The 57,671-nt window shown below is 69.3% G+C and carries 52 protein-coding genes and 1 tRNA gene (2 of these 53 running past the window's edge); 14 read left to right on the plus strand and 39 right to left on the minus strand.

Annotation, left to right across the window (positions count from 1 at the left end; all coding sequences use genetic code 11):
- Together FBY40_RS10690 and recO are read right to left on the minus strand one after the other, a co-directional pair.
- A protein-coding gene (locus FBY40_RS10690) for an isoprenyl transferase (protein ID WP_141938591.1) crosses the window boundary here: on the minus strand, positions 1-560 show its 5' portion. 268 nt of this gene lie to the left of the window's left edge; 560 of the gene's 828 nt are visible here — the first part of the coding sequence; the start codon lies at positions 558-560; its stop codon lies beyond the left edge, outside the window.
- Positions 557-1,285: a DNA repair protein RecO gene (gene recO / locus FBY40_RS10695; protein WP_124293308.1), complete on the minus strand. Its 729-nt coding sequence runs from the start codon at positions 1,283-1,285 to the stop codon at positions 557-559. The genes FBY40_RS10690 and recO overlap by 4 nt, the downstream gene beginning before the upstream one ends.
- 36 nt (positions 1,286-1,321) lie before the next feature.
- Here recO and FBY40_RS10700 point away from each other — a divergent pair, with 36 nt between their 5' ends.
- Entirely contained in the window at positions 1,322-2,008 is a 687-nt protein-coding gene (locus FBY40_RS10700; RefSeq protein ID WP_124293309.1) for a trimeric intracellular cation channel family protein, read from the plus strand.
- 7 nt (positions 2,009-2,015) lie between these two features.
- Here FBY40_RS10700 and leuA read toward each other — a convergent pair whose 3' ends face one another.
- The 12 genes from leuA to lepA form a co-directional block, all read right to left on the minus strand.
- Positions 2,016-3,776: a 2-isopropylmalate synthase gene (leuA, locus tag FBY40_RS10705; protein WP_141938592.1), complete on the minus strand. Its 1,761-nt coding sequence runs from the start codon at positions 3,774-3,776 to the stop codon at positions 2,016-2,018.
- Between the two features lie 135 nt (positions 3,777-3,911).
- Positions 3,912-4,829 (minus strand): GTPase Era, encoded by a 918-nt coding sequence (era, locus tag FBY40_RS10710; protein ID WP_141938593.1) that lies wholly within the window; start codon positions 4,827-4,829, stop codon positions 3,912-3,914.
- Entirely contained in the window at positions 4,826-6,142 is a 1,317-nt protein-coding gene (locus FBY40_RS10715) for a hemolysin family protein (protein ID WP_141938594.1), read from the minus strand. The genes era and FBY40_RS10715 overlap by 4 nt, the downstream gene beginning before the upstream one ends.
- A complete protein-coding gene (gene ybeY / locus FBY40_RS10720; protein ID WP_141938595.1) occupies positions 6,139-6,609 on the minus strand; it encodes an rRNA maturation RNase YbeY in 471 nt (156 codons plus the stop codon). Before ybeY ends, FBY40_RS10715 begins: the two co-directional genes overlap by 4 nt.
- Positions 6,606-7,634, minus strand: coding sequence for a PhoH family protein (locus FBY40_RS10725; RefSeq protein WP_235015089.1), 1,029 nt, complete (start codon positions 7,632-7,634; stop codon positions 6,606-6,608). Before FBY40_RS10725 ends, ybeY begins: the two co-directional genes overlap by 4 nt.
- 43 nt (positions 7,635-7,677) lie before the next feature.
- Entirely contained in the window at positions 7,678-8,025 is a 348-nt protein-coding gene (locus tag FBY40_RS10730; protein ID WP_124293314.1) for an HIT domain-containing protein, read from the minus strand.
- 23 nt (positions 8,026-8,048) lie between these two features.
- A complete protein-coding gene (locus FBY40_RS10735; protein WP_141938597.1) occupies positions 8,049-8,777 on the minus strand; it encodes a 16S rRNA (uracil(1498)-N(3))-methyltransferase in 729 nt (242 codons plus the stop codon).
- A gap of 3 nt (positions 8,778-8,780) precedes the next feature.
- On the minus strand, positions 8,781-9,899 hold the full coding sequence (dnaJ, locus tag FBY40_RS10740) for a molecular chaperone DnaJ (protein WP_124293316.1): 1,119 nt from the start codon (positions 9,897-9,899) through the stop codon (positions 8,781-8,783).
- A 49-nt stretch (positions 9,900-9,948) separates the two neighbouring features.
- Positions 9,949-10,989, minus strand: coding sequence for a heat-inducible transcriptional repressor HrcA (gene hrcA / locus FBY40_RS10745; protein ID WP_141938598.1), 1,041 nt, complete (start codon positions 10,987-10,989; stop codon positions 9,949-9,951).
- Between the two features lie 102 nt (positions 10,990-11,091).
- Entirely contained in the window at positions 11,092-12,303 is a 1,212-nt protein-coding gene (gene hemW, locus FBY40_RS10750) for a radical SAM family heme chaperone HemW (protein ID WP_141938599.1), read from the minus strand.
- A 2-nt stretch (positions 12,304-12,305) separates the two neighbouring features.
- Entirely contained in the window at positions 12,306-12,956 is a 651-nt protein-coding gene (locus FBY40_RS10755; protein WP_141938601.1) for a DUF1990 family protein, read from the minus strand.
- Between the two features lie 10 nt (positions 12,957-12,966).
- Positions 12,967-14,814 (minus strand): translation elongation factor 4, encoded by a 1,848-nt coding sequence (gene lepA, locus FBY40_RS10760; protein WP_141938603.1) that lies wholly within the window; start codon positions 14,812-14,814, stop codon positions 12,967-12,969.
- Between the two features lie 318 nt (positions 14,815-15,132).
- On the opposite strand from lepA, the gene FBY40_RS10765 reads away from it, so the two are divergent.
- The 3 genes from FBY40_RS10765 (at position 15,133) to rpsT (ending at position 20,630) form a co-directional block, all read left to right on the plus strand.
- Complete coding sequence (locus FBY40_RS10765) at positions 15,133-19,425, plus strand: ExeM/NucH family extracellular endonuclease (protein ID WP_235014788.1); 4,293 nt, start codon at positions 15,133-15,135, stop codon at positions 19,423-19,425.
- A gap of 88 nt (positions 19,426-19,513) precedes the next feature.
- A complete protein-coding gene (locus FBY40_RS10770; RefSeq protein WP_141938604.1) occupies positions 19,514-20,254 on the plus strand; it encodes an alpha/beta fold hydrolase in 741 nt (246 codons plus the stop codon).
- A 115-nt stretch (positions 20,255-20,369) separates the two neighbouring features.
- Positions 20,370-20,630: a 30S ribosomal protein S20 gene (gene rpsT, locus FBY40_RS10775; protein WP_141938606.1), complete on the plus strand. Its 261-nt coding sequence runs from the start codon at positions 20,370-20,372 to the stop codon at positions 20,628-20,630.
- A gap of 87 nt (positions 20,631-20,717) precedes the next feature.
- Here rpsT and holA read toward each other — a convergent pair whose 3' ends face one another.
- The 5 genes from holA to pabB all read right to left on the minus strand — a co-directional run bounded on the left by holA (position 20,718) and on the right by pabB (position 28,953).
- The gene (holA, locus tag FBY40_RS10780; protein ID WP_141938608.1) at positions 20,718-21,773 is read right to left on the minus strand and encodes a DNA polymerase III subunit delta; all 1,056 of its coding nucleotides are present in this window, start codon (positions 21,771-21,773) and stop codon (positions 20,718-20,720) included.
- 10 nt (positions 21,774-21,783) lie between these two features.
- Positions 21,784-24,198 carry a ComEC/Rec2 family competence protein gene (locus tag FBY40_RS10785; protein WP_235014790.1) on the minus strand — a complete coding sequence of 805 codons (2,415 nt, stop codon included), beginning with the start codon at positions 24,196-24,198 and terminating at the stop codon, positions 21,784-21,786.
- Positions 24,195-24,845 (minus strand): helix-hairpin-helix domain-containing protein, encoded by a 651-nt coding sequence (locus FBY40_RS10790; protein WP_200829975.1) that lies wholly within the window; start codon positions 24,843-24,845, stop codon positions 24,195-24,197. Before FBY40_RS10790 ends, FBY40_RS10785 begins: the two co-directional genes overlap by 4 nt.
- Before the next feature lie 102 nt (positions 24,846-24,947).
- On the minus strand, positions 24,948-27,539 hold the full coding sequence (gene leuS / locus FBY40_RS10795; protein WP_141938612.1) for a leucine--tRNA ligase: 2,592 nt from the start codon (positions 27,537-27,539) through the stop codon (positions 24,948-24,950).
- Positions 27,540-27,639: 100 nt separating this feature from the next.
- A complete protein-coding gene (pabB, locus tag FBY40_RS10800) occupies positions 27,640-28,953 on the minus strand; it encodes an aminodeoxychorismate synthase component I (RefSeq protein WP_141938614.1) in 1,314 nt (437 codons plus the stop codon).
- Between the two features lie 42 nt (positions 28,954-28,995).
- Here pabB and FBY40_RS10805 point away from each other — a divergent pair, with 42 nt between their 5' ends.
- The 4 genes from FBY40_RS10805 to FBY40_RS10820 are packed head-to-tail and all read left to right on the plus strand — an operon-like array spanning position 28,996 to position 32,459.
- Positions 28,996-29,679, plus strand: a complete 684-nt coding sequence (locus FBY40_RS10805; protein WP_141938617.1) for a DedA family protein — start codon at positions 28,996-28,998, stop codon at positions 29,677-29,679.
- Between the two features lie 4 nt (positions 29,680-29,683).
- A complete protein-coding gene (locus FBY40_RS10810; protein WP_141938618.1) occupies positions 29,684-30,718 on the plus strand; it encodes an App1 family protein in 1,035 nt (344 codons plus the stop codon).
- 45 nt (positions 30,719-30,763) lie between these two features.
- Positions 30,764-31,501 (plus strand): SOS response-associated peptidase, encoded by a 738-nt coding sequence (locus FBY40_RS10815; RefSeq protein ID WP_141938620.1) that lies wholly within the window; start codon positions 30,764-30,766, stop codon positions 31,499-31,501.
- The gene (locus FBY40_RS10820; RefSeq protein WP_235014794.1) at positions 31,491-32,459 is read left to right on the plus strand and encodes a 3-methyladenine DNA glycosylase; all 969 of its coding nucleotides are present in this window, start codon (positions 31,491-31,493) and stop codon (positions 32,457-32,459) included. Before FBY40_RS10815 ends, FBY40_RS10820 begins: the two co-directional genes overlap by 11 nt.
- Here FBY40_RS10820 and FBY40_RS10825 read toward each other — a convergent pair.
- From FBY40_RS10825 to FBY40_RS17465, 3 genes are all read right to left on the minus strand, one after another.
- Entirely contained in the window at positions 32,342-33,571 is a 1,230-nt protein-coding gene (locus FBY40_RS10825; protein WP_235014796.1) for a glycoside hydrolase family 3 N-terminal domain-containing protein, read from the minus strand. The genes FBY40_RS10820 and FBY40_RS10825 overlap by 118 nt on opposite strands.
- 34 nt (positions 33,572-33,605) lie before the next feature.
- Positions 33,606-34,742 (minus strand): PQQ-dependent sugar dehydrogenase, encoded by a 1,137-nt coding sequence (locus FBY40_RS10830; RefSeq protein ID WP_235014798.1) that lies wholly within the window; start codon positions 34,740-34,742, stop codon positions 33,606-33,608.
- Positions 34,743-34,820: 78 nt separating this feature from the next.
- Positions 34,821-34,994, minus strand: a complete 174-nt coding sequence (locus tag FBY40_RS17465; RefSeq protein WP_200829976.1) for a hypothetical protein — start codon at positions 34,992-34,994, stop codon at positions 34,821-34,823.
- 122 nt (positions 34,995-35,116) lie between these two features.
- Here FBY40_RS17465 and FBY40_RS10840 point away from each other — a divergent pair, with 122 nt between their 5' ends.
- Positions 35,117-35,329: a hypothetical protein gene (locus FBY40_RS10840; protein WP_141938626.1), complete on the plus strand. Its 213-nt coding sequence runs from the start codon at positions 35,117-35,119 to the stop codon at positions 35,327-35,329.
- On the opposite strand, the gene FBY40_RS10845 is transcribed toward FBY40_RS10840, so the two are convergent.
- The 11 genes from FBY40_RS10845 to rplU all read right to left on the minus strand — a co-directional run bounded on the left by FBY40_RS10845 (position 35,305) and on the right by rplU (position 43,065).
- Complete coding sequence (locus tag FBY40_RS10845; protein ID WP_141938628.1) at positions 35,305-36,309, minus strand: epimerase; 1,005 nt, start codon at positions 36,307-36,309, stop codon at positions 35,305-35,307. The genes FBY40_RS10840 and FBY40_RS10845 overlap by 25 nt on opposite strands.
- A 71-nt stretch (positions 36,310-36,380) precedes the next feature.
- A tRNA-Ala gene (locus FBY40_RS10850) sits at positions 36,381-36,453 on the minus strand.
- A 42-nt stretch (positions 36,454-36,495) separates the two neighbouring features.
- Positions 36,496-36,900: a ribosome silencing factor gene (gene rsfS, locus FBY40_RS10855; protein WP_141938630.1), complete on the minus strand. Its 405-nt coding sequence runs from the start codon at positions 36,898-36,900 to the stop codon at positions 36,496-36,498.
- Entirely contained in the window at positions 36,897-37,847 is a 951-nt protein-coding gene (locus FBY40_RS10860) for a hypothetical protein (RefSeq protein WP_141938632.1), read from the minus strand. The genes rsfS and FBY40_RS10860 overlap by 4 nt, the downstream gene beginning before the upstream one ends.
- Positions 37,844-38,440 carry a nicotinate-nucleotide adenylyltransferase gene (gene nadD, locus FBY40_RS10865; protein WP_141938634.1) on the minus strand — a complete coding sequence of 199 codons (597 nt, stop codon included), beginning with the start codon at positions 38,438-38,440 and terminating at the stop codon, positions 37,844-37,846. Before nadD ends, FBY40_RS10860 begins: the two co-directional genes overlap by 4 nt.
- Before the next feature lie 9 nt (positions 38,441-38,449).
- The gene (locus tag FBY40_RS10870; protein ID WP_141938635.1) at positions 38,450-38,677 is read right to left on the minus strand and encodes a hypothetical protein; all 228 of its coding nucleotides are present in this window, start codon (positions 38,675-38,677) and stop codon (positions 38,450-38,452) included.
- A 48-nt stretch (positions 38,678-38,725) separates the two neighbouring features.
- Complete coding sequence (locus FBY40_RS10875) at positions 38,726-40,027, minus strand: glutamate-5-semialdehyde dehydrogenase (protein ID WP_141938637.1); 1,302 nt, start codon at positions 40,025-40,027, stop codon at positions 38,726-38,728.
- A 35-nt stretch (positions 40,028-40,062) separates the two neighbouring features.
- Positions 40,063-40,878: a glutamate 5-kinase gene (gene proB / locus FBY40_RS10880; protein ID WP_200830055.1), complete on the minus strand. Its 816-nt coding sequence runs from the start codon at positions 40,876-40,878 to the stop codon at positions 40,063-40,065.
- A gap of 5 nt (positions 40,879-40,883) precedes the next feature.
- Entirely contained in the window at positions 40,884-42,389 is a 1,506-nt protein-coding gene (obgE, locus tag FBY40_RS10885; RefSeq protein ID WP_141938641.1) for a GTPase ObgE, read from the minus strand.
- 94 nt (positions 42,390-42,483) lie between these two features.
- Entirely contained in the window at positions 42,484-42,738 is a 255-nt protein-coding gene (gene rpmA, locus FBY40_RS10890; protein WP_124293341.1) for a 50S ribosomal protein L27, read from the minus strand.
- Positions 42,739-42,756: 18 nt separating this feature from the next.
- Entirely contained in the window at positions 42,757-43,065 is a 309-nt protein-coding gene (rplU, locus tag FBY40_RS10895; RefSeq protein ID WP_164478179.1) for a 50S ribosomal protein L21, read from the minus strand.
- Positions 43,066-43,222: 157 nt separating this feature from the next.
- Between rplU and FBY40_RS10900 the strand changes: the two genes are divergently transcribed.
- Positions 43,223-43,504, plus strand: a complete 282-nt coding sequence (locus FBY40_RS10900; protein WP_141938643.1) for a DUF4031 domain-containing protein — start codon at positions 43,223-43,225, stop codon at positions 43,502-43,504.
- Here FBY40_RS10900 and FBY40_RS10905 read toward each other — a convergent pair.
- Entirely contained in the window at positions 43,498-45,894 is a 2,397-nt protein-coding gene (locus tag FBY40_RS10905; RefSeq protein WP_141938645.1) for an Rne/Rng family ribonuclease, read from the minus strand. The genes FBY40_RS10900 and FBY40_RS10905 overlap by 7 nt on opposite strands.
- Before the next feature lie 294 nt (positions 45,895-46,188).
- Here FBY40_RS10905 and FBY40_RS10910 point away from each other — a divergent pair, with 294 nt between their 5' ends.
- Positions 46,189-46,791 carry a vitamin K epoxide reductase family protein gene (locus tag FBY40_RS10910; protein ID WP_141938647.1) on the plus strand — a complete coding sequence of 201 codons (603 nt, stop codon included), beginning with the start codon at positions 46,189-46,191 and terminating at the stop codon, positions 46,789-46,791.
- Here FBY40_RS10910 and ndk read toward each other — a convergent pair whose 3' ends face one another.
- From ndk to ileS, 4 genes are read right to left on the minus strand one after another with little or no spacing between them, the layout of a single operon-like run.
- Positions 46,792-47,205 carry a nucleoside-diphosphate kinase gene (gene ndk / locus FBY40_RS10915; protein WP_141938649.1) on the minus strand — a complete coding sequence of 138 codons (414 nt, stop codon included), beginning with the start codon at positions 47,203-47,205 and terminating at the stop codon, positions 46,792-46,794. It lies immediately after the preceding gene.
- Between the two features lies 1 nt (position 47,206).
- A complete protein-coding gene (locus FBY40_RS10920; protein WP_141940138.1) occupies positions 47,207-47,635 on the minus strand; it encodes a DUF4233 domain-containing protein in 429 nt (142 codons plus the stop codon).
- Positions 47,632-48,984: a bifunctional folylpolyglutamate synthase/dihydrofolate synthase gene (locus FBY40_RS10925; protein WP_141938651.1), complete on the minus strand. Its 1,353-nt coding sequence runs from the start codon at positions 48,982-48,984 to the stop codon at positions 47,632-47,634. Before FBY40_RS10925 ends, FBY40_RS10920 begins: the two co-directional genes overlap by 4 nt.
- On the minus strand, positions 48,984-52,346 hold the full coding sequence (gene ileS, locus FBY40_RS10930; protein ID WP_141938653.1) for an isoleucine--tRNA ligase: 3,363 nt from the start codon (positions 52,344-52,346) through the stop codon (positions 48,984-48,986). The genes FBY40_RS10925 and ileS overlap by 1 nt, the downstream gene beginning before the upstream one ends.
- 368 nt (positions 52,347-52,714) lie before the next feature.
- On the opposite strand from ileS, the gene FBY40_RS10935 reads away from it, so the two are divergent.
- From FBY40_RS10935 to FBY40_RS10945, 3 genes are all read left to right on the plus strand, one after another.
- Positions 52,715-53,989 (plus strand): MFS transporter, encoded by a 1,275-nt coding sequence (locus FBY40_RS10935; RefSeq protein ID WP_235014801.1) that lies wholly within the window; start codon positions 52,715-52,717, stop codon positions 53,987-53,989.
- A 95-nt stretch (positions 53,990-54,084) separates the two neighbouring features.
- Positions 54,085-56,655 (plus strand): valine--tRNA ligase, encoded by a 2,571-nt coding sequence (valS, locus tag FBY40_RS10940; protein ID WP_141938657.1) that lies wholly within the window; start codon positions 54,085-54,087, stop codon positions 56,653-56,655.
- Position 56,656: 1 nt separating this feature from the next.
- Positions 56,657-56,896, plus strand: coding sequence for a hypothetical protein (locus FBY40_RS10945; RefSeq protein ID WP_141938658.1), 240 nt, complete (start codon positions 56,657-56,659; stop codon positions 56,894-56,896).
- Here FBY40_RS10945 and FBY40_RS10950 read toward each other — a convergent pair.
- Positions 56,869-57,671, minus strand: the 3' portion of a protein-coding gene (locus FBY40_RS10950; protein ID WP_200829977.1) for an MFS transporter. 520 nt of this gene lie beyond the right edge of the window; only the last 803 of its 1,323 coding nucleotides appear in the window; its start codon lies off the right edge, out of view; the stop codon is at positions 56,869-56,871. The two genes, FBY40_RS10945 and FBY40_RS10950, sit on opposite strands and share 28 nt — an antisense overlap.

A 57,671-nucleotide genomic window follows, 5' to 3' on the forward strand; every position in this document is an offset into this window, starting at 1 on the left:
TTGATCGCCGACGGGCGCATCCGCCCGGCAGCGACCTCGCCGGCGATGGCGCGCATGGCGTCGACCAACTCGATGCGGCCGCCGTAGTTGATGCACATGGTGAGGGTCAGGACGTCATTGCCGGCCGTCAGTCTCTCGGCGAACTGCAGCTCCTTGATCACCGAGGTCCACAGCCGGGGCTTCCGGCCCGCCCAGCGGATCCGCACACCCCACTCGTTGAGCTGGTCGCGGCGCCGGTGCAGCACATCCCGGTTGTACCCCATGAGGAAGCGGACCTCATCGGGCGACCGGGCCCAGTTCTCGGTCGAGAACGCGTAAACGCTCAGGTGCCGCACGCCGGCCTGGATGGCGCCGGCGACGACGTCCAGCAGCACTTCCTCGCCCGCTTTGTGCCCTTCTACCCGGGTGAGGCCCTGACGGTTGGCCCAGCGGCCGTTCCCGTCCATGACGATCGCGACGTGGCGCGGCACGGCGCCCGGGAACGCCGGCGGGTGGACGCCGGTCCAATCGAGCGGACGATAGGGTACGGCGTCGCGATGCGTATAGGGCTTCGGGGTCACCGGACCGCCTCCACATGCTGGAGCGAGCGGATCCCGCGTTCGAGGTGCCACTGTGCGTACGCGGCGATGAGCCCGGACGCCGCACCCGCGGAGTGCGGGGTGGATGCGTCGACGATCTCCCACTCCCCCGCCATGAGCGCGGTGAGCAGTCCGATCGTGGCTGGATCGATGTGCGCTGCACCGGTGGGGGCGCAGGCTGCGCACACGACACCCCCGAGCTGAGCGACGAACTGGTCGTGCGGCGCAGGCGCGCCGCAGCGTGCGCATTCACCCAGGCCCGGTGCCCAGCCGGCGAGGGCCATCGCCCGCAGGAGGTACGAATCCAGGATGCTGCGCGCGGCGTGATCCCCCCGCGCGAGCGCACGCAGACCCCCGACGAGCAGCAGGTAATGCGGTGTGGCGGCCTCGGCGTCATTCAGCCGATCGGCGGCCTCCACCATCGCGTGGGCGGCGGTGTAACGGTCGTAGTGCTGGGAGATCTCGGCGCCGTAGGAGCCGAGAGACTCGGCCTGCTGCACGATGTCGAGGGAACGGCCGCGGGAGAACTGCACATCGGCGACCATGAACGGCTCGAGACGGGCGCCGAGACGGGAGGAGGTGCGACGCACGCCCTTCGCGACCGCGCGGATCTTGCCGCTGCGGCGGCCGAGGGCGGTGACGATACGGTCCGCCTCCCCCAGCTTGTGGGTGCGCAGGACCACGACCTCGTCGCGATAGGTGGGCACACTCGATTATCGCGTCCGTCGGGCCAGAATGGACGCGTGGACGAGCCGCTCTTCGTGATTCCGCTGTGGGCAGACCTGACCGCGGTCGGGCTCGGTGGCATCCAGGGGGCGCTGTTCGCATCCGGCTTCCGCGGTCAACGACGCCTGGACTTCCTCGGTGTGGCCATCATCGGCGTCGTGCTGGGGATGGGCGGCGGGCTCATCCGCGACCTGCTGCTGAACACCACCCCGGTGACCCTCCAGAGCAACTGGTATCTCATCACCGCCACCGTCGCGGCCCTGGTCGGCATGCTGCTGTCGGGCGTCTTCGCACGCCTGAACGCCGTCATCGTCGGTCTGGACGCACTCTCGATGGGACTCTTCGGCGCGTTCGGCACGAGCAAGGCCCTCGCGCTCGGGCTCCCCGTCGTCCCCGCGGTGTTCGTCGGCGTCTGCGCCGCGGTGGGCGGCGGCATCCTCCGCGACATGCTGATGGGCGTGCCGATCGCGATCATGCACGTCGGATCGCTCTACGCGGTCGCCGCAGCGGTCGGGTGCTCCGTCCTCGCCGTGGTGCACGCCTTCGGCGCGTCGCTCGCCGTGGCAGCGATCATCGGGATCGCGGTGACGGCCGTCATCCGCCTCCTCGCCGTGATCTTCGACATCTCCCTGCCCGAACAGCGGGCGCTCTACCGCCGCAAGGTCGCGGTGGAGACCACCGGGATCCCGATCATCAAGCCCTGAGCTGCGATCACACTCCGGCGAGCACCCCCGCCTGCTCGCGCGTGCGGATCGACCTGTTCACACCCGACACGATCGCCTTGAGCGAAGCGGTCGAGATGTCGCCGTCGATCCCGACGCCCCACAGGCGCTGACCGTCGACCTGCAACTCGATGTAGGCCGCGGCCTGTGCGTCGCCGCCCGAGCTCAACGCGTGCTCGACGTAGTCGTAGAGGGTCACGTCGAAGCCCTGCCCGCGGATGACCTCGAGGAAGGCCGCGACCGGCCCGTTCCCGTGACCCGAAGCCGCGACGCGCTCCTCGCCGTCGCGCAGCGACACCTCGAGGACCACGTCACCGGACATGTCGCTCTGGGTGCGGGTGCTCAGCAGCTCGAAACGGCCCCAGCGCTCGTCGGGATCGGAGGCGGGCAGGTACTCGTCGGTGAAGATGCGCCAGATCTCGTCACTGGTGATCTCGCCGCCCTCGGCGTCGGTCTTCGCCTGCACGACGCCGGAGAACTCGATCTGCAGGCGACGCGGGAGGTCGATGGCGTGGTCGCTCTTGAGCAGGTACGCCACCCCGCCCTTGCCGGACTGGGAGTTGACGCGGATGACCGCCTCGTACGACCGGCCGAGATCCTTCGGGTCGATCGGCAGGTACGGCACCCCCCACTCGAGTTCGTCGACCGAGACGCCCTCGGCGGCCGCCCGGGCGTCCATCGCCTCGAAGCCCTTCTTGATCGCGTCCTGGTGAGAGCCGCTGAACGCGGTGAACACCAGGTCTCCGGCCCACGGGCTGCGCTCGTGCACCGGCAGCTGGTTGCAGTACTCCGCCGTGCGCTTGATCTGATCGACGTCGCTGAAGTCGATCATCGGGTCGATGCCCTGGGTCAGCAGGTTGATGCCGAGCGCCACCAGATCGACGTTGCCGGTCCGCTCGCCGTTGCCGAACAGGCATCCCTCGATCCGGTCGGCCCCGGCCATGTATCCGAGTTCGGCGGCGGCGATCGCCGTTCCCCGGTCATTGTGCGGGTGGAGGGACAGGATGATGTTCTCGCGGTGCGCCAGGTGCCGACTCATCCACTCGATCGAGTCCGCGTAGACGTTCGGGGTCGCCATCTCGACGGTGGCCGGCAGATTGATGATGACCTTGCGGTCGGGCGTCGGCTCGAAGACCTCGATGACCTGATTGCAGACATCCACCGCGAACTCCAGCTCGGTGCCGGTGTAGCTTTCGGGCGAGTATTCGTAGTAGACCTTCGTCTCGGGGATGCGCTTCTCGAACTCCCGACACAGCCGCGCGCCCTCGAGGGCGATGTCGATGATGCCCTGCTTGTCGGTGCGGAACACCACCTCGCGCTGCAGGACGCTCGTGGAGTTGTACAGGTGGACGATCGCCTGCTTCGCGCCCGCGATGGACTCGTACGTGCGCTCGATCAGGTGTTCGCGCGCCTGGGTCAGTACCTGGATCGTGACGTCATCGGGGATGACGTCCTCTTCGATCAGGTGTCGGACGAAGTCAAAGTCGGTCTGGCTTGCCGACGGGAAGCCGACCTCGATCTCCTTGTAGCCCATGCCGACCAGGAGGTCGAACATGATGCGCTTGCGTTCGGGGCTCATCGGATCGATGAGGGCCTGGTTGCCGTCGCGGAGGTCGACCGCGCACCAGCGCGGCGCCTGCGTGATGCGGGCATCCGGCCACGTGCGGTCGGGCAGATCGACGCGGATCTGCTCGTGATACGGCCGATACTTGTGGATCGGCATGCCCGAGGGGCGCTGGGTGTTCTTCATGTCGCTTCTTCTCTTCCACGTCTGAGGGACGGGCCGACGCCGAGCTCCGCGACGAGGGTGGCCCTAGATCGAGGCCTCGCCGCGGCGGCTAAGGAGAAGAAGCAGGCCGGCGCGCATGCGGCCATGGTAGCAGGCTCAGAAACCCAGGCGACGCAGCTGTTTCGGGTCGCGCTGCCACTCCTTCGCGATGCGCACGTGCAGCGAGAGGTACACGCGCGTGCCCAGCAACGGCTCGATCTGCGACCGGGCGCGGGCTCCGACATCCCGCAGGCGCGAACCGCGATGGCCGATGATGATCGCCTTCTGGCTGTCGCGCTCGACGACGATGTCGGCGAAGACGTCGGTTAGGTCGCTGTCCTCACGGGGTGCGATGTCCTGGACGACCACCGCGATCGAGTGCGGGAGTTCGTCCCGCACGCCTTCCAGCGCGGCTTCCCGGATGATCTCCGCGACGCGGTCCTCCGTCGATTCGTCGGTGACGACATCGTCGGGGTAGAGCGACGGCCCCTCCGGCATGAGGGCGAGCACCTCGTCGCTGAGGACGTCGAGCTGCGTCCGGGTCAGGGCGGACAGCGGGATGACGGCGGCCCAGTCCTCCCGCAGGGCGTCGACCTCCATCAACCTCTCGGTCACCTGTTCTCGCGCGGCCGCGTCGATCTTGGTGACGATGGCGATCTTCTTCGCCCGCGGATAGCGGCTCAGCGACGCTGCGATCCGTCGGTCGCCGGGGCCGACGGCGTCGGTGGCCGGCACGCAGAACCCGATCACGTCGACGTCGCCGAGAACATCATCGACGAGATCGTTGAGCCGCTGGCCGAGCAGGGTGCGGGGCTTGTGGATGCCGGGGGTGTCGACGATCACCAGTTGGCCGCCCGGGCGGTTGACGATCCCGCGGATCGCCCGGCGCGTGGTCTGGGGCTTCTCACTCGTGATGGCGATCTTCTCGCCGACGAGGGCGTTCATGAGGGTGGACTTCCCCACGTTGGGGCGGCCGACGAAGGTCACGAATCCGGAGCGCGATCCGGTCGGCGTGTCGGAAGGATCGTCGGTCATCGTGCTCCTGCTTCCCGTTCACTGTGCTCGCGCTCGCGCTCCCGCGCGGCTGCGGCTTCTTCCGTCCGTTCGACGAAGACGGTCGCGAGACCGCGTCCACGTCCGCGTGACGTGCCTCCTGTCATCAGAAGCCCGAGGTACTCGGCGGTTGCGCCGGGTTGCGGCACCTGGCCGAGGGCCTTGCCGAGAAGGCCTCCGATCGAGTCGACGTCCTCGTCCTCCAGCTCGAATCCGAACAGATCACCCACCGCGTCCAAGCCGAGACGGGCACTGACCCGGTAGCGGCCGGGGTCGACCTCGACGACCTCGTCGGCGCGCGGGTCGTACTCGTCGGAGATCTCTCCCACGAGCTCCTCGATGATGTCCTCCAGGGTGATCAGGCCCGACACGCCCCCATACTCGTCGACGACGAGGCAGACGTGCACCGCGTCCCGCTTCATCTGCTGCAGCAGAGTCTCGGCGCGCATGGACTCGGGGACGAACACGGCCTTGCGGGCGATGCGCGTGACCGGCGCGTCGCGCCAGCCGGACTCGTCGCGGAACCCGAACTGCACGAGGTCTTTGAGGTACAGCACCCCGACCACGTCGTCGGCTTCCTCGTCGATGAGCGGAACGCGGGAGACGCCCTTGTCGAGGAAGACCTGCATCGCCTCGCGGGTGGAGGTGGTGGCCCCGACGGTGACCATGTCGGTGCGGGGCACCATCACCGCTCGCACGAAGGTGTCGGTGAAGTCGAACACCGAGTGGATGAGGTCGCGGTCGTCCTGCTCGATCAGGTCGTGGGATGCGGCTTCGTCGACGATGCTGAGCAGCTGCTCCTCGGAGGCGAACGACGCGCCCCGAGGTGCACCGGGGGTCACCCGGTTGCCCAGGACGACGAGTCCGTGTGCGAGGGGTCCGAGAACCAGGCGGGCGCCGCGGATGACCGGGGCGGCGCCGCGGAGAAGACCGCGGGCGTGACGCCGGCCGACGCCGCGGGGGCTGGCGCCCACGAGAACGAACGAGATCCCCGTCATCAGCACGATGGCGGCGACGATCGCCCACGGGATGCTGTCGAAGAGGATGACGAAGGACACCGTCACCAGCACCGCGGCCCCCGTCTCGGCGAGAACGCGGATGAAGACCACGGCCGTTGCGTGGGCGTCGGGGTCGGCGGCGATTCGGCGCAGGGATGTGGAATTGCGCGGCGACTGCTCGGCGAGTTCGCCGAGGTCTCCTCGCGAGGTGACGCTGAGGGCGGCGTCGATCGATGCCATGAGCGCGCCGAAGGCGATGAGGACCAGCGCGAGGAGAAGGAGGAGAACGGGGGTCATGGCCGCGCGCGACGGCGCTCGCTCATCTGGAAGGAGACGATCAGATCGCGCTGGATCCCGAACATCTCCTTCTCCTCCTCGGGCTCGGCGTGATCGAAGCCGAGCAGATGCAGCAGACCATGGGTGGTGAGCATGACCAGTTCGTCCATGGTCGAGTGCCGAGCGGCCGTCGCCTGAGTCTCGGCCACCTGGGGGCACAGGACGATGTCGCCGAGGAGCCCCGCCGGCGTGGGCGACTCCTCGGTGCCCGGTCGCAGCTCGTCCATGGGGAAGCTCAGCACGTCGGTCGGCCCCGGCTCATCCATCCACTGCAGATGAAGCGACTCCATCGCGCCCTCATCCACCAAGAGGATCGCCACGTCGGCTTCCGAGCTGACGTGCAGTTCGCCGAAGTTGTGCTCCATGAGCCGCAGGAGGACGGTCTCGTCGACCGGCATCCCGGATTCGTTGGTGATCTCGATCGTCACTGGCGTCCCCGTTTCGGCAGGCGGTCGCGAGGGCCCGGGGCTCGGGTCGCGGCGCGACGCTCCGCGCGGCTGGCCAGCTCGGTCGCCTCGTCGCGTTCGCGACGCGCGGCCAGGCGCCGCTCGTCGAACTCGCTGTACGCGTCGACGATCCGGCCCACGAGGGTGTGGCGTACGACGTCGTCGCTCGTGAGGAAGGAGAAGTGGATGTCATCGATGCGATCGAGCACGCGGGTGACCAGGCGCAGCCCCGAGGCGCCCTGCGGGAGGTCGATCTGGGTGACGTCACCGGTGACGACCATCTTGGTCCCGAACCCGAGCCTGGTCAGGAACATCTTCATCTGCTCGGGCGTGGTGTTCTGGGCCTCGTCGAGGACCACGAACGAATCGTTGAGCGTGCGCCCGCGCATGTATGCCAGCGGAGCGACCTCGATCGTGCCGCTGGCGATGAGCTTGGGCACGATCTCCGGGTCCATCATCTCGTTGAGGGCGTCATAGAGCGGACGCAGGTACGGATCGATCTTGTCGGTGAGCGTTCCCGGGAGGAAGCCCAGGCGCTCCCCCGCTTCCACCGCCGGACGGGTGAGGATGATCCGGTTGACCTCTTTGCGCTGGAGTGCCTGGACCGCCTTCGCCATCGCCAGATAGGTCTTTCCGGTTCCGGCCGGCCCGATGCCGAAGACGATCGTGTGGTCGTCGATGGCGTCGACGTACGCCTTCTGTCCGAGGGTCTTGGGGCGGATGACCCGGCCCCGGGTCGACAGCAGCGGTTCGCCGAGAACTTCGGACGGGCGGGGTCCGCCGTCGCTGCGGAGGATCCGGTCGGCGGAGGTGACATCCGCGGGGCCGAGGCTCTGGCCCGCCTTGGTCATCGCCAGCAGCTCGTGCACGAGCACGCGGGCCGCGGCCACGGCGGCGGCATCACCGGTGAGGGTGATCTCGTTCCCGCGCACGTGCACGTCGACGTCGGGATGCTCCTTCTCGACCACGCGCAGCAGACGGTCCTGCGGACCCAGCAGCTGGACCATGGCGACGCCGTCCGCGAGGACGCGCTCGACGGCGGGTGGGGTGTCAGGCACGAAGCTCCTTCTCTTGCAGGCCCCCGGCGAGGACGTGCGCATGCACGTGGAAGACCGTCTGTCCGGCGTTCGCGCCGGTGTTGAACACGAGGCGGTAATCGCCGTCGGCGTGCTGCGCCGCGAGCGATCCGGCCAGCGCGACCATTTCGCTCAGGAGCGCCGGATCGCCGGCGGCGAGCTCTCCCACGTCGCGGTAGCGCTCGGTTTTGGGGATGACGAGCAGGTGCACGGGGGCCTGAGGGGCGATGTCGCGGATGGCGAAGACGTTCTCCGTCTCGGTGAGGATCTCTCCCGGGATGTCGCCGGTGAGGATACGGCTGAAGACCGACGGTTCGCTCATGAAGGAAGTCTACCGACGGGCCGTCACCAGCGACCGAGGGCGCCGCTGACGACGGCGATCGCCGCGGGACCGGCCGTCGAGGTGCGCAGGACGGATTCGCCGAGGCGACGCAGCGTCGCACCGGCGCCGTCCAGCAGCGTGAGCTCTTCCGGGGTGATGCCTCCCTCGGGGCCGACCACGATCAGCAGGTCGCGGCTCGACGAGGCGAGCTCGCTCAGCCTCTCGGAGGCCGTCGGCTCGAGAACGACGACGAGGTCGCTGCCCGCACGCGCCGCGATCGCGGCCGTCGTGACCGGCTCCGTCACGGTGGGAACCCAGGGGCGATGAGCCTGCTTCGCCGCCTCCCGGGCGATCGTCTGCCAACGCTCTCGGCCCTTCGTCGCCTTGGCCGCGTCCCAGCGCGAGATGCTCCGCCCGGCCTGCCAGGGGACGATCTCGTCGACGCCGAGCTCGGTCGCTGCCTGAACGGCCAGTTCGTCGCGGTCGCCCTTGGCCAGGGCTTGGACCAGGATGACGCGGGGAACAGGGGCGGCGATGTGCGATTTCGCCGACACCCGCACCGCCACCGTCGACGGGGAGACCGACTCGCACCTGCCCTCGAGCCACACCCCGGCGCCGTCGCCGACGGTCACGCTCTCACCGACGCGCACCCGCCGCACTGTGGCGGCGTGCTTCGCTTCGGCACCGGTCAGGGTCACGACGCCGCCGACGGGTGTCGCCGTCGCCTCGGAGGACAGGAAGTGCAGGGGCACCGCTCAACCGTTCCGGAAGCGATCCCGGAGCTTGGCGAACAGGCCCTGGTGGAATTCGGAGAGCCGCGGCGGTGCGGGCTTGGTGCGCTTGGCGAGCTCTTCGATGAGAGCGCGTTCCCGGTGATCGAGCCGTGTGGGCGTCACCACCTGCACGCCGACTCGGAGATCGCCGCGCTGCGAGCCGCGCAGCGGTGTGATGCCACGGCCCTTGATCGTCAGCACGTCGCCGGACTGCACGCCGGCCCTCAGCTCGAGATCGACCGGTCCGTCGAGCGAGTCGATCGTCGTGTGGGTGCCGAGGATCGCGTCCGGCATCGACACCTCGAGCGTCGCCAACAGGTCGTCGCCGTCGCGTGAGAACACCGGGTCGGGCGCGATGTTCACCTCGAGGTAGAGATCGCCGTTGGGTCCGCCGGCGGGGCCCACCTCGCCCGATCCGGGCAGCTGCAGACGCAGACCGCTCTCGACCCCCGCCGGCACGTCGATCGAGACCGTGCGGCGCGAGCGGACACGTCCCTGCCCCTGGCAGGTGGCGCAGGGATACGGGATCGTCGTGCCGTACCCCTGGCACACCGAGCACGGCTGGGAGGTGACGACGTTGCCGAGGAGGCTGCGGACCTGCCGCTGGACGTGGCCCGTGCCGTGGCAGATGTCGCACGTGACGGGTGAGGTGCCGGGTTGGCAGCACGATCCGGTGCACGTCTCGCACACGACGGCGGTGTCGACCTCGATGTCGCGGTGCACGCCGAAGACGACGTCCTTGAGCTCGAGGTTGATCCGAACCAGCGCGTCCTGGCCGCGTTCGCGCCGCGAGCGCGGCCGGGCACCGCGCGCGCCGCCGCCTCCACCCCCGCCGAAGAACGTCTCGAAGATGTCGCTGAACCCGCCGAATCCGCCGGCGGCCCCGCCGAAGGCGGTGTCACCGCCGACGTCGTAGCGGGCGCGCTGGTCGGGGTCGCTCAGCACGTCGTAGGCGTGCGTGACGAGCTTGAACCGCTCCGCCGCGTCCTCCCCGGGATTGACGTCGGGGTGCAGCTCTCGCGCCAGCCGTCGGTAGGCGCGCTTGATGTCGTCGGGGCTGGCGTCACGCGCCACACCGAGTACTTCGTAGTGGTCAGCCACTTTCACCTTCCTGCCGCGCCGGGCGCGGGGAGTCTGCGGAATGCTGTCGTCAGCGGGCGTTCTCGTCTTCATCCAGGAGACGAGTGAGGTACCTCGCCACGGCCCGAACGGCCGCGAGGTTGGTCGGGTAGTCCATGCGGGTCGGTCCGAGCACGCCGACGCGCGCACGGGAGCCGGTCGCGTCGTAATCGCTTGCGACGACCGACGCTTCGCTCAGGCCGAAGGGCTCGTTCTCCCGCCCGATGCTCGCCGCGAGGCCCTGATCGTCGGCGACCATCTCGCCCATGAGCTTCAGCAGTGTCACCTGCTCCTCGATGGCCTCCAGCAGCGGGTAGATGCTGCCGCGGAAGTCCGCTTCGCTGCGGGCGAGGTTGGCGCTGCCGGCGAGCACGAGTCGGTCCTGCCGGAAGTCATCCAGTTCCTCCCCGATGACCCGGAGGATCGCCTGGAGCGCGGGGCCGTCGGGATCCCCGGGAGTCTCGCCCGCTCCGACAGCGGTCGCGACCCCGGCCACACCCTCCCGCACCGGCACTCCGACGACGAGGTCGGAGACCCGGCCGCGGATCCGCTGCATCCGGTCCTCATCGATCTCCACCCCCGGGAAGGCGAGTCGCTGGGAGACCCTGCCGGTGTCGGTGACGACGATGACCAGGACCTTCAGTGCGTCCAGGCGGACGAGCTCCACGTGGGAGACCGTCGCCCGGGCGAAGGACGGATACTGCACGATCGCGACGTGCCCGGTGAGGACCGTCAGAGCGCGCACCGTGCGGGCGAGCACTTCGTCGAGGTCCGAGGGGCCTTCCAGGAACGAGGAGATGGCCGTCCGCTGGGCGGGGCTCAGGGGCCGCACCTGGGCGAGGTGATCGACGAAGACGCGGTAGCCCTTGTCGGTCGGGACGCGCCCGGACGACGTATGCGGGGCGACGATGAGGTCTTCGTCTTCGAGCAGGGCCATGTCGTTGCGAATGGTGGCGGCGGAGACGCCGAAGGCGTGACGCTCGACGATCGCCTTGCTGCCGACGGGTTCGCGCGTGTCGACGTAGTCCTGCACGATGGCGCGCAGCACCTGCAATCCGCGTTCGCTGACCATGACACCCCCTCCGTCGGCCTGCCGACACCCCTGGCACTCGTGGGATTCGAGTGCCAATTCTATCGGAACACCCTCGACGTCGGACGGCCGGGTCACGGCATGTCAGGCCGTGAGCGTGCGAACGACGTGGTCGGCCAGGAGTCGGCCGCGCCGGGTGAGCCGCACCCGATCGACGGTGTGTGGTTCGACCAGGCCGTCCGCCACGAGCCCAGGGAGGGCGGCACTCGCGCCCGACGGGAGGGATGAGGTGGCGAGACCCTCGTGGGTGCGGACGCCGAGGAGAACCGCCTCGAGGAGCCGGGAGGACGGCGACAGGACCTCGCGCCCCGCCGCGGGGGACAGGCCCTCGGCGAGCCGTTGGGCGTAGGCGGCCGGATGACGCACGTTCCAGAAGCGGGTTCCGGCGACGTGGCCGTGCGCGCCGGGGCCGAACCCCCACCAGTCGCTCCCCCGCCAGTAGGCGGCGTTGTGGCGGCAGCGATCGGCGGGGGTCCGAGCCCAGTTGGACACCTCGTACCACGCCATCCCTGCCGCGGTGAGCAGATCGTCTGCGAGCTCGTACATCTCCGCCTGCAGATCGTCGTCGGGCAGGGCGAGTTCCCCCCGTCGGATGCGGCGGGCCAGCGCCGTCCCGTCCTCGACGATGAGGGCGTAGGCGGACAGGTGGTCGGGGTCGAGTGCGATCGCCGTCTCGAGCGACGTGCGCCAGTCGGCCAGTGATTCCCCCGGAGCGCCGTAGATCAGGTCGATGCTGACGCCGAGCCCGGCCTCGCGGGCGGCGGCCACGGCTGTTGCCACCGCGCCGGTGCGGTGCGAGCGATCCAGCGTCGCCAGGACGTGGGGAACAGCGGACTGCATGCCGATCGAGAGCCTGGTCACCCCGGCCTCCGCGAGGCGGCGTGCGACCTCCTCGTCGACGGTGTCGGGGTTGGCCTCCACCGTCACTTCGGGATCGACGGCTCCCGGGAACGCCGCACGCACGCCGTCGAGCATGCGCACCAGGTCGTCGGCGGGAAGAAGGGTGGGTGTGCCCCCGCCGAAGAACACCGTCTCGACCGGTCGCAGCCGCCCGGACTCAGACAGCACGCGGCGGGCGAGCTCCACTTCGCGCAGCAGGGTCTCGGCGTAATCATCCTGCCTGGCGCCGCGCAGCTCGGTCGCGGTGTAGGTGTTGAAGTCGCAGTACCCGCAGCGCACCCGACAGAAGGGGATGTGCAGATAGGCGCCGAAGGGCACCGCCGGATCGATCACCGTGCCGGCAGGCAGCGAGCCGTCGGCCGGGGCGGGTTCACCGACGGGAAGTGCAGCTCCCACGCTCAGGCGGGGGTGGCGTACAGCGGGGAGATGGCACGCAGGTAGCGGGTGAACAGTTCGCGGCGCCGGCGCCGGGTGAGGGCGGGGAAGAGCCGGTAAAGCAGCGCCTGCGGCGCGTCGAAGGCGCGGACCGTGAACCAGACCTCGTCGTTGTCGTGCCACTCGAGCATGAACGATTCCTCGCCGCTGACGACCGACCCCTGCACCGTGCCGAGGGCGAAGCCGATGCGTCGGGGTTCCTCGACCGCGAAGATGACCCGGAGTTCGCCGTCGGCGCGCATTCCGGCGACCCGGCCGCCCAGGTGAACGGTCGCGCCGGCGGTGACGAAGGGGGTGCCGTCGGAGTCGTAGCGCTGCTCGACCTCGAGCTTGCTCGGGGCGATCGGCGCGCCGTTCTCGTCGAAGCTCACGCCGGCGTACATCGGGCCGGCGGCGGGACGGACGTCGGTCAGTTCGAGACCCGCTCCGCGCTGAGCGCTCCACGACAGCAGCGACTCGCCGGCTGCGCGGAACCGATCCTCCCCGCTGCCGATCCGCCAGGACTCCTCGGCCGGGATGCTCCGCTCCGGCGGGAAGTGCATGAGATCGGCGGCTTGCGTCGCCCCGACGGCGGCGTAGTCGACCGTGTCATCCCTGAAGGTTCCGCGGCGCATGGCTGACAGCCTACTTCTGCTTCCCCTCGACATCCCCCGAGAGTGCGGCGATGAAGGCCTCCTGCGGCACCTCGACGCGACCGACCATCTTCATGCGCTTCTTGCCTTCCTTCTGCTTCTCGAGCAGTTTGCGCTTCCGGGTGATGTCACCGCCGTAGCACTTCGCCAACACGTCCTTGCGGATCGCGCGGATGTTCTCCCTCGCGATGATCCGCGCGCCGATGGCAGCCTGGATCGGAACCTCGAACTGCTGACGCGGAATGAGCTTGCGCAGTCGCTCGGTCATCATGGTGCCGTAGGCGTAGGCCTTCTCCCGGTGCACGATCGAGCTGAAGGCATCCACCTTCTCGCCCTGGAGCAGGATGTCGACTTTCACGAGGTCTGCGGTCTGCGAGCCGGCGGGCTCGTAGTCCAGGCTCGCGTAGCCCTGCGTGCGGCTCTTGAGGTGGTCGAAGAAGTCGAAGACGATCTCACCGAGGGGCATGTTGTAGCGAAGCTCCACCCGGTCTTCGCTGAGATAGTCCATACCCAGCAGTGCTCCCCGGCGGGATTGGCAGAGCTCCATGACGGTTCCGACGTAGTCCTTCGGAAGCAGGATGCCGACTTTCACGATGGGCTCGGACACCTCCGCCACCCGACCGTCGGGGTACTCGCTGGGGTTGGTCACCGAGATGGTCTCGCCGGTGTCGGTGTGCACCTCGTACGTGACGGAGGGGGCGGTGGTGATGAGGTCGAGTCCGAACTCGCGCGACAGCCGTTCGGTGATGATCTCCAGGTGCAGCAGACCCAGGAACCCGCAGCGGAAACCGAAGCCCAGCGCCACAGAGGTCTCGGGCTCGTACTGCAGCGAGGCGTCGGAGAGCTTGAGCTTGTCGAGGGCCTCGCGAAGCTCGGCGTAGTCGCTGCCGTCGATCGGGTAGATGCCGGAGAACACCATCGGCTTGGGATCGGTGTATCCGGGGAGCGCCTCGGTCGCGGGCTTGCGCTGATCGGTGATCGTGTCACCGACCTTGGACTGCCGGACGTCCTTGACGCCGGTGATGAGGTACCCCACCTCACCGACGCCGAGGCCGCGGGTCGGAATCGGCTCGGGGCTGGACACGCCGATCTCCAGGAGCTCGTGCGTGGCCCGGGTGGACATCATCTGGATGCGCTCGCGGGGCTGGAGCTTGCCGTCGATCATCCGGACGTAGGTGACCACGCCGCGGTAGGCGTCGTAGACGGAGTCGAAGATCATCGCGCGGGCGGGGGCGTCGGCATTCCCCTGCGGTGCGGGGATCTGCTCGACGATGCGGTCGAGGAGCTCCTCGACGCCCGCGCCCGTTTTGCCGCTGACCCGCAGCACGTCACCGGGATCGCCACCGATGAGTCCCGCGAGCTCCGCGGCGTACTTCTCGGGGTCGGCGGCGGGGAGGTCGATCTTGTTGAGCACCGGGATGATGTGGAGGTCGTTCTCCAGTGCCAGGTAGAGGTTGGCGAGGGTCTGGGCCTCGATCCCCTGTGCGGCATCCACGAGCAGGATCGCGCCCTCGCAGGCGGCCAGCGACCTGCTCACCTCGTAGGTGAAGTCGACATGGCCGGGGGTGTCGATCATGTTGAGGGCGAAGGTACCGGCATCGGTGGCCCATGGCATCCGCACCGCCTGGCTCTTGATCGTGATGCCGCGCTCGCGCTCGATGTCCATCCGATCCAGGTACTGCGCGCGCATGTCGCGATCGGAGACGACGCCGGTGATCTGCAGCATGCGGTCGGCCAGGGTGGACTTCCCGTGGTCGATGTGGGCGATGATGCAGAAGTTGCGGATGAGCTCGGGCGGAGTCGCACTGGGCTCGAGGGGCTGGTGGGCGCGCGGGGACATATTCCCTCGATTCTACGGGCGACCAGCCGGCCGCCTGCGCCGCCGGAGAAGAGGAGCGGATGCCGGTGGCAGCCGCCTCCCACGAAGTGTCACGTGGAGTTTCCACAGGCGTCATCCACGCGATCGGGAATTCGGTAAGGATCGAACGGCGTGCCCCCGGACGATGGTCTCTTCGTGCTCGGGACGCTGTTGGTCTGTGCATACGAAACCAGGAGAGTGTCTGTGACCGTGACATCCGGTGCCCCATCCCCCATTCCACGCCGATCGAGATGGAGGGCCCGGACGCTCGGCGCCGGCCTGCTCTCGGGTGCCCTCGCCTTGAGCGGTGCGGGCTTCGCCCTGCCCGCTCAGGCGGCCGTCAGCATCGACGCCACCGTCCTCATCAACGAGGTCTACGGCGGCGGCGGTAACGGCGGTGCGGTGTTCAACCGCGACTTCGTCGAGCTGGTGAACACCGGCGACACCGCGGTCGACCTCGGGTCGTGGAGCGTGCAGTACGCGTCCACCACGGGAACGTCGTGGCAGGTCACCCCGCTCACGGGGATGACGATCCAGCCGGGCGGGAAGCTGCTGGTCGGTCAGGCTACGGGCAGCAACACGACGTTCCCCGGTTTCGAGGCCGACGTCGAGGGCGGCATCTCGATGTCGGGCACAGGCGGCAAGGTCGCGCTGGTCAGCTCCGCGGAAGCACTGTCGGGCGGCACGAACGTGGCCGCCGTCGACCAGGTCGTGGACTACCTCGGCTGGGGCAGTGCCACTGACGCGGCCGGGACCCCAGCGCCTGCGACGACCAACGGAACGAGCGTCTCGCGCGATGCCGAGAGCTCGCACACCGCGATCAACTCCGCCGACTTCACCGCGGGCACGCCGACACCCGAGGGCGCGGCAGGCGCTGTCGACCCGGAGCCGACGCCCGACCCCGAGCCGACTCCTGATCCGGAGCCGACGGGACCGACCACGGTCACCATCGCCGAGATCCAGGGCACCGGCGCCTCGACGCCGCTGAACGGCCAGACCGTGGTCACGGAGGGCGTCGTCACCGCGCACTACCCCACCGGCGGCCTCGCGGGCTTCGTCATCCAGACGCCCGGCACCGGCACCGCGGCGGGCACCGCGTCCGACGCGGTCTTCGTCTACGCACCCAGCACGGTCGGTCAGGTCGCCGAGGGTCAGACGGTGCGCGTCACGGGGCTGGCCACTGAGTTCAACGGCCTGACGCAGGTCGACATCCGCACCGGCAGTGTCGAGGTCATCGCCGACGGCGCACCAGTCACGCCGCTCGTCACCGGATGGCCGGCCGACGACACGGGTCGCGAAGCGCTCGAGTCGATGCTGATCCAGCCCGACGGTGCGTTCACCGTCACCGACACCTACGGCACGAACCAGTACGGCGAGGTTCCCCTCGCCTTCGGCGACGGCCCGCTCGTGCAGCCCACCGAGGTGGCGCTCCCCGGATCGCCCGAGGCCGCCGCAGTGACCGTCGAGAACGCCGCACGTCGCGTCGTCCTCGACGACGGAGCCAGCACGAACTTCCTCTCCGCGGCCAACGCCGGACTCACTCCGCCGTACGTCTCGCTCACCGAGCCGGTCGTGGTGGGAGCCTCGGTCACCTTCACCGCACCGGTGATCGTCGACTATCGCAACAACGCCTTCAAGCTCAACCCGACCGCTCCCCTGACGGGTGACGGAACGGGCGAGGGCGACGGCGTGGAGTTCGAAGACGTCCGCACCGCGGCTCCCGAAGAGGTCGGGGGCGACGTCAGCGTCGCTTCCTTCAACGTCCTGAACTACTTCACCACCCTCGGCACCGACAGCGCGTCGTGCACTGCGTTCCAGAGCCCGGACGGCTCGGAGCTGAACAACGTCCGCGGCGGCTGCGACCAGCGCGGGGCATGGGACGCCGCCGACTTCGCACGTCAGCAGGCCAAGATCGTCTCGGCGATCAACGCGCTCGACGCCTCGGTCGTCGGCCTCATGGAGATCGAGAACTCTGCGGCCCTCGGCGAGGAGACCGATGAGGCGCTGTCGAGCCTCGTCGACGCCCTCAACTCCGACGCCGGGACCGACCGCTGGGACTTCGTCGCATCTTCCGACGAGCTCCCCGACGCGTCGGGACTGGACGTGATCACCAACGCGATCATCTTCCAGCCCGCCGAGGTGGTCACGGTCGGTGACCCGCGTGCGCTCGGCGACGAGTCGGGTGCGGGCGGTGCGTTCCAGAACGCTCGCGAACCCATCGGTCAGGTCTTCGCACCGGCCGAGGGTGGCGAGGAGTTCCTCTTCGTCGTGAACCACTTCAAGTCCAAGGGCTCCGCGGGTCCGTGGCCAGGCGACGTTGATGCCGGCGACGGTCAGGGCGCCTCGAACGAGTCGCGGGTGCGTCAGGCAACGGCTCTGACGGAGTGGGTCGACGAGGTCCAGGGCGACACCGAGTCGGTCATCCTCGTCGGGGACTTCAACTCCTACGGGCAGGAAGACCCGATGCAGGTGCTCTACGAAGCCGGCTTCGCCGATGCCGAGCAGGGCGAGGAGTACAGCTACGTGTTCCAGGGGCTTTCGGGCTCGCTCGACCACGTTCTCGTGAACGAGGCCGCGTCGGGCCGTCAGACCGGTGCGGACGTCTGGAACGTCAACGCCGGAGAGGCCCTCGCCCTGGAGTACTCGCGCTTCGGGTACCACGGCACCGAGTTCCACGCCGACGACCCGTACCGCTCGAGCGACCACGACCCGGTCAAGGTCGGTCTGAGCGCGGGGGCGCAGGCACCCGTCGAGGTCGACATCCTCACGATCAACGACTTCCACGGTCGCCTCGAGGCCAACCCCTCGGGATCCGAGGCGGGCGCCGCCGTGATCGCGGGTGCCGTGGAGTCGAAGAAGGCCGAGAACCCGAACACGCTGTTCGTCTCGGCAGGAGACAACATCGGCGCGTCGACCTTCACGTCGTTCATCCAGCAGGACAACCCGACCATCGACACTCTGGTGGCTTCGGGCCTGGACCTCTCGGTCGTGGGCAACCACGAGTTCGACCGCGGTTTCGACGACCTGCTGAACCGGGTGCTCCCCCGCTACGGCGGCAACACCGACCCGGATGAGGTGACGGAGGAGCAGCGCCTCGCCGGTCAGGACTTCGGTCTGGGCGCCAACGTCTACGCCGCCGGCACCACCGATCCGGTGCTCCCGGAGTACGCGCTGCGCGAGATCGACGGGGTGAGCGTGGCTTTCATCGGCACCGTGACTCCCGACACGGCGACGATGGTCGACCCCTCCGGTATCGCCGACATCGAGTTCGGCGACCAGCTGGAGGCCGCCAACCGCGTGGCTGACGAACTGGCCGACACCGTCGACCCCGATGTCATCGTGCTGCTGACCCACTCGGGCGCGGCGACCGCTGACTGCGCGCAGCTCGCCGCCGACGCCGACGGGTTCGGCGACCTGGCAACCGGTGCCTCGCCCCTCATTGATGCGATCGTCTCGGCCCACACGCACCAGACGTATGCGTGCGAGGTTCCGGTGGACGGCACCGACCGTACTCGTCCGGTCATCCAGGCCTCGGAGTACGGCAAGGCCATGGGCCAGCTCTCGCTGAGCTACGACACCGAGGCCGATGAGCTGATCTCGATCGAGGGGACGACCTTCCCGCTGAAGGACGCCTTCCCCGCCGATGAGGAGATCGCCGCTCAGGTCGCCGGCTATGTCGCGACCGCCGACGAGCTCGGGTCCGCCCCGATCGGCTCCATCACCGGTGACATCCTGCGTGGTGGTACGCCTCCGGGTGCCGACCGCGGCGTGGAGTCGTCGATGGGCAACTGGGTCGCCGACGTCTACCTCTGGGCCACCAGCGAGAACCCTGCGTTCGGCGGCACGCCGGCGCAGATCGCGCTGATGAACCCGGGTGGTCTGCGTGCCGATCTGCTGGTCGGCGAGGACGGAGTCGTCACCTACAAGGAGGCGGCCGATGTCCAGCCGTTCGCGAACACACTGGTCACGGTGACCCTCACCGGTGCGCAGCTGGAGGAGATCCTGACGCAGCAGTGGAAGGCGACGGGGGATCGTCCGAAGCTGCACCTCGGCGTGTCGGAGGGCTTCAGCTACGAGTATGTCGAAGGCGAGCCGCCGGCAGGTCAGACGGTCGCCCGATCGGGGACCATCGTCTCGATGAGCTATCAGGGCGAGCCGATCGAGCCGACCGACACCTTCACGGTCGTCACGAACTCCTTCCTCGCGAACGGCGGCGACGGGTTCCCGACGTTCACCGAGGGGACCGACCGGACCGACACGGGCCAAATCGACCTGGATGCCACCCTGGCCTACTTCCAGGCGCTGGAGACGGTCGACCCGGCACCGCTCGGCCGCGCGATCCTGGCGACCGATGTGCCGACCGAGCCGGGCGAGCCCGGCACTCCGGGTCAGCCGGGTCAGCCGGGTCAGCCCGGCACTCCCGGTCAGCCCGGTACTCCGGGTCAGTCCGGCACGGGAGACCAGGCGGGCGATCCGCTCGCCGTGACCGGTGCACAGCTGCCGCTCGGTGTCGCGCTCGGTGGCGCGCTGCTCCTGGTCGCCGGCGGGATGTTCATCGCCCTGCGCCGACGGACTCTGCCCGTCGAGCAGTGATCTGACGACGCACCCTCAGAGCGACGGCCCTCGCCTTCCCGGCGGGGGCCGTCGTCGTCGACGGCGCGCCGACCGTATCGTGGATTACATGGGGGTCCAGGTCGTGCTCGTCCACGGCATCCGTACGTCGGCCACCATGTGGCGGGCGCAGGTCGAATACCTCCGGTCTCGGGATGTGAGCGTGACCGCGGTCGACCTCCCCGGACACGGCACCCGCCGCGGTGAGATGTTCACGCTCGACGGCGCGTTCGAAACCATCGACCGCGCCGTCCGCGAGGCGGCTGCCCACGGGCCCGTGCTTCTCGTCGCCCACTCGATGGGCGGCCTCGTCAGCATCGACTATGTCGGACAGGAGGACGCTCCGCCGGTCGCCGGTTTCGTCGCCGCATCCTGCACCGCGATTCCGCGGGGCGTGGGCCTGGCCACGTACCGATTCCTCGCCCGACGCTTCGACTCCCTCCCAGACCGCGGCATGTGGCTGACGAACTACGTCCTGGACCGCACCCTCCCCCACGAGACCCGACCGGATTTCGGGGCGGGCGGATACGCCTTCGACGCCCAGGACGTGGCGCTGCGGAGCCTGTCGGTCCTCGATCTCCTCTCGGCTCTCGGCCGCATCGAGGTGCCGCTGTGGTTCATCAACGGTCAGTACGACCAGCTGCGGGTGAACGAGCGGCTTTTCCTGCGGATCGCCCCACACGCCGAACTCATCGTCGTACCGCGGACCAGCCACCTCGTCACCGCGATGCGTCCGCGCGTGTTCAACGCCCTGCTCGGGGTGGCCATCGCCACGCTCGAACAGGACGGTGGAAAGGGAACCCCCGCCTGACCTGGTAGACTCCTTGTTTGGCTTGCGTGTGGGTTCGCCCTCACGACCGCCTCGCGACGGCCCTCTCCTGTCGCCGGGCTTCTCATCCACCCTCCGAACGAAAGAACGTCGACACGTGGCGAACATCAAGTCGCAGATCAAGCGCAACAAGACCAACGAGAAGGCGCGCGAGCGCAACAAGGCCGTGAAGAGCGAGCTGCGGACCGAGATCCGCCGCACGCGTGAGGCTGTCGCCACTGGTGACAAGGCCACCGCTGAGAAGGCGCTGGCCAAGGCGACCAAGAAGCTCGACAAGGCCGTCAGCAAGGGTGTCATCCACCAGAACCAGGCCGCGAACCGCAAGTCGGCGATCGCGAAGCAGGTCGCATCGCTCTGACGTCGTAGACATCGAACGGCCCGTCTCCTCGGAGGCGGGCCGTTGGTCTGTCTGACGAGGTACGGGCTGCGGTCGTCGTCGCGGGTGTCAGCGGGGTGCACCGGCGAACGGCTCGCGGGTGGCGATCACGGTGACCAGGCGCTCGAGGGCGAAGACGGGGTCACGCGAGGCGCCCTTCACCTCCGCGTCCGCTCGGGCTGCCGCTTGGATCGCCATTCCCAGTGTCGACTCCGACCACCCTGACAGGTCTCGACGTGCGCGGTCGACCTGCCAGTCCTTGAGACCGAGTCGCGCCGCCAGCGCTGACGATGGTTCGCGGTGTCCGGCGACACGCGCCATCGTGCGCAGCTTCGATGCGATCGCCGCGACGAGGGGCACCGGATCCGCCCCCGAGACGAGGGCATGGCGAAGAGCGATGAGCGCCTCGCCGTAGCGGCCGGCGATGGCAGTATCGGCGACGGTGAAGGCCGAGGTTTCGACGCGACCGCCGTAGTAGCGCACGACGGTCTGCTCATTGATGTCGTCCGCGACATCGGAGATGAGCTGCTGGCATGCGGCCGCCAACTCGGTGAGGTCGTCGGCGAAGGCAGACACCAGCGCGCGGAGCGCGCCGGGTGCGATCCGCTTGCGCGCCTGGGTGAACTCGGCCGCGGCGAAGTCGAAACGGTCCGACTCCCGCTTGAGCGCCGGGCAGGCGATCTCGACGCCACCGCCCTGCCCCGCCCGGACGGCGTCCAGCAGCTTCTTGCCCCGCACGCTGGCGCCGGTATGGCGCAGGAGCACGGTCGCCCCGTCCTGCGGGTGTGAGAGATAAGCCAGGGCCTCGGTGAGGAATGCGTCGGAGCACTTCTCCACGCCGAGGATGCGCACCAGACGAGGCTCACCGAACAGGGAGGGCGAGGTCAGAGCCAGGAGCGACCCGGTCGCGTAGTCGTCCGCCCGGATGTCGGACACCTCGAGACTCGCGTCCTCCGCCCGCAGGTAGTCGCGGAGACCTGCGATCGCCCGCTCGGCGCAGACCTCTTCCGGGCCCGAGACGAGGACGATCGGAGCGGGCTGCGGGTCGCGCCAGGACAGCTGCGGGATGGCGCTGCGCGGCGCCGATGAGCGGGCAGCCGAGCGAGACGAGGAGCGGGCCGGCATGCGCTCCAGCCTAGCGATCGCCGCCGACAGTGCCCTCCGACGCCGCGCGTCCGGCGTCGCGGAAGATCCGCAGCCGATCGTCGTCGAGCCAGAGCGCCACCAGGCCGTCCTCGTCCGTTCGCGCGACGGTCGTCCCCGTCGCGGCCAGCGCATGGAGGATGTCCTCCCGAGGATGCCCGTGGCGATTCTCCCTCCCCACCGTGATCAGAGCCGCCGCAGCATCCACGCCGTCGTAGAGAGGAACGTGCTGATCGGCGCTGCCGTGATGGGCGACCTTCACCAGGTCATAGGAATCGGCCAGCACGCCGTCGGCGACCAAGGCCCGTTGTGGCGCCGCCGAGAGATCGCCCAGAAGCAGCATGCTCGGGATCCCGGCGCCTTGGACGTCGATCACCACGCTCGTGTCGTTGCCGGGAGGGAAGGCGGGTGAGTCCTGGCGCGGCCAGAGCGTTCGCCAGCTCGCCTCGCCGAGACGACCCCCGACGCCCTGATGGACCTCCCGGACGACGGCGCCGCCGGCGACGAGGGCTGATCGCACCCGGGCGGCCGACGCCCCGTCGAGCGGACCGTGGATGACGGTGCCGACACGTCCGACGACGGCCTCCACGCCCCCGGTGTGATCGATGTCAAAATGTGTGAGCACGAGCAGATCGATGCGGTCGACGCCGACCCGATCGAGACACGCACCCAGTGCCACGGGGTCGGGCCCGGTGTCGACGAGGGCGACCTCCCCGTCTGAGCGGACGAGGATGGCATCGCCCTGACCGATGTCGCAGGCGATGACGCTCCAGGCTCCGGGAAGGGTGAGAGGCCCCGCGAGGGTGCGAAGCGCGGTCGTTCCCGAGACGATCCCGAGGACGAGGGCGAGCGCAAGACCCGAGATGAGGCGGAGGGCTCCGACGGCTCCCCGCCGACGTGGGCGGATCGCCACGAGGACCCACACCGCACCGCCGGCGGCAGCCAGTGTCAGGAGACCACCCAACCCGCCCATCCACGGGGACTGCGACCCGGGCAGCGCAGACGCCGTCTCGGCGATGGCGGCGATCCACGCGGCGGGGACCCAGGCGAGGGCGGTCAGGCCCGACTGAACGAGCGGGATCATCGGGGACAGACACGCCAGGAGCCCGATGATCGTGGCTACGGGTGCCGCCGGAGCGGCGAGGACGTTCGCGATGACGCCGTACAGGGGAACGGTGGGCTGGATGAGGACGAGAAGCGGGCCGCAGGCGATCTGCGCGGCGATGGGCACCGACAGGATCAGTGCGAGCGACCCCGGGAGCGCGCGCGAGAGCCCGACCGCCAACGGCGGAGCCAGAACGAGGAGCGAGCCGGTGGCCACCGCCGAGAGGGCGAACCCGAGGGAGGTGGAGAGCCAGGGGTCCAGGGCGAGGAGTGTCACGACCGCCAGGCTCAGCACAGCCAGACCGATGCCGGAGCGACCCAGGATCACGGCGAGCATCGCCACCGCCGCCATGACCCCGGCCCGGACCACGCTCGGCTCCGGAGTGACGAGGACGACGAAGCCGCTGAGGGCGATGAGTGACACGATCGTCCGTGCGCCGCGTCGCAGCCCCAGAGCGGCGGCCAAGACATACGCCACGCCGACGACGAGAGCGCAGTTGGCTCCCGACACAGCCGTGAGGTGCGACAGCGACGATGCGGTCATCGCCGTCTCGAGATCTGCCGTGACCAGACGCGTATCGCCGACGGCGAGGCCGGGGATGAGTGTGCGTCCGGGATCGGGAAGCCCGTTCACGGCGGCGACGAGTCCGCTCCGCAGCTCCGACGCCACGGCGAGGAGACCCGTCGGTGGCCGCAGGATCACCGGTTGGCCGCGAGCCCGCAGGACGAGCGTGGCCCGGTCGCCGGGATAGGGCTGACTGGCGACGGCTGTCAGCCGAACTCGCGCGCCCACGTCGAGCTCCGGCAGGACGTCGCGATCAGCGTCGGCGATGACGATGCCCACCGTGACCGTCCCCGGGCCAGGCACGGCGGGGTCACCGGTCGCCACGGAGAGGGCGACGGCGTCGAAGGCCCACTCGGAGGTACCGCGTCGTTCGACCTTGCCGGTGACGATGATCTCCGCTTCCACGCTCCGGCCGGCCGGAACCCGCTGCTGCACCTCCTGCATCGTCGGGGCGGCCAGCGCGACGCCGGTCGAGGCGACTCCTGCTGCCGCGAATCCGAGCACCACCGCCGCCAGCCACAGGCCCTTCGGCCCTCCGGTCGCACGACGCCCTTTCGAGGCGGCCCTCGCCGCGAGTGCCGCTGCGAGGGCGAGCACTGCCGCCGTCCACGCCGTCGCGGCGACCACCGCGGCCGCCTGCGGATGGAGGGTCGCCGCCGCAGCGGCGATCCACACGATGACGGCGGCCACCGGCATCCGCCATCGCCTCATCGCCTTCCTCGTCGGCGAAGCGCTCACAAGACGACCAGATCGCGAAGCGACTCGACCATCTTCTCCCCGAATCCGGAGACGGCGAGGAGGTCGTCGACGCTCGTGAACGGGCCGTTCGCCTCACGCCACGCGATGATGCGCTGGGCGAGAGCAGGTCCGATCCGGGGAAGGGTGTCCAGCGCCTCTTCGTCGGCGGTGTTGAGATTCACCTTGCCGTCGCCGGTGCCCAGAGCACCACCGGGTGCCGTACCAGGCGGCTGTTCGGGTGCGACGTCGCCGATCTCGGCGACGACCAGCTGCTCGCCGTCCGCGAGGACCCGGGCGAGATTCACGGATCGGGGCTCGGCGGTCTCGGAGAACCCACCTGCGGCGGCCACCGCATCGAGGACCCGCGCCTGCTGGGGCAGGACGTACACACCGGGCGTCCGGACGGCTCCGGCGACGTGCACGACGAGGTCTGCGGACGACGACGAGGGCGCCGTCTCCGTCATCTCCTCCCCCGTCGCCTCTCCGCTCGTCTCGGATGCAAGGGGGATCTCGTCTACGGGGGCGAGGGCGCTGCGGAACACGCCGATGCCGACGGTGATCGCCACGGCGACGAGGACCACCACGACCGCCGCGCCGAGGCCGAGTCTGCGGGCGGTGTCGCGACCCTCCTCACCGTCTGCCGTCACGGTCACACGCTAAGCGGGCCTCGTCCGCGAGAACGGCGGCGGCCACGATCCGTGGAGGGATCGTGGCCGCGGGTCGGTGTGCAGGAGAGGTGGCTGCGCGCCTCAGTGCGTGCTGAAGCTCACGACCTTCGGCGGACGCACGACAGCACGGGTGATCTCCCGGCCGGCCAGCGCCCGCTGCACCTTCTCGTTCGCGCGCGCCTGGGCCTCCAGGGCGGCGGAATCGATCCGTGCCGAGACCTCCAGCGTCGCCCGCACCTTGCCATCGATCTGTACGACGGCCGTCACCGTCTCGTCGACGAGAAGCGTCGGATCGGGATGCCGCCACGGTACGAGCCCGACGAAGGGGGCGTATCCGAGCATCTCCCACATCTCCTCGGCGGTGTGGGGAGCGAACAGATCGAGGATCATGGCCGTTGCCTCCGCCGCCTCGCGGACGGCGGGGTCGGCCGGCCCGGCGCCGGAGTCGATGACCTTGCGCGTGGCGTTGACGAGTTCCATCAGACGCGCGACGGCCACGTTGAACTTGGTGTGTTCGATCAGGCCCGGCGCGTCGGCGAGCAGGCGGTGCGTGACACGACGCAGCGCCACGTCGCCCTCCGCCCACACCACATCCGGCTCACTGGTGACGTCCTTCGCCACCCGCCAGGCGCGGGCGAGGAACTTCTGGGCGCCTGTCGTGGAGACGTCCTCCCAGTTGATGTCATCCTCGGCGGGCCCGCTGAAGGCGATGGCGACCCGGACGACGTCGGCGCCGGGATCGCGCATGCTCGCGGCGAACTCGACGAGGTTTCCCTTGCTCTTGGACATCTTCGATCCGCCGAGCAGCACCATCCCCTGGTTCACCAGGCTCGTGAAGGGCTCGGTGAACTCGACCAGACCCATGTCGAACAGCACCTTTGTGATGAACCGGGCGTACAGGAGGTGGAGGATGGCGTGCTCCACACCGCCGATATAGGCGTCCACCGGTGCCCAACGATCGGCCTGCTTGGGCGCGAAGGCCTGCGTGGGGTCGTTCGGCGACAGGAATCGCAGGAAGTACCACGAGCTGTCCACGAAGGTGTCCATCGTGTCCGGGTCGCGGCGCGCAGGACGGCCGGTCTCGGGATCGGTGGTGCGGATCCACTGCTCGGCGCCGCCCAACGGCGACGTGCCGCGGGGCGCCAGATCGAGCCCCTGAGCCTCCGGAAGCCGAAGGGGCAGCTCCGACTCGGGCACCGGCACGATGCGTCCGTCGTCGGTGTGGATCATGGGGATGGGCGTCCCCCAGAAGCGCTGGCGCGAGATCAGCCAGTCCCGCAGCCGGTACGACTTCGCCGCTCGTCCCGTGCCCGCGGCCTCGAGCTCCTCGATGATGCGTGCGATGGCGGTGCGCTTGGACAGACCGTCCAGGCTCCCGGAATGGATCATCCGCCCCTCACCGGTGAGCGCGATGCCCGTTTGTGCGGGGTCGATGTCGGCCAGGCTCGGCCCCGTCTCCTCCGGCATGATCGGCTCGCCGTCATCATCGAGTTCGATGACCGGGATCGCCCCCGTGATGGGCGCGGTCGTGTCGACGACGACCTTGATCGGCAGGTCGAACGCGCGGGCGAAGTCGAGGTCGCGCTGGTCGTGGGCGGGAACAGCCATCACCGCGCCGTGCCCGTAGTCGGCCAGCACGTAGTCGGCGGCCCAGATCGGCAGCCGCTCGCCGTTGATGGGGTTGACCGCATACCGCTCCAGGAAGACCCCTGTCTTCGGGCGCTCGGTGTTCTGACGATCGATCTCGCTCTCGCGAGCGACGGAGTCGACATAGTCCTGGAAGCGCATCCGCACCTCGGCGGATGCGCCTGCGGCGAGTTCGGCGGCGAGGTCACTGTCGGGCGCCACGACCATGAAGGTCGCCCCGTGCAGCGTGTCAGGACGCGTCGAGAAGACGGTGACCTTCTCTGCGCGACCCTCGATCTCGAAGTCGATGTCGGCTCCGACCGACCGGCCGATCCAGTTCCGCTGCATGCGGATGACCTTCTGCGGCCAGAATCCTTCGAGCTGATTCAGGTCATCGAGGAGGCGATCTGCGTAGGCGGTGATCTTGAAGTACCACTGCGTCAGCTTCTTCTTGATGACCTCTGCGCCGCAGCGCTCGCAGTGCCCGTCGACGACCTGCTCGTTGGCGAGCACGGTCTGATCGTTGGGGCACCAGTTGACCGGGCTCTCCTTGCGATAGGCAAGGTCGCGCTCGTACAGCCGTTGGAACAGCCACTGGTTCCAGTGGTAGTACTCCGGATCGCTGGTGTGGAGGATGCGACTCCAGTCATAGGACGAGCCGTACTCGCGGAAGCTCTTCTTGTGCTGCGCGATGTTGGCGTACGTCCACTCCCGCGGGTCGGCGCCCCGCTGGATGGCGGCGTTCTCTGCGGGCAGGCCGAAGGAGTCCCAGCCGATCGGGTTGAGCACGTTGTATCCGCGGTGCCGCCAGAAGCGCGCCACGATGTCGACGTAGGCGTAGCTCTCGGCATGCCCCATGTGCAGGTCGCCCGAGGGGTAGGGGAACATGCCGAGCACGTACTTCCGGGGCCGGGTGTCGCTCTCGTCGCCGGCGCGGAACGGATCTGCCGACTCCCATCGCTGCTGCCACTTCTGCTGGATGGCGTAGGGGTCGTAGCCGCTGCCGTCGGAGGGCGCGGTGGTGTCGCTGGGGGAAGTCTGACTCACGGAGAGATGCCAATCGTGGTGCTCGAACGGGACATCGAGCGCGCGGAGCGCGAGATTCCCAGGGTAGCCGAGCCGCGGGGTCAGACGGGGACGGGCGTCGTCACCAGCCCTCGGGCAGAGACGCGCCGAGCGCCGCCAGGGGGCCGCGGGCTTTGAGCGCCACCTCGGCGACCTCCGCCGAGGGCACCGACCTCCATGTGATGCCGCCGCCGGCGCCGACGTACGCGCCACCGGGGTGCGTCACGATCGACCGGATGATCATCGCGAGGTCGAGTCCGCCGTCCTCGCCGATCCACCCGAGGCATCCGGAGAAGATCCCGCGCGGCGCACCCTCCAGCCGATGCAGGATCGTCATCGCCGACAGCTTCGGCGCACCCGTCATGCTTCCGGCCGGAAACGTCGCCGCAAGGAGGTCGGAGACCCGGATGCCGGGGCGAAGCGTCCCCGACACTGTGCTGACCAGCTGGTGGACCTGCCGATAGGAATGGACGGCGAACAACTCGTCGACGGCGATGGATCCCGGCTCGCACACCCGCGAGAGATCGTTGCGCATGAGATCGACGATCATCAGGTTCTCCGCGCGCTCCTTCTCGTCACCGACGAGCTCGGCGGCCAGGGCGGCGTCCTCCGCCGGGTCGGGCGATCGACGCCTCGTGCCCTTGATGGGGCTCGTCCGCACGCGCTCCCCCTCGACGTCGAGGAAGCGTTCGGGACTGGCGCTGAGGAGGGCGACGTCTCCCGAGCGGATGAGCGCACCGAACGGGGCCGGCGACCCGGCGCGCAGCCGCAGGTAGACCGCGAGCGGATCGACGGGCGGGCCGGCGACGGTGAATCGCGTCGTGAGACAGAGCTGGTAGGCGTCCCCTTCGCGGATGTGCGCGCGGCACCGCTCGATGAGCTCGGCGTACTGATCCGCCCCGTGGCGTGCCACGGCGGCCGCGGGCGCTGCGATGTCTTCCGGGCGGACTTCCCCCTCGGGGAGGAGTGCGTCGGGGACGACTCCGCGTTCGGCCGTGTCTTCGTGATCCACGAAGAACACCCGCTGCCGCGCGTGATCGAAGGCGTACCACTGCGACGCGCGGAGCCACAGCGAAGACGGCGCGTCGGCGGCATCCGGGTGCACCGGCGCTCCCGCGGCGGCAGCACCGACCTCGTAGCCGAACCACCCGACCCAGCCGCCCCGGAACCGCCCGGCGGGCCACCGCTGCGCAGACGCCGTGGCCGCGCCGATCGGCGCTGCAGTGACGACCTCGGAAACAGCGGGGGTTCCGATCCCCACCCAGCTCCAGCCGCCGGACTCGGTGGCCTCGCCGTCGAGCCAGAAGCAGTGATCGTGGCGTCCCGCCCACTGGGCGAATGCCTGGCTCGGGTCGATCCACGCCTCGAGCTCGACGGCCACGGGGTGCACCGACATGTTCTCAGGCTAGAGGACACGCCGGACCCGTAGGCTCGAGGGGTGAACGAGATCCTCTCCGGGATCCTCGACGCCGTCCAGAGCGTGGACCCCGTCGTGCGGACGGTGCTGGCGGGGATCGCCATCATGCTCGAGACGAGTGTCCTCGTGGGTCTGGTCGTTCCGGGCGACACCATCGTCATCGTCGCGGCCACCGCCGTCTCCTCCCCCTGGGAGGGCGTGATCCTCGCGATCGTCGTCGTCCTCGGCGCCCTCGCCGGTGAGACGGTCGGGTTCTACCTCGGGCGCTTCCTCGGTCCCTGGATCCGGCGCTCCCGGCTGGGTCGGTGGATCGGTGAGGACAAGTGGGCGCGATCCGAGCGCTACCTGCAGCGACGCGGCGGGCCGGCGATCTTCCTCTCCCGCTTCCTCCCCGTCCTGCACTCCCTGGTCCCGCTCACGGTGGGGATGAGCGGGTTCGCCTACCGACGGTTCCTCGCCTGGACGGCCCCCGCCTGCATCGTGTGGGCTGCCCTCTACGTCAGTGTCGCGTCTGCGGCGGCGGGCACCTATCGCGAGCTGGCCGATCGGCTGCACTTCGCGGGATACCTGTTCGTCGGGGCCATCGTCGTCTTCCTTCTGCTCATCTTCGCCGCGAAGAAGATCATCGAACGTCTCGAGCGCCGCCACTTCGACCCCGATCCGGTTGCGGAGTCGACGGGTGAGGTCGACACCGTGAAAGACTGAGGTGATGTCTGAGACCACTCCGTCGCCCGGTGCGAAGGTGTTGTGGCTCGCTCGCCTGGAGTACCGCTTCCACGCGTGGCGGGAACGACGCGCCCGTCGCCGTGGTCAGCGACCCACCGTGGCGCCGTTCCCCGGCTACGGGGGTGTCGACTGGGTGCGTGTGCTCGGCCGCGTGCTGATCGTCCCTCCCGCTCGCACGACCGAATCCGGCGAGTACGCCGGCGTCCGGGGCTGGCGCAGCTTCGCCTCCGTTCCCGTGGGCTACGCCCAGGTGCGGGTGACGATCTCAGGCATCGAGCACGAGGTCGTCGCCGATCGCGGCGGCGTGATCGACACCGTCCTCCCGGCGGCTCTCGAACCCGGCTGGCAGACGGTGACCATGTCGGTCGAGGGCGGGGAGCCGGTCGAGACGCGCCTGTTCGTCGTCGCCCCCGAGGTGCGTTTCGGCGTGATCTCCGATGTCGACGACACCGTCATGGTCACGGCGCTCCCCCGGCCGCTGCTGGCGGCGTGGAACTCCTTCGTGTTGGATGAACACGCCCGTCAGCCCGTCCCCGGTATGGCGGTGCTCGCCGAGCGACTGGTGCGCGACAACCCCGGTTCACCGTTCGTCTATCTGTCCACCGGCGCATGGAATATCGCCCCGACCCTCATGCGCTTCCTCCGCCGGCATGTCTACCCCGCGGGCGCGATCCTCCTGACCGACTGGGGCCCCACGCACGATCGCTGGTTCCGAAGCGGCAAGGACCACAAGCTCGAGAACCTCCGTCGCCTGGGCCGCGAGTTCCCCGACGTCAGGTGGCTCCTCATCGGCGATGACGGTCAGCACGACGACGAGATCTACACGACCTTCACCAGTGAGAACCCCGACAACGTGATCGCCGTCGCCATTCGACGTCTCTCCCCCGCTGAAGCAGTCCTGGCCGGTGGGCGCACCGCGGTGAACGACCACTCCGCGGCTGCGGTGCCCTGGGTCACCGGTCGAGACGGCGCGGAGCTGCTGGACAGGCTGCAAGCGGTCGGCGTGGTCGTCTCCTGACGGCGGCATACCCCGCGGGTCGAAGGCCGGTCGTAGGCTGATCGCATGTGCGGACGGTTCGTGGTGGCAAACGTCGGCTCCGAGCTCGTCGGAGTGCTGCGTGTGGACGTCGAAAGCGACGATCTGCCTGCGCCCTCGTACAACATCGCGCCCACCTCGACCGTGGCGATCGTCCTGGACTCCGCGAAGACCGAGCCTCCCACCCGTCGTCTCGAACCGGCGCGCTGGGGTCTCGTGCCGGGGTGGGCGAAGGACGTCAAGGTCGGCGCGCGCGCGTTCAACGCCCGTGCCGAGGAACTCGAGGACAAGCCCATGTTCCGCGCGGCGCTCGCCAAGCGCCGCGCCATCATCCCCGCGACCGGCTACTACGAGTGGAAACAGGTGGACGGCGCGAAGATCCCGCATTACATCCATCCCGCCGGCGGCGAGCCGCTCTTCTTCGGCGGGCTCTACGAGTGGTGGAAGGATCCGTCGAAGCAGGACGACGACCCGGCGCGCTGGTTGCTGAGCTTCACGATTCTGACGAGGGATTCGATCGGGAAACTCGGATCGATCCACGACCGTATGCCCCTCTTCATGGATCCCGACCACGCCGACGCGTGGCTGGACCCGACGACCGAGAACGTCCGCGACGTGCTGGATGCAGCGATCGATGCCGCCCCCGTGGTCGCCGAGACGCTCGACGACCACGTCGTCGACCGGGCGGTGGGCAACGTCCGGAACAACGGTCCGCATCTCATCGAGCCCGCCGACGGCGGGGCTCCGACCGACGATGCGGCTTGAGCGCGCGGAGTGGACAGCGCGCGAGCGCATCCACCGAGAGAGGGCGGACAGCCTGACGGCCGATCACCGGGCGCGGGCGCGGCGTGGGGAGAAGCATCCCGTCGAAGACTTCCTGTTCACCTACTACTCGTACAAGCCGGCGCTCCTGTCGCGGTGGCACCCCGGAGCGGGAGTCGATCTCGCCGATGCCGCCGGCGACGCGCGAGCGGGCTGGCGCTGGTACGAACCGGGGGCGCACGCGGGGACACTGCGGGTGGACGACGTCGGCTTCCGGCAGTCGCGATCCGGGCTGCTCCGCGGGATCGAGCGGCTCTTGCGCGCCACGCAGGGGCGTGCGCCGGTGTTCGGCTGCTTCGGCCTGCATGAGTGGGCGATGCTCTATCGCGCGCCTGAGCGGCGCCATGCGCTTCCGCTGCGTCTGGGATCGCGGGGAACTGACGAGGTGGTCGAGTCGCACGAGCTGCGCTGCACCCACTTCGACGCCTTCCGCTTCTTCACGCCGGACGCCGTCCCGCGAAACCGCAACCTGCTCGAACGCGCGAGTCAGGGCGAGTTCGAGCAGCCCGGATGCCTCCATGGGGGCATGGACCTCTACAAATGGGCGATGAAGGCCGGCCCGCTGGTGCCGGGCGAGCTGCTCCTCGATACCTTCGCGCTGGCCCGCGACATCCGGGCCCTGGACATGGCCGCCTCTCCCTACGACCTGCGCGACTGGGGATACGAGGCGGTCGAGGTGGAGACGCCGTCAGGCAAGGCGGAGTACGTCAGACGGCAGCGCGACTTCGGCGACAGGGCCCAGAAGCTGCGGATGCGGCTGCGAGGCGCCCTGCGGGCGGGAGATCAGAAGACCGGCTCGCAGGAAGGGCACGGAGACATGCCCCGGCCTTCCGCGGCGAGCAGCAGTCGCGCCTCGGCCACCCGTGTCGCCGCCTCGGTGAGACGCTCCTCGGAGAGCTGACCGGACTCGATGGCGGCCACGATGCCGTTCACGACGGCGGGAGCGGTGCCCGCCGTGGAGGAGACCACCGTGAGGACTATGTCGTTACCCGCCGCCAGGGCGGTGACGGCGTTCGCGACGGGATCGAGGTAGGCGGGCTCCCCCGACGCCTGAAGCATGCCGAGATCATCGGTGATCGCGATGCCGTCGAAGCCCAGCTCCTCCCGGGCGATCCGGTGCCACTCCGCCGACAGGGACGCCGGCAGCGGGTCAACGGCGGCGTAGGACAGATGACCGAACATGAGGAACTGTGCGCCCGCGTCGATCCCCGCAGCGAACGGGCGGGCGTCAGAGGCGGCCCATTCCGTTTTGGACGTATTCGTGACCGGGATGGTCGCGTGCGAATCGCCGGGCGCCGCCCCGTGTCCGGGAAAATGCTTGATGGTCGACAGGGCGGCCCCCGCCTCGCCGGCGACGGCCGCGCCGACGCGCTCCGCCGCACCGGCGGCATCCGTCCCGAGCGCGCGGCGAAAGATGAACTCACCCGGTGCCGGCGAGACGTCGGCGACGATGCCGAAGTTCACGCCGATCCCCACCCGCTGCAGAAGGGCAGCGCGAGCGGCGAAGGCCGCCGCGGTATCGGCGGCAGGGGCGTTCTTCAGCGTCAGTGCCGCGGGCAGACGGTCCCACGGCAGGCGCGACACATCCCCGCCCTCCTGATCAACGGCGATCAACGCCGGAAACGCGGGGTCTCCGGTCAGCGCGGCGGTCACCTGCGCGAGGGACGCCTCGTCGGCGGGGATGTTCGCCCCCATGAGGATGAACCCGCCGATGCCGGTCTGCTCCATGTACGTCCCCAGTGCACCCGGGTCGGTTCCCGGCACATGACCCATGACGACGCTCGCCGCCTTCTCAGGGAGGGTCATCGCCTCGACGCGCGCCGCGGCGAGACGATCGAGGGTGTCGGAGGGCGCCGGCTCGATCGACACGCCGACGGCGCCCACGGGTCCGACGGCGGAATCGTTCTCGGCGTCATCGGCGCCGGCCGGCGAGCCCGCAGCCACGGTCAGTCCCCACGCCAGCGCGAGTGCGGGCAGCGCACGTGCCCCCCGCACTCTCCACCGATCCGTCACGCGGTCCAGCCTACGGCGCGGTGTCCCGGCTCGGTCAGTCCACCGGTCCCAGCGGCACCCGCAGCAGCACGTCGTCCCCCTCCCGGGGATCGCCTCGCCCGTCTGTGTTGTTCGTCAGCACCCACAGGCCCCCGTCTCCGGTCGCGACCGCGTCCCGCAGGCGTCCGTATCCGTCGAGCACCACGATGGGCTCCCCCTCGGCATCGGCACCCGACACGTCGATCGCCCAGAGACGTTCGCCGCGGAGTCCGGTCATGAAGACCGTCTCGCCGACCGCCGCGATTCCGCTCGGGCTCGCCTCCGCCGTCGCCCACACCGCAACCGGATCGAGGAACCTCTCATCGCCGGTCCGCCCCTCGGCCTCCGGCCACCCGTAGTTGCCGCCAGCCTCGATGCGATTCAGCTCGTCCCACGTGTTCTGGCCGAATTCGCTCGCCCACATCGCACCGTCGGCCGTCCACGTGATCCCCTGCACGTTCCGGTGCCCCAGCGAGTACACCGCTGTGCCGAAGGGGTTGCCCGCAGCCGGTTCCCCGTCGGCCGTCAGACGGAGGATCTTGCCGCCCAGCTGCGCCGGATCCTGAGCGGCCTGGACGTTCTGTGCGTCACCGGTGGTGACATACAGCAGCCCGTCGGGTCCGAAGGCGATGCGCCCGCCGTTGTGCGTGTTCGCTCTCGGAATGCCGGCGAAGACCGTCTCCACCGGGCCGAGCCGCCAGCCTTCGGCGCTGGGGGTCAGCGGTGCCCGCACGACCCGGTTGTCATCTGCGGCGCCGTGATAGGCGTACAGCCAGTGTCGCTCGCCGTCGACGAGCACGGCCAGGCCGTGCAGGCCCGACTCGCCGCCGGACACCACGCCCTCGATCCGTCCGAGCTCACCCACCTGGCCGTCGGGGCTGACGACGCGGATGACACCGCTGTCGCGCTCGGATACCGCCACCGCCCCGTCAGGCAACGCGGCCACCGCCCACGGCGCGCTCAGCCCGCTCGCGACCGTGACGGCCCCATCCGCGACCCGCCAGTGGCCGGTGACGTCGCGCGGCGACGACGACGGCTCGGTGCGCGGCGCGACAGGCTCCACGGTGCCCGGATCGCTCGTGGGGGCGCTCGCCGGGGTCTGCGCGCACCCCGCAAGGCCGAGGATCAGAGCGATGACGCCGACAGCCCACACCTGCGACCATCGACGGGAGGTGCGCGTAGCCCTCAGCGGAGGGCACCGGTCACTCGACGACATCCGGCAGTCTCAGTCCTAGCCGCCGCCGATGCCGCCGGACCCTCCGTCGCGGCGCTGGTCGATCGGAGATGCGTTGATGACATCCGGGTCGGCGCCTCCCGGTCGTGCACGACGGGTTTCGTAGGTCTCCGGCTCCGGCCGGAACGTGCGCACCAGTCGCTGCCAGAGAGATCGCTTCGCTGCCGTCATCATCACTCCGTCCGTCGTGACCGGGAACTCCACCCACCTCGGAGTCTAAGCGGGTCCTGCGCGTCGTGGCCGGACCGGCGCAGAAGGTCACGGTACCGTCGAAGGGGCGAGAGGGGGCCGCAATGGGCGATCGGAGACAGCGCACGAAGCCGACGGTGCGGGTGCCGCGGCATGGGTACGCGTTCGTGACGATCACGGCGCGCGATGCCAACGGGTTCGTCCACCACTTCGACGAGATCGAGACGCCGTTGGCCTCGCTCCGCGAGGCAGTCGCGGTCATGCAACTGCAATCGACCGCGACCGAGGCCGCTCACGACGCCGTACGCGGCGCCTGATCGTTCACCGCTCTCCCGGCGACGACCGCGTCCACGGCGTCGACGAGGTCGGGATGTGAGAACTCGTATCCCGCGTCGGTGAGAACACCAGGCAGCACCCACCGGCTCTTCAGGATGAGCTCCGGCTCGGTCCGCAACAGCCACATGGCGGGCTCCAGCATCCATCTCCACGACGCGAGCCCCAGCGGCATGCCGACGGCGCGACGAAGAGTGCGCATGAGTTCGGCGTTGTCACTCGGGTGCGGACTGGACAGATTCACGGGACCCTCGAGGTCGTCGTGATCGATGAGGAATCGGATGGCGCCGATGACGTCGTCGAGGTGGATCCAGCTGAACTTCTGGCGACCTCGCGTGCGGTACACCGGCGGCCCGACGTCAGGCCCGGACGGGTCGGGGCCGATGCCGCGATATCGTCGGTGCGCAAACCAGGGCCCGTCGTGCTGCGGACCGCCGAGGCCGAGGCGAGCGAGGGCGAGCAGGAGTCTCGTGGCGGGTCCGTCGCCGAGCACGATGGCCATCCGAAGCGCGATACGCCGGGTCTCGGGGAGATCGCCCGCGAAGAATTCCCGTTCCCAGTTCCGGGCGACGTCCACGGAGAACCCGTCGCCGATCCGGCCGTCTTCTTCGGTGTGGGGCCGATCCATCGTATGGGCGTAGATCGTCGCGGTCGACGAGTTGAGCCATACCTTCGGCGGGCGTGAGGCCGCGGCGATCGCGTCGCGCAGCACCGCGGTCGTCCGTACGCGAGACCGGAGGATCTCGTCGCGATTTGCATCGGTGTACCGGCAGTTGACGCTCTTCCCCGCCATGTTCACGACGACGTCGGCCCCGTCCACCGCGGCGGCGATAGCGACCGGATCGTGCCAGGACACCGCCTCACGTCGGCCGATCCGGACCACGTCGTAGCCGTCTGCTGCGAGAGCCTCGGCGAGAGCACCACCGATGAAGCCGCTCGCGCCGGCCACGACTGCCCGGGGCATCCGATCTCCCCTCGCAGTCAAGGTGACGCCGTTCTACGACGAAGCCCCCGATCGCTCGGGGGCTTCTTCGGTGGACCTGAGGGGACTCGAACCCCTGACCCCCTGCATGCCATGCAGGTGCGCTACCAGCTGCGCCACAGGCCCGGATGTCGCCTCACGAGGCAACCCCACAAGATTACTACATCGTCAGGCGTGCCTCGAACCACTCCCGGCGTCGGTCTCACCGGCGTGTGCAGGGAGCTCGATCGGAACGACCGGGCAGTCCTTCCACAGCCGCTCGAGCCCGTAGAAGATCCGCTCCTCTTCGTGGAAGACGTGGACCACCAGGTCCCCGAAGTCCAGGAGCACCCAGCGCGCCTCCTGCCGCCCTTCGCGGCGGAGCCGCTTGTGCCCCGCCTCGAGCAGCTTCTGCTCAACCTCGTCGGCGATGGCCGCGACATTGCGCTCGCTGCGTCCCGTCGCGAGGAGGAAGATGTCGACGAGAGGCAGCGGCTCCGACACGTCGAGGGCGACGAGATCCTCGGCCCCCTTCGCGTCCGCCGCGGCGGCGGCGATCTGCAGCATCTCCCGGGACGATTCCGTGGCCGTCATGCGAACACCCCGCTGACGAAGGCGAGGATGAGAACCGCCGCCAGCGCAAGCGCGAGGGCACCGGCGGTGATGGCCAGGGCGATCATGAGTCGACTGCCCTTCTCGGGCGCCGGCGGCTGGATGATCTCGCCCGGAAGCTTCACCTGGCTGATCGCCGCACTGGCGGCGATCGGAGTCGGGGACGAATGCGCGGGGAGCTCGCCGTCGACGAGCACGGCGTCGACCTCCTTGCCGTCGGCGGCGCCCGGCGCATGACCGGTGGAGCCGAGTCCGTCGGGCAGGTTCAGCATGCCCGTGATGATGACCTCACCGGTGGCGTTCACCGGCGCCATGATCTGCGGAGACGGCGTCTGCGAGACGATGAGGGCGTGCGGTGTGCTCGACGTGGACGCCGGGGCCCGGGTGAGGAGCTGATCGAAGGACGGCGGGAGATCCACCTGCACCGCTTCGGCTTCGAGGAGCTCGGCGCCGAGCTTCGGGCTGACCGTGGCGCGCTCGGCTGCGGCGTCGCCGGTGCCGGAGTCCAGGGCGGAGGTGGAGGGGTCTTCGTGCGACACCGGTTCGGACACGTGGTCTTCGTCCGACGCGGTCGCCTCGGACGTCGCAGCCGGGCGCGGCGCCGCCTCGAGCAGGTCGGGTGTGATCACGGGCACCGATGCCGTGCGGATCCGCTCCTGCTGCCGCGCCTGTCGACGCGTGAGGGGTGAGACGCCGAGATCGACGGCGGAGTCGGCGACGGGCCGGGCGCCGATCACAGCCGGTTCCGCGGCTCGCGCCAGGGGCGCGGCGGCGACGTCGGCCTTGTCAGGCACTGTGTCGGCGGGCGCCGCGGTCTCTTGACGTGCCGCCTCGATCGCTTCCCGGCTGACGACCGGAGTCGCACCGGTGTTGCGGATCTCACGCAGTTGCTTGCGGGTCAGCGGGGGGTTCGCTGGGTTATCCGTCATTCCTTGCTCCGGTAGAGGTGATGCTTGGCAATGTATTGCACGACGCCGTCCGGCACGAGGTACCACACCGGGTGGCCTCGGCGAACGCGTTCTCGGCAATCGGTCGACGAGATGGCGAGCGCGGGGATCTGCAGCTGACTCACATCTTCGGTCGGCAAGCCCGCGGTGTCGAGGACGTGACCGGGACGAGAGACGGCGACGAAGTGGGCGAGATCCCACAGTTCATCATGGTCCCTCCAACTGAGAATTTGCGCTATGGCGTCGGCTCCGGTGATGAAGAACAGCTCGGCGTCGGGTCGCTGGTGCTTGAGATCGCGGAGAGTGTCGATCGTGTACGTCGGACCCAAGCGGTTGATGTCCACCCGACTGACGGTGAACCGGGGATTGGAGGCGGTGGCGATCACCGTCATGAGGTAGCGGTGCTCGCTGTCGCTGACGCGGGTCTTCTGCCACGGGTTCCCCGTGGGGACGAAGACGACCTCATCGAGATCGAACGACTGCGCCACTTCGCTGGCCGCGACGAGGTGGCCGTGGTGGATGGGATCGAACGTCCCACCCATCACCCCGATCCTCGGGGGACGCGCCGAACTCATGCGCTCGGCCTAGTGGCCGTGCCCCGCCTTCACGATGTCGTTCGCGTGGGCCTGCGAGTAGGCCTCCGCCTTGTGCGCATGACGGTTGGCCACGTTGCGATACGAGGCGGTGACGAGGGCGAGAGCTGCGAAGACGATGATGGCGACGATGCCGTACCACACGGTCTCCAGCGCCACGTTCCCGTGGGACTCGGCCTCTTCGGCGGCGAGGCTGACAAGCGTCGCGAAGGTCGTCATTCGGGCTCCGTTCGTTTTCCCGGGTGCAGGCGTTCCCAGTCTAGGCGGTCAGCCGCGCACCTGCCCGGCACCCCGCGCGATCCACTTCGCGCTGGTGAGCTCGGCCAGACCCATCGGACCGCGGGCGTGAAGCTTCTGCGTGGAGATGCCGACTTCCGCTCCGAAGCCGAACTCGCCGCCGTCGGTGAACCGTGTCGAGGCATTCACCATCACCACCGCCGAGTCGACCTCCGCGATGAATCGCTCGGCGCTGGCGTCGTCCATCGTGATGATCGATTCGGTGTGCTGCGTGGAGTAGCGACGGATGTGATCCAGCGCGTCGTCCAGGTCGTCGACGACGCGCATCGCGACATCCAGGCTGAGGTACTCCGCTGCCCAATCCTCGTCGGTCGCGGGAACACCCCGACCCGCCAATGCCAGGACGGTCTCGTCCCCGTGGACGGTCACGCCCCGGGTGACGAGAGCATCGACCACCGCGGGCACCAGCCGTTCCGCGGCGGCGCGATGGACCAGCACCGTCTCGACGGCGTTGCAGACACTCGGTCGCTGCACCTTGGCGTTGACGACGATGTCGCGCGCCCATTCGAGCGGGGCCGTCTCATCCAGGACGATGTGGACGACTCCGGCTCCGGTCTCGATCACCGGGACGGTGGACTCGGTCACGACGGTGTGGATGAGATCTGCGCTCCCCCGCGGTACGAGGACGTCGATCATCCCCCGCGCCGTCATGAGCGCGCGAGCGCCGTCACGCCCGAAGGGGTCCACCGTCTGGATCGCCTCGGGATCGACGCCCACGGAAGCCAGAGCACGCCGCATCGCCGAGACGATCGCGGCGTTGCTCGAGAGCGCTGCACTCCCGCCGCGGAGGACCACGGCGTTCCCCGAACGCAACGCCAAGGCGGTGATGTCGACGGTGACGTTCGGCCGGGCCTCGTAGATGGCTCCCACCACACCGAAGGGCACCGCCACCTTGGTCAACGCCACGCCATTGGGCAGTGTCCGTCGGTCGATGATGCGCCCGACGGGGTCGGGGAGGGCGCTGATCTCCCGCACTGCTTCGGCGAGAGCGGCCACACGCGCCTCATCCAGCGCGAGTCGATCCTGCAGCGCCTCGGAGAGACCGGACTCGCGTCCCCGTTCGAGATCGTCCGCGTTCGCCGCGATGATCCGGTCGGCGGCGCCGACGATCTCATCGGCGATCGCCTGGAGCGCCTGCCGCTTCTGCGCGTCGGTGAGCAGACCGATCGAGCGGGCGGCATCCTTGGCCTTCGACATGCGGGATGCGGCGCTGTCGTCGAAGACGGCGTCCTCGGCTGCGTCGGAGGCCGGTGAGGCGGAGAGCGTCGACATGCCTCCAGGGTATCGAGCCGGCGCGTGCCCGTCGGTCACGCGGTGGTGCGGATGGCGCCCGTCGGCACAGGGGTCTGGACGGGACGGGGCACGAAGAACGTGCCGACCTGAGCGCCTGCGAGGGCGGACTCGACGAGGTCGGCGCTGGTGACCAGGGTGGCGATTCCCGACGCCGCCGCGAGCTTGGCCGCCGAGGCCTTGGTCGCCGCTCCCCCGGTCCCGACGCTGTTGACCACGACCGAGCCGAACTCGTATCCGGACAGGTCGTCACCCGGCGCGACGTCGACGATGGGACGAGCTCCCGGTTGGTCGGGCGGCCGGGTGTAGAGGGCGGCGATGTCGCTGAGCAGGATCAGCGCATCCGCACCCACCAGCTGCGCGACCATCGCCGCGAGCCGGTCGTTGTCGCCGAAGCGGATCTCGTGCGTGGCGACGGTGTCGTTCTCGTTCACGATCGGCAGGATCCGCAGACCCAGCAGCCGCTCCATGGCGCGTCGGGCGTTGGAGCGGTGGGTGACGTTCTCGAGGTCGCCCGCGGTGAGGAGCACCTGGCCGGCCACGATCCGGAAAGGCCGGAGCGCCTCTTGATAACGGTAGATGAGCACGTTCTGCCCGACGGCGGCAGCGGCCTGTTGCGTGGCGAGATCGCTCGGCCGCTCATCGAGGGCCAGATAGGGCATGCCGGTGGCGATCGCCCCGGAGGACACCAGCACCACCTCGATGCCGGTCGCGTGCGCTCGCGCGAGGGCCTCCACCAGCGGTTGGATCTTCGCGGCGTTGTCTCCGCTGATCGAGGAGGAACCGACCTTCACCACCACACGGCGGGCAGCGGGAATGCCGGCACGGTCCATCAGCGTCACTCGGACTCCTCGGGGGCCTGCCGTTCTGCCCGGCGTTCGGCCTCGAGGTCGGCGCGCGCCTGTGCTTTCGCGTCCATCCGCTCGTGATAGCGATCCCGTCGCTGGGACGTGGTGCGACGCGTGCTCTGGTCGAATCGCGGATCGGTGCCGCGCGGTGCCGCGATCAGCTCAGCCGCAGAGCTGAGCGACGGCTGCCAGTCGAACACCACGCTCTCTCCCTCGCCGATGACCACGGTGGCGCCGGCTGTCGCGCCGACGCGGTAGAGCTCGTCTTCGACCCCGAGTCGATCGAGGCGATCCGCGAGGAAGCCGACGGCCTCCTCGTTCTGGAAGTCCGTCTGCTGCACCCATCGCACCGGCTTCTCACCGAGGATGCGGTAGACCGGTCCGTACGATCCGCCCTCGACCCGCACCGTGAAGTCGGCCTCGGCCCCCTTGGGACGGATGACGACGCGCTCGACCGGAGGCTGCGACGCCTGCGCCACGCGGTGCGCGGAGATGAGGTCGCCCAGGGCGAAGGTCAGCGGACGCAGTCCTTCGCGCGACACGGTGGAGATCTCGAAGACCCGGAATCCGCGCGCTTCGAGCTCAGGGCGCACGAGGTCGGCGAGATCCTTCGCCTCGGGCACATCGATCTTGTTCAGGGCGACGAGCTGAGGCCGGTCCAGGAGCGGAACCTGGTCGTCGGGAACCGAATAGGCCGCGAGCTCGGCGAGGATGACGTCGAGGTCGGTCAGCGGATCGCGCCCCGGATCCAGGGTGGCACAGTCGAGGACGTGCACGAGAGCCGTGCACCGCTCGACGTGGCGGAGGAATTCCAGGCCCAGTCCCCGACCCTCACTGGCGCCCTCGATGAGACCGGGAACGTCGGCGACGGTGTAGCGGACGTCACCGGCCTGGACCACGCCCAGGTTCGGATGCAACGTGGTGAACGGGTAGTCGGCGATCTTCGGACGGGCGGCCGAGATCGCCGCGATGAGGCTGGACTTGCCGGCGGAGGGGAAGCCGACCAGCGCGACGTCGGCGACGGTCTTCAGCTCGAGGACGACGTCGCCCTCCCACCCGGGTGTGCCAAGCAGCGCGAAGCCGGGCGCCTTGCGCTTCGGCGAGGCGAGGGCGGCGTTGCCGAGTCCGCCGCGGCCGCCGGGGGCGACGACGAATCGCATGCCCGGTTCGATCATGTCGACGAGGGTTTCGCCCGACGGGTCTTTGACCACCGTGCCGACCGGCACGGTGAGCTCGAGCGACTCGCCGGCAGCGCCGGAGCGGTGATCGCCCATCCCGAACCCGCCGTTGCCGGCACTGCGGTGAGGAGAGTGGTGGTACGACAGCAGTGTCGTGACCTGCGGGTCGGCCACCAGAACGATGTCACCACCGTGCCCGCCGTTGCCGCCATCCGGACCGGCGAGCGGCTTGAACTTCTCACGCCGGACGGAGACGCAGCCGTTGCCGCCCTTCCCGGCCCGCAGGTGCAGCGTCACCTGGTCGACGAAGGTGACCATCATGCTCCCTGCGGTCGGGCGACGAATCGCCGGTGGAGTGGGAAAGGGGGCGAGCATCCGCCCGCCCCCTCCCGGAGAACTGTTCGAGGGGCCGTTACTCGGCCGCGACGATGTTGACGACCTTGCGGCCGCCCTTGGTGCCGAACTCGACGGCACCGGCCGACAGCGCGAAGAGCGTGTCGTCGCCACCGCGGCCGACGTTGGCGCCGGGGTGGAAGTGGGTGCCCCGCTGGCGGACGATGATCTCGCCGGCGAGGACCTGCTGGCCGCCGAAGCGCTTCACGCCCAGGCGCTGTGCGTTGGAGTCACGACCGTTCCGGGTGGAGCTTGCGCCCTTTTTGTGTGCCATCTCTACGTCTCCCTGGGCTTACTTGATGCCGGTGATCTTGACGCGCGTGAGGTCCTGACGGTGCCCCTGGCGCTTCTTGTAACCGGTCTTGTTCTTGAACTTCTGGATCACGATCTTGGGGCCGCGCTCCTCGCCGAGGACCTCGGCGGTCACGGTGACCTTCGCGAGCTTGTCGGCATCGGTCGTCACGGCGTCGCCGTCGACGAGCAGAACCGCGGGGAGCTCGAGCTTGTCGCCCACCTTCGCCTGCTGGCGGTCGAGGACGACGATGGTGCCGACCTCCACCTTCTCCTGCCGGCCGCCGGCGCGCACAACTGCGTAAACCACTTCACACCTGTTTTTCTTCTGGGAGCGCACGCGCTCGGGATGTCACACAAGACGTGGTGCGGATTTCTCGACGCACCAAAGAAATACTTTACCGGATGCCGGGACCACAGGCAAAAGCCCGTGCCCGCGTGTCCGGAGCGGGCCCTAGGATCAGCGGATGGCGATCCTGATCGATGAGCCCCGCTGGCCCGCCCACGGACGGTTGTGGTCGCACCTGATCAGCGACAGCGACCTCGATGAACTCCACGCTTTCGCTGCGGCGACGGGCATCCCCCGCCGGGGATTCGATCTGGACCACTACGACGTCCCTGAGGAGTCGTACGACCGCCTGGTAAGCGCCGGCGCACGCCCGGTCGACGGCCACGAACTCGTCCGGGCGCTGCTGGCGTCAGGGCTGCGCGTCACCGCGCGCGAGCGTCGGAACCGCATCTCTCACTGAGGCGGGTCGACCGGCGCGTGGCTGACCGGCGTCCCCGTCAGTGCGGCGGTGGTGACGCGCCGGCGCGCGCGACCCTGGCCGGGGGCCTTCGGTTCGGGGAGGGCATCCAGCACGGAGTCGAGCAGGAGCTCCGCTTCGGACTTCGGTCCCTTCCCGGCATCCGGACGCTTCTTGCGAGGCTTCTTGGGACGCTCCCGGTCTGTCGCGCGTTCGACGCCGTCCTCGACGATGGCCTCGGCGACCGCTTCGACCACCGCGGGCGGGATCTCCGAGCGCTCGTCCTCTGCGTGCGGCTGGATCGTCGACGCGGCGATCTGAGCGAGCGCCGACTTGACGCCCTCGGTGATCACATGCGTGCCCTGCGAACCGCCGTTGGAGGACGATCCGTTGCGTGGTCGACGACCGCTCGAGCTCGTGCCTGCCGCGCGGTGCTTGGAGACGGGATCGTGGTGGACGATGATCCCGCGACCCGCGCAGACCTCGCACGCCTCGCTGAAGGTCTCCAGCAGGCCGAGTCCGAGCTTCTTCCGTGTCATCTGGACGAGGCCGAGCGACGTGACCTCCGCCACCTGATGCTTCGTGCGGTCGCGGCTGAGGCACTCGACCATGCGTCGGAGGACGAGGTCGCGGTTGGATTCCAGCACCATGTCGATGAAGTCGACCACGATGATGCCGCCGATGTCACGCAGGCGGAGCTGGCGGACGATCTCCTCGGCCGCTTCGAGGTTGTTCTTCGTGACGGTCTCTTCGAGGTTGCCCCCAGAGCCGACGAACTTCCCGGTGTTGACGTCGATGACGGTCATCGCCTCGGTGCGGTCGATCACGAGCGATCCGCCGGAGGGCAGCCACACCTTGCGGTCGAGGGCCTTCTCGATCTGCTCGGTGATGCGGAACTCGTCGAACGGGTCGGCGTCGCCCTCGAAACGGGTGACCCGCTCGAGCAGGTCGGGCGCGACGCTCTGCAGGTACGACGTGATCGTCTGGAAGGCGTCGTCGCCCTGGATCAGCATCTTGGAGAAGTCCTCGTTGAAGACGTCGCGGACGATCTTCACGAGCAGGTCGGGCTCTGCGTGCAGCAGCGCCGGAGCCGGCATCGATTCGACCTGCCGGCTGATGTGCTCCCACTGGGTGGTGAGGCGCTGGACGTCGTGCGTCAACTGGTCCTCGGTGGCGCCTTCGGCCGCGGTGCGGACGATCACACCCGACGACTCGGGAAGCACTTCCTTGAGGATGCGCTTGAGCCGGGCGCGCTCGGTGTCGGGGAGCTTCCTGGAGATCCCGTTCATCGCGCCACCGGGGACGTACACCAGGTAGCGACCGGGGAGGGAGATCTGGCTGGTGAGACGAGCCCCCTTGTGCCCGACCGGATCCTTCGTGACCTGCACGAGCACCTTGTCGCCGGACTTCAGCGCCAGCTCGATCCGGCGCGGCTGGTTGCCGGTCTCGACGGCATCCCAGTCGACCTCGCCCGAGTAGAGCACGGCATTGCGACCGCGGCCGATGTCGACGAAGGCCGCTTCCATGCTGGGGAGGACGTTCTGCACGCGGCCGAGGTAGACGTTTCCGATGAGGGAGGCGTCCTGGTGCCGGGCCACGTAGTGCTCGACGAGGACGTTGTCCTCGAGAACGGCGATCTGGATGCGTCCGGCCTTGGATCGGACGATCATGACCCGGTCGACGGCCTCACGGCGCGCGAGGAATTCCGCCTCGGTCACGACGGCGCGGCGCCGTCCGGCCTCGCGGCCGTCGCGGCGACGCTGTTTCTTCGCCTCCAGCCGGGTCGACCCCTTGATGCGCTGAGGCTCGGTCACGAGCTCGACGGCACGCTGACGCGGCTGCTCGTCGCGGTCTCGACCCTGGTCGCCGTCATCGTCGCGACCTTCCGATCCGCCGCGGCGCCGACGACGCTTCGACGACGTCGCCGTCGGCGTGCTCTGCTCGGAGCGAGGAGGGCGGGAGGGAAGCGCGGGAAGGGGAGGGAGATCCGGGGCGTAGAAGTGCAGCGTGGTCGACACCGACGAAACGAACACCTCCGGCAGGAGTCCGAGACTCACGGCGGTGGGCGGCCCCTGGGGTGTCTCCTCGCCCTGAGGGGCAGAGGACGACGACTCGACGGTCTCCTCGGCTGCGGGGACATCCTCGCCGTTGCCGGGCTCGGCGGCCTGCTCATCGACGGACGCCGCATCGGTGGACTCCGTCGGCGACGGCTCGACCGGTGCATCGCTCTGGGGCGCCCTCTCGGCGGAGTCGGTCTCGGGTGCCGGTGCGCCGTCCTCGTAGACCGCGATCGACTCGATCAGGGCCGCGGTCTCGTCCTCGGCCGCATCCGGCGTCGGGGCGGTAGGGCCCTCTGTGGAAGGTTCGACATGCTGTTCGTTCTCATCGGCCATCACTGGCTTACTCCTTGCGGGGCGACACCGCGCGTCGTCCGGCGAAATCTCTGGCGGCGCCGCACCTGCGGTGCCGCGAACTCACTGCGGTCTGCAGCCGGCCCGAGGCTCGGGCTGCGCGGGCGGTCATCGCCCGAAGTCTTCGCGATGCGGTGAGGCGGCGCGGCCGCCACGCATCAACGCTTATTATCGCACACGGCGCAGATCGGGCACGGGTGCCTCGCCTTAGGGATTCGACGAACGGCTCGCGGCACCTGCGGCACGCACTCAGGCTGCCGGTGTCAGAATCGAGCAATGCCCGCTGCGTCTTCGCGTTCCCAGCCCCGTGCTCTGGCGATCTGGCTCATCGTCGCCGGCGTCATCGGGTGGTGGGCGGCTTTCTCCCTGACGATGGAGCGGTTCCATCTGCTCGAGAACCCGGGATCCAGCGCCTCCTGCGATTTCAGTCCGCTGGTGCAGTGCGGCAAGAATCTCGAATCCGCCCAGGGTGCGGTGTTCGGATTCCCCAACCCGATCCTGGGTCTCGCGGGGTGGATCGCGCCGGTCGTCGTGGGGGCGGCGATCCTCTCGGGCGCTCGCTTCGCCCGTTGGTTCTGGCTTCTGTTCGAGCTCGGGATGACCCTGGCGTTCGCTTTCGTGGTGTGGCTGATCGCCCAGAGCATCTTCGTGCTCGGCACTCTGTGCCCGTGGTGCATGGTGACGTGGGTCGTGGCGATCCCGTCGTTCTATGCCGTCACCCTGCACGTGATGCGAACCGGCATCCTTCCGGCTCCGAAGGCGATGCGTCGTGCAGCCGACCGACTCATGGGCTGGATTCCTCTTCTGGCGGTCCTCAGCTACGCGGTGGTGGCGATCCTCGCCCAGGTGCGACTGGACGTCCTCGGCTCGCTCTTCTGATCAGAACCAGATGGACAGTTCACGCGCGGCGGACTCGGGGCTGTCCGAGCCGTGCACGAGGTTCTGCTGAACCTTCAGTCCCCAGTCGCGTCCGAAATCGCCACGGATGGTCCCGGGCGCGGCACCTGTCGGATCGGTCGCCCCGGCCAGGGAGCGGAAGCCCTCGATGACGCGGTTTCCGGCCACGCGGATCGCGACCGACGGACCCGACATCATGAACTCCAGAAGCGGTTCGTAGAACGGCTTGCCCTCGTGCTCGGCGTAGTGCGCTTCGAGGCGCTCGCGGTCGGGCTCCACCAGACGGATGTCGACCAGGGCGTAGCCCTTCGCCTCGATGCGGGCGAGGATCGTCCCCGTCAGGCCGCGCGCGACGCCATCGGGTTTCACCAGGACGAGGGTCTCTTGCGTAGCCATGTCAGTCAGTCTCCGTTTCGTTCCCGAGTTCGGCCGCCCGTCGCGCATTGCGCGCATCGAGGGAGGCACCCTTGATGGTGGCATACCCCCACATCCCACCGAAAATGAGCGCGACGAACAGCAGCGCCGGCACGAGGATGGCCCCGAGCGCGACGACGACCTGCAGCGCCCAGCCGACGATGATCGCCCACCGATGTCGCAGCAGTCCCGCGGTGACGACCATGAGGAGCGCGACGACCGTGCCCGCGACGATCCCCCACCATGCCGGGATCGGCTCGGGGAGGGCCCGCAGTCCGTACACGACCAGCCCGCCCAGGAAGGCGATCAGCGACTCGAACCCGAGCACGATCGACCCGAGCGCCTCCTCGGCGCCCCGCTGCCGGCGGGGACGACGAGGACGGTCCGAGGGGCCGGCGGCGGCCGCGGTCATGCCCGCCACCCGCCGCGCCAATCCTCGTCCTCGGCGAGGAGGATCGCCTCGCCGGCGAGGACGACGGAGCCGGTGACGACGACCGCACGGCGCGGGGCTGACGCGGCCCACTCCCTGGCGGCGTCGGCGGCGTCCTGCAAATCGCGGTGAACGGTGACACGTCGCCCGGCGGCTTCGACGAGGTCGGCGAGCCCGTCGGCGTCGCGGGCGCGTTCGGAGTCGGGGACGGTGGCGAACACCGGTCCCTCCACCGTCGTGAGGGCCTCGAGGATGCCCGCGGCATCCTTGTCGTCGAGAACGCCGAGCACCACACCCCATTCATCGAAGTCGAAGGATGCTGCGAGGGCGGCGACCAGCGCGCGGGCGCCGTGCGGGTTGTGGGCCGCGTCGACGACGACGGTGGGGTCCGCGCCGATCACCTGCACCCGGCCCGGTGACGTCGCCGACCCCAGCCCCTCGGCGACGACGTCGGGATCGAGCCCGCGGTCTCCGGGCGCGAGGAGCGACTCGACCGCGGCGACCGCCAGAGTGGCGTTCTCGGCCTGATGCGCGCCGTACAGCCGCAGATAGACGTCGGCGTACCGGGCGCGCAGCCCCCGGATGGTCACCAGCTGTCCGCCGACCGCGAGCCGGGAGTCTTCCAGCGCGAAGTCCTCCTGCTCGACGGCGAGCGTCGCATTCTGCCGTGCGGCGGCCTCCCGCAGCACGCTCGCGGCCGATGGTTGCTGTCGCGCGGAGACCGCGGCGGCGCCCGGCTTGATGATGCCCGACTTCACCGCCGCGATCTCAGCGATGGTCTCGCCGAGGCGGTCAGCATGATCGAGGTCGATGGGAGCGAAGACGGCGACGTCGCCGTCGGCGGTGTTCGTGGCATCCCACGACCCGCCCATCCCGACCTCGAGCACCAGCACATCGATCGGCGCGTCGGCGAAGGCGACGAAGGCGAGTACCGTCAGCAGCTCGAAGAATGTCAGCGCCGCGTCGCCCGCCGACTCGAGCTCGGCGTCGACGAGGTCCACGATCGGCGCGATCTCGTCCCAGGCGTCGGCCACCGCGGCGTCGGCGACGGGTTCACCGTCGATCATGATCCGTTCGGTGAATCGCGTCAGGTGCGGACTGGTGAACAGCCCGGTGCGCAGACCGTGCGCACGCACGAGACTCTCGATGATCCGGCTGGTGGAGGTCTTGCCGTTGGTGCCGGTGACGTGGATCACGCGATAGGTGCGCTGCGGATCGTCCAGCAGCTCGAGCACGCGTCTCGTGCGCTCGACCCGCGGCTGGACCCACCGCTCCCCCTGTCTGGCCAGGAGGGCGTCATACACCCGGTCAGCGCGTTCGCGGTGGCCCATCATGCCTCCCGGCGTGACACGGCGACCTCGAAGGCGCCGCGATTGGCGAAGGTTCCCGCGTCGAATCGCGCGGTGTGCTCAGGCGCGGAATCCGCGGGCCTCGAGCCGCGTGGACCGTACAGGCCGTGCGCGATCGCGAGGGTCTCCGTCGCCACCCCCGCGGTGTCGAAGGCCGATTCGACGGCGACGCGGTCGTCGGCCTCGTCGAAGCTCAGCCAGAGTTCGATGCGGTCGCTGACCTCGAACCCGGCCGCCTTGCGCGTGTCCTGCACCGCACGGATGACGTCGCGTGCCAGGCCCTCGGCCTCCAGCTCGGGTGTCGTGGCGGTGTCCAGCAGCACGAAGCCGCCGCCGGTCAGCAGCGCGATCGCGGTGCCCTCGGCTGCTCCCCCCGCCTCCAGTGCCAGGTCGTATTCGCCGGGCTCGAGAGCGATGCCGTCGACGACCACGACGCCGTCTCGCTCCTCCCAGACGCCGGCCTTGGCCCCGGCGATGACGTGCTGCACCTGCTTGCCCAGGCGCGGCCCGGCGGCCCGCGCGTTCACGGTGAGTCGCTTGCTGATGCCGTAGCGCTCGGCCACGGAGTCGTCCAGCTCCGCCGTGGCCACCGACTTCACGTTCAGCTCGTCGCGCACGATGCCCTCGAACCGATGCAGGCCCGCCGCGTCGCGCGTGACGACCGTCAGGCTCGGCAGCGGCAGACGCACCCGCAGTCCGTGCTTCTTGCGGAGGGCGTTGGCCACCGACGAGACCTCCCGGACGGCGTCCATGGCATCCCGGATGTCGTCGGCGGCGGGGAACGCATCGACGTCCGGCCAGTCCTCGAGGTGCACGCTCCGCCCCCCGGTGAGACCCTGCCACACTCGCTCGGCGATCAGCGGGATGAGCGGCGCCGCAACCCGGGTGAGAGTCTCGAGCACCGTGTACAGCGTGTCGAACGCCTCGGTCGTGCGCGGATCGTCCGCCGACACCCCTGCCCAGAAACGGTCGCGTGAGCGCCGGATGTACCAGTTGGTGAGCACCTCGGCGAAGTCGCGCAGCTTCGCCGCCGCGGAGGTCGAATCCAAGCCTTCCAGGTCGGCGGTCACCCCGCGGACGAGGTCGCCGGTGCGTGCGAGGATGTAGCGGTCGAGCACGTCCTGCGAATCGGTGCGCCAGCTCGCCTCGTAGCCGTCCGAGGCGTTGGCGTAGGTGGCGAAGAAGTACCAGGCGTTCCACAGCGGCAGGAGGAACTCGCGCACTCCGGCTCGGATCCCCTCCTCGGTCACGACGAGGTTCCCACCGCGCAGCACCGGGCTCGCCATCAGGAACCAGCGCATCGCGTCGGACCCGTCCCGGTCGAAGACCTCGCGCACGTCGGGGTAGTTGCGCAGCGACTTCGACATCTTCTGGCCGTCGTTGCCGAGGACGATCCCGTGCGCCGAGACGGCCTTGAAAGCCGGTCGACCGAACAGTGCCGAGGAGAGCACGTGCATGACGTAGAACCAGCCGCGGGTCTGCCCGATGTACTCCACGATGAAGTCGGCCGGCGCGTGGGCGTCGAACCACTCCTGGTTCTCGAACGGATAGTGCACCTGCGCGAATGGCATGGAACCGGAGTCGAACCAGACGTCCAGAACGTCCTCGATACGACGCATGGTGCTGCGCCCGGTGGGATCATCCGGGTTCGGACGGGTCAGTTCGTCGATGTACGGCCGGTGGAGGTCGACCTCCCCCTCGGGGTTGCGCGGCAGCCGACCGAAGTCGCGCTCGAGGTCGGCGAGCGACCCGTACACGTCGACGCGCGGGTGGTCGGGGTCGTCGCTCTTCCATACCGGGATGGGCGAACCCCAGAACCGGTTGCGGCTGATCGACCAGTCGCGCGCGCCCTCGAGCCACTTGCCGAACTGACCGTGCTTGACGTTGTCGGGAACCCACGTGATCTGCTCGTTCCCGTCGAGCAGCTGCTCCTTGATCGCGGTCACGCGCACGAACCAGCTCGACACGGCCTTGTAGATCAGAGGGTTCCGGCATCGCCAGCAGTGGGGATACGAGTGCTCGTAGCTCGCCTCGCGGAGGAGCCGTCCCGCGTCGCGCAGGAGGCGGATGAGCGGACGGTTGGCCTCCATCCACAGCTGCCCGGCGACATCCGTCACGTGCGGCAGGAAGCGACCGCCTTCGTCGAGGGACAGGATCGTGGGGATGCCGACGGCATCGGCGACCCGCTGGTCATCCTCACCGTACGCAGGGGCTTGGTGCACGATGCCGGTGCCGTCGCTGGTCGTGACGTAGTCGTCGACGAGGATCTGCCAGGCGTTGTGGGTCCCCCAGGTCTCCGCATCGGCGTAGTAGTCGAAGAGTCGGTCGTAGGCCACTCCCTCGAGCTCCGCTCCCGTGACCCGCGCATCGATCGCGGCGCGGGCCTCATCGGCCGACTCGTATCCCAGATCCTTGGCGTATCCGGCGAGCAGATCCTCGGCGAGGAGGTAGCGGTGGGCGCTCGATTCGATCGCGTCGTCGGGCGTGCCGTCAGGAGAGGTGTGCACGTCGGCGGCGCCCTTCGGCCCCGCCGGAAGAACCACGTAGCGGATCTCCGGGCCCACCGCCAATGCGAGGTTCGTCGGCAGAGTCCACGGCGTCGTGGTCCAGGCCAGGGCGCGGACGGCCGTCAGTCCGAGTGCTTCGGCCTTCGCCCCGACGAGGGGGAAGGTCACCGTGACGGAGGGATCCTGTCGCATCTGGTAGACGTCGTCGTCCATCCGCAGCTCGTGGCTCGACAGCGGTGTCTCGTCGCGCCAGCAGTACGGGAGCACCCGGTAGCCCTCGTACGCCAGTCCCTTGTGGTGGAGCGTGTGGAAGGCCCACAGCACCGACTCCATATAGGTCGTGTCGAGGGTCTTGTATCCGCGTTCGAAGTCCACCCACCGGGCCTGCCGGGTGACGTAGTCCTGCCACTCCCGCGTGTAGGCGAGCACCGATTCGCGGGCGCGGTCGTTGAAGACATCGATGCCCATCGCCTCGATGTCGGTCTTCTCGGTGATGCCGAGCTGCTTCATCGCCTCGAGTTCCGCAGGCAGGCCGTGGGTGTCCCAGCCGAAGACGCGGTCGACCTTCTTGCCTCGCATGGTCTGGAAGCGCGGGAAGAGGTCTTTGGCGTATCCGGTCAGGAGGTGACCGTAGTGCGGCAGACCGTTGGCGAACGGCGGGCCGTCGTAGAACACCCATTCCTCGGCTCCGTCGCGGCGGGCGATGGAGGCCCGGAAGGTGTCGTCCTGGCCCCAGAACGCGAGCACCTCGTTCTCGATGTCGGGGAATCGCGGGCTCGGAACGACCGCCGCAGGGCCGAAGGAGGCGCCGGAGGAAGAGGGCTTCGGATAGGTCATGTCGTCTCGCAGTCGTCGGTCGTGCCGGACGCCGGGACGACTCGTCGCGAGCCGCGGTACCACCCTGCTTGCGGGTCTCCCCGCCCCTCTCACAGCGGCTGTGACGGGCCTGACCCGCTCGGTTCTACTGGTCCCGGTGGGGATGTTCTTCCGAGTGCTCCCCGGTGATGGCCGGATCGGTGCGTGTGCATCGATCATATCGTTCCCGCCCGATGCACGCGGCGGGGAATGCCCGGACGATCCGCCGGGTTTCTGGACTCGTGCCAGAATCGTCCCCCGTGCCTTCCGTCTCACCTCGGTCTTCCGTTCCCTCCGGGTCCTCTCCCGCCCTCGACCGCTCTCCCACCCGCCGCGTCGCGTGGGCGTCGATGGTCGGGACCTCGCTCGAGTCGTTCGACTTCTACCTCTTCGCCTACTTCTCGGCGTTCTTCGTCGGACCCCTCTTCTTCGAGCCCCTCGGCCCGGTCGGCGGCACCGCGCTGTCGTTCCTGACCATCGCGGTGGCCTTCGTCGTCCGCCCGGTCGGCGCGCTGATCTTCGGCTACCTCGGCGACCGCCTCGGGCGACGCACGACGCTGCTGTGGACCGTCGGCATCATGGGCGTCGCGACCGGGCTCATCGGGCTCCTGCCCACATACGCCCAGGCCGGATGGCTCGGAGCGGTGCTGCTGGTCACGCTCCGGATCGCACAGGGACTCTCGCTCGGCGGCGAGTGGGGCGGGTCGATCCTCATCGCCACCGAACACTCCTCGCCGGTCAAGCGCGCCTTCTACGCCGCGATCCCGCAGCTGGGCTCACCCGTGGGCTCCATCCTCTCGGCGACGGTGTTCATCGTGCTCACCTTCGTCCTTCCCGCAGAAGAGCTCGCGGCGTGGGGCTGGCGCATCCCCTTCCTCCTCGCCCTGCCGCTGCTGCTCGTGTCGCTGTACCTGCGCTGGTCGATCTCCGAGACCCCGGTCTTCGAAGGCCTCGTCGCCGAAGGCCGCCGCGACCGCACGCCGGTGCTGTCGATGCTGCGGCAGCGCCCGGGGGCTCTGGTGATCGCCATCGGCGCCGCGCTCCTCGGCATCGGGTCCTACTCCCTCATGAACACGTACACGATCAGTTACGGCACGTCCCAGCTGGGATTCAGCTACCAGGACCTCCTCGTTGCGACCACCGTGGGCGGGCTGCTTCAGCTGGTCACCATCCCGCTCTTCGGCGTGTGGGCCGCCCGCGTCGGATCGGCGCGCGTCGTCGCCGCCGGAGCGCTCGGCACCCTGCTCATCACTTTCCCGATGTACTTCCTCCTGCAGTTCTCGACGTTCCCGATCCTCGTGGCGACGATGATCATCGGCGGCATCCTTCCGACCATGTCGTGGGCGGCCCTGGGCGGCCTCATGAACGATCTGTTCCCCGATCGGTTCCGCTACTCGGCGCTGTCGTTCGCGTACGCCCTCGCCGCGACGGTCAGCGGCTTCATCCCCTCCATCACCTTCGAGGTCGGCTTGGCGACAGGGAACGCCTGGTGGCACCCCGGTGTCGTCCTCGCGGTCATGTCGGCCATCACCCTCGCCGCGGCGGTGGCGGCCGGAACGGCGACCGCCCGTCGACCCGCGGTCGAGAGCGAGACGACTCCCGAGCTCGCCTCGTCCGCGCCCTAGCGTCGCCGGGAGGCGGGGGGTGGGCCCGATAGAATCGGGCGGACCCACACTCAGGCACGCTCACACAGTGCCGCACATAGCGCCGAGGAGACACCATGGCCACCATTCCCGACAAGCCCGCACTCGAGGGGCTGGAGCAGATCTGGGACGAACGGTGGACCGCGGCGGGCACGTACGCCTTCGACCGGCTCCGCGCCGCCGAGGTGGGGCGCGAGGGCATCTACAGCGTCGACACCCCTCCTCCGACCGCCTCGGGGAGTCTGCACATCGGCCACGTCTTCAGCTACACCCACACCGATGTGAAGGTCCGCTTCGAGCGGATGCGCGGCAAGGTCGTCTTCTACCCGATGGGGTGGGACGACAACGGCCTCCCCACGGAGCGACGGGTGCAGAACTACTACGGGGTGCGCTGCGATCCGAGTCTGGCCTACGACCCCGACTTCTCGCCGCCGTACGAGGGCGGCGACAACAAGTCCTCTCGGGCCGCCGATCAGATCCCGATCAGCCGGCGCAACTTCATCGAGCTCTGCGAGAAGCTCACCGTCGAAGATGAGAAGCACTTCGAGGCCCTGTGGCGGAACCTCGGCCTGAGCGTCGACTGGACGCAGACCTACCGCACGATCTCCGACGAGACGATGCGCACCAGTCAGCTCGCGTTCCTCCGCAACATCGAGCGCGGTGAGGCCTACCAGGCCCTCGCCCCGACCCTGTGGGACATCGACTTCCGCTCGGCGATCGCGCAGGCCGAGCTCGAGGATCGGGAGCAGCCGGCGGCCTACCACCGGGTCGCCTTCCACCGCACAGACGGCAGCGGCGACATCCACATCGAGACCACCCGCCCCGAGCTCCTCCCCGCCTGCGTCGCGCTCGTGGCGCACCCCGACGACGAGCGCTACCGCGACGTCTTCGGCACGACCGTGCGGACACCCCTGTTCGACGTCGAGGTGCCGGTGCTCGCGCACCCGCTCGCCCAGCCCGACAAGGGGTCGGGTATCGCGATGATCTGCACGTTCGGCGATGTGACCGACATCATCTGGTGGCGCGAGCTCGACCTCCCCAACCGCACGATCCTCGGTCAGGACGGCCGGGTGATCGCCGACGCGCCCGATGCGATCACGTCGGACGCCGGTGTCTCGGCGTACGCCGAGCTCGCCGGGAAGACCGTCTTCAGCGCCAAGAAGCGCATCGTCGAGCTCCTTCAGGACTCCGGTGAGCTCATCGGCGAACCGCGGCCGTTCACGCACCCGGTGAAGTTCTACGAGAAGGGCGACCGCCCGCTCGAGATCGTCTCGACGCGCCAGTGGTACATCCGCAACGGCGCCCGCGACGCGGCGCTTCGAGACCGGCTGATCTCGCTCGGACGGGAGCTGAGCTGGCACCCCGACTTCATGCGCGTGCGGTACGAGAACTGGACCAACGGGCTGACAGGAGACTGGCTCGTCTCACGTCAGCGATTCTTCGGCGTTCCGATCCCGGTCTGGTACGGGCTCGATGCCGACGGCAACCGCGACTACGACCGGGTCATCGTTCCCGGAGTCGCCCAGCTGCCGGTGGACCCCACGATCGACGTCCCCGGGGGATTCTCCGCCGACCAGCGCGGCGTACCCGGCGGCTTCGAGGGCGAGCAGGACATCTTCGACACCTGGGCCACCTCCTCCCTCACCCCTCAGCTTGCGGGCGGCTGGGAGCGGGACCCCGAGCTGTGGGATCTCGTCACGCCGTTCGACCTGCGCCCGCAGGGTCAGGACATCATCCGCACCTGGCTGTTCTCCACCATGCTTCGCAGCGCCTTGGAAGACGGTCGGTCGCCCTGGCGGACGGCGGCGATCTCCGGCTTCATCGTCGACCCGGACCGCAAGAAGATGTCCAAGTCCAAGGGCAACGTCGTCACTCCCGCCGACATCCTCGCCCAGCACGGTTCCGACGCGGTCCGCTACTGGGCGGCATCCAGCCGGCTGGGAACGGATGCCGCGTTCGACCCGCAGAACCCCACGCAGATCAAGATCGGCAGGCGACTGGCGATCAAGATCCTGAACGCGGCGAAGTTCGTGCTCTCGTTCCCCGTGCCCGAGGCTGCCGAGATCACCCACCCCCTCGACGCCAGCATGCTGGCGACCCTCGACCGGGTGGTCGACGAGGCGACGGCGGCGTGGGAGGCGTACGACCACGCGCGGGCCCTGGAGCTCACCGAGTCGTTCTTCTGGACGTTCTGCGACGACTATCTGGAGTTGGTCAAGGAACGTGCGTACGACCGGTCGACCGAGGGTGGTGGGTCTGCGGCGCTGGCCCTGCGCCAGGCACTGAGCGCCCTGCTGCGACTCTTCGCGCCGGTGCTCTCCTTCGCCACGGAGGAGGCATGGTCGTGGTTCAACGACGGTTCGGTCCACGTGGCCGAGTGGCCGCGATCGCAGGCGGTCGACGGCGATCCGCGTGTGCTGACGGCGGTGGGAAGCGCCCTCATCGGCATCCGTCGCGCCAAGACCGAAGCGAAGGTCTCGCAGAAGACGCCCGTGGCCGAGCTGACGATCCAGGCGCCGCCGGAGATCGTCGAGCACCTCCGCCTCGCCGAGGACGACCTGAAGGCGGTCGGTCGGGTCGCCCAGATCCGCTACACCGACGGTGCCGAGACGGTCGTCACCGACATCCGCTTCGCCGAGGAGGCCTGACATGCAGCTGGGAACGCGATGGACGTCGGGGGACGAACCGCCGGCGTCGGTGCCGCCCGCGGTCGCCGCGGCCGTCCGTTCCGTCGACGCCGCTTTCGGCTCAGCCGGTCCGCGCCCGCGGTGGACGCTGACGTGGCTGGAGGGCCGGCCGATCGCCGAACTCGACAACGGCGTGATCGTCGAGCTCGACGCGGACGGGACCGCGGTAGTGCGTCATGACGACGAGGACGAGTTCGGCTGAGTCGCCTTCGGGCCTGACGACGTGGTCAGCGGGAGAGGGCCGGTCTGCCGACTGGCTGCGAGGATGAGACGGGTCGCCACCGCGGTCGCGGCCAGTGTCACTCCCGCGGCGATGATGTAGGGCAACCGCAGGTCGACGCGAGCGGCGAGTCCGCCGGCGAGGGTCGCGATCGGGAACAGTCCCCATGTGAGGCTGCGGATGACGCCGAGGACGCGTCCGAAGACGTCGCCGGGCACGATCAGCTGTCGGAGGGCGCCCCACGGAACGTTCCAGGTGGACACGGCGAAGGCCATGAGAGCGTAGAACACCACCGCGAGAACGACCCCGGGGGCCACCGCGACGAGCGCCAGGCTCACCGCGGCGAGCAGGTTGGCGCCGAGCATCACCGCGCCGCGGCCGAACCGGTCCACCAGCAGTGGCGCGACGAGGGAACCCGCCAGAGCGCCGATTCCGATGCCGGCGGTCACGAAGCCGATCGCCGCCGGAGGCACGCCCTGGGTGTCGAGGAAATACAGGATGGTCGCCGCCTGTGCGAAGGAGAAGGCCGAACCCACCACGGAGGTGAAGATCACCAGGGCGCGGAGGTAGCGATGCCGCCACAGGTAGGCCAGGGCCGTGCGCGTGGAGATCGGCGAGGCCGGTCGGGTGCTGTCCTGGTCTCGGCGAGGTCGCGCGGCGGCGGCGGGCAGCAGCAGGGCGAGGACGATCGGCACCAGGTAGCCGACGGCGCCGAGCCAGAGCGGCAGAGCCAAGGAGACGGCGAAGAGCAGGCCCG

The sequence above is a fragment of the Microbacterium sp. SLBN-154 genome (assembly GCF_006715565.1).
GTDB lineage: Bacteria > Actinomycetota > Actinomycetes > Actinomycetales > Microbacteriaceae > Microbacterium.

Excerpts from the sequence above, each read along its gene's own strand:
- obgE (WP_141938641.1), bottom strand. The coding sequence starts at position 42,389 with ATGGTCACCTTCGTCGACCAGGTGACGCTGCACCTGCGGGCCGGGAAG.
- FBY40_RS10875 (WP_141938637.1), bottom strand. The coding sequence starts at position 40,027 with ATGTCGACGCTCTCCGCCTCACCGGCCTCCGACGCAGCCGAGGACGCC.
- ndk (WP_141938649.1), bottom strand. The coding sequence starts at position 47,205 with ATGGCTACGCAAGAGACCCTCGTCCTGGTGAAACCCGATGGCGTCGCG.
- FBY40_RS10910 (WP_141938647.1), top strand. The coding sequence starts at position 46,189 with ATGCCCGCTGCGTCTTCGCGTTCCCAGCCCCGTGCTCTGGCGATCTGG.
- FBY40_RS10815 (WP_141938620.1), top strand. The coding sequence starts at position 30,764 with ATGTGCGGACGGTTCGTGGTGGCAAACGTCGGCTCCGAGCTCGTCGGA.
- FBY40_RS10730 (WP_124293314.1), bottom strand. The coding sequence starts at position 8,025 with ATGAGCGAACCGTCGGTCTTCAGCCGTATCCTCACCGGCGACATCCCG.
- FBY40_RS10715 (WP_141938594.1), bottom strand. The coding sequence starts at position 6,142 with ATGACCCCCGTTCTCCTCCTTCTCCTCGCGCTGGTCCTCATCGCCTTC.
- FBY40_RS10935 (WP_235014801.1), top strand. The coding sequence starts at position 52,715 with ATGGTCGGGACCTCGCTCGAGTCGTTCGACTTCTACCTCTTCGCCTAC.
- FBY40_RS10905 (WP_141938645.1), bottom strand. The coding sequence starts at position 45,894 with ATGGCCGATGAGAACGAACAGCATGTCGAACCTTCCACAGAGGGCCCT.
- proB (WP_200830055.1), bottom strand. The coding sequence starts at position 40,878 with ATGGACCGTGCCGGCATTCCCGCTGCCCGCCGTGTGGTGGTGAAGGTC.
- FBY40_RS10900 (WP_141938643.1), top strand. The coding sequence starts at position 43,223 with ATGGCGATCCTGATCGATGAGCCCCGCTGGCCCGCCCACGGACGGTTG.
- holA (WP_141938608.1), bottom strand. The coding sequence starts at position 21,773 with ATGCCGGCCCGCTCCTCGTCTCGCTCGGCTGCCCGCTCATCGGCGCCG.
- FBY40_RS10870 (WP_141938635.1), bottom strand. The coding sequence starts at position 38,677 with ATGACGACCTTCGCGACGCTTGTCAGCCTCGCCGCCGAAGAGGCCGAG.
- valS (WP_141938657.1), top strand. The coding sequence starts at position 54,085 with ATGGCCACCATTCCCGACAAGCCCGCACTCGAGGGGCTGGAGCAGATC.
- FBY40_RS10920 (WP_141940138.1), bottom strand. The coding sequence starts at position 47,635 with ATGACCGCGGCCGCCGCCGGCCCCTCGGACCGTCCTCGTCGTCCCCGC.
- FBY40_RS10860 (WP_141938632.1), bottom strand. The coding sequence starts at position 37,847 with ATGACGGATAACCCAGCGAACCCCCCGCTGACCCGCAAGCAACTGCGT.
- ileS (WP_141938653.1), bottom strand. The coding sequence starts at position 52,346 with ATGACCTATCCGAAGCCCTCTTCCTCCGGCGCCTCCTTCGGCCCTGCG.
- FBY40_RS10845 (WP_141938628.1), bottom strand. The coding sequence starts at position 36,309 with ATGCCCCGGGCAGTCGTGGCCGGCGCGAGCGGCTTCATCGGTGGTGCT.
- era (WP_141938593.1), bottom strand. The coding sequence starts at position 4,829 with ATGACCGACGATCCTTCCGACACGCCGACCGGATCGCGCTCCGGATTC.
- pabB (WP_141938614.1), bottom strand. The coding sequence starts at position 28,953 with ATGTCGGTGCACCCCGTGGCCGTCGAGCTCGAGGCGTGGATCGACCCG.
- hrcA (WP_141938598.1), bottom strand. The coding sequence starts at position 10,989 with ATGGTCAGCGAACGCGGATTGCAGGTGCTGCGCGCCATCGTGCAGGAC.
- FBY40_RS10755 (WP_141938601.1), bottom strand. The coding sequence starts at position 12,956 with ATGCGCCGCGGAACCTTCAGGGATGACACGGTCGACTACGCCGCCGTC.
- FBY40_RS10820 (WP_235014794.1), top strand. The coding sequence starts at position 31,491 with ATGCGGCTTGAGCGCGCGGAGTGGACAGCGCGCGAGCGCATCCACCGA.
- FBY40_RS17465 (WP_200829976.1), bottom strand. The coding sequence starts at position 34,994 with ATGACGGCAGCGAAGCGATCTCTCTGGCAGCGACTGGTGCGCACGTTC.
- FBY40_RS10810 (WP_141938618.1), top strand. The coding sequence starts at position 29,684 with ATGTCTGAGACCACTCCGTCGCCCGGTGCGAAGGTGTTGTGGCTCGCT.
- rsfS (WP_141938630.1), bottom strand. The coding sequence starts at position 36,900 with ATGACGGCCACGGAATCGTCCCGGGAGATGCTGCAGATCGCCGCCGCC.
- FBY40_RS10840 (WP_141938626.1), top strand. The coding sequence starts at position 35,117 with ATGGGCGATCGGAGACAGCGCACGAAGCCGACGGTGCGGGTGCCGCGG.
- FBY40_RS10945 (WP_141938658.1), top strand. The coding sequence starts at position 56,657 with ATGCAGCTGGGAACGCGATGGACGTCGGGGGACGAACCGCCGGCGTCG.
- nadD (WP_141938634.1), bottom strand. The coding sequence starts at position 38,440 with ATGAGTTCGGCGCGTCCCCCGAGGATCGGGGTGATGGGTGGGACGTTC.
- FBY40_RS10925 (WP_141938651.1), bottom strand. The coding sequence starts at position 48,984 with ATGGGCCACCGCGAACGCGCTGACCGGGTGTATGACGCCCTCCTGGCC.
- rpmA (WP_124293341.1), bottom strand. The coding sequence starts at position 42,738 with ATGGCACACAAAAAGGGCGCAAGCTCCACCCGGAACGGTCGTGACTCC.
- FBY40_RS10770 (WP_141938604.1), top strand. The coding sequence starts at position 19,514 with ATGGGGGTCCAGGTCGTGCTCGTCCACGGCATCCGTACGTCGGCCACC.
- lepA (WP_141938603.1), bottom strand. The coding sequence starts at position 14,814 with ATGTCCCCGCGCGCCCACCAGCCCCTCGAGCCCAGTGCGACTCCGCCC.
- FBY40_RS10725 (WP_235015089.1), bottom strand. The coding sequence starts at position 7,634 with ATGGTCCAGCTGCTGGGTCCGCAGGACCGTCTGCTGCGCGTGGTCGAG.
- leuA (WP_141938592.1), bottom strand. The coding sequence starts at position 3,776 with ATGAAGAACACCCAGCGCCCCTCGGGCATGCCGATCCACAAGTATCGG.